This is a genomic window from Vibrio sp. (assembly GCF_038138445.1).
In the GTDB taxonomy this organism is placed as follows: domain Bacteria; phylum Pseudomonadota; class Gammaproteobacteria; order Enterobacterales; family Vibrionaceae; genus Vibrio.
Genome location: NZ_JAYQDQ010000003.1, coordinates 57672 through 114234, shown reverse-complemented (window position 1 = coordinate 114234; position 56563 = coordinate 57672). Strand labels below are relative to the sequence as shown.

Below are 56563 nucleotides of genomic sequence, written 5' to 3'. Positions count from 1 at the left end.
TCCGCTTTAACTTGGCGCTCTGCGTTACTTTTGGTTAATGCCACCGTAGGGTTGACGGGCTCGCGAACCTTGTTGTCTCGTGCAACCTGTTCGGTTTGCACATTAACCGATGGAGCGATCAGCGGTACGCTTACGTTCGTAGGTGATACGAGCATTGCTTAACCTCCTCACGCTCAGTCAACAACGCATAATAAAACAGCGTTTTCTTGACTTAGTTACTTATCGGCTTACTTGATTAAAATTTTAGCTTATTGATTGAATTATTTTTATTTTGCCTTGGCGAAGTGAATGACCTTTTGGCAAAACTGCTCATTTTCGGTGATAAAGGGGGCATGTGAGGAAGCGCTAAATACATGACTGTTACTTATCGGCATAAGTGCATCGACCTCTGTCGCCACCTGCTTTGGAACTAAGCCATCTAAGCGACCATACAAACGAAGGGTTGGAATATCTAATTGTTTGAGAAGGTGTCTGTGATCGACGCTAGAGAGCAGCTCTAGGCCGGCAATGAGTGATTCAGTATTGGGTAGTGGCCGAGATAATACTGCTTGTTTAAGGCTTTTGATATCTTGACGCGCAGAAGGGCTACCCATTGCCTGCAGTGCCATAAACCTTTCGATTGTCAGTTTGAAATCGTCAACTAATTGCTCAGTGAAATTGTTGAGCACTTTGGGCTGTATTCCTTTCCACTGTTTGTGCGCTGAAAACTTTGGAGAGCTGGCAACCGTGATTAATTTAGCGATATGCTCGGGGTGTTGTAAGGCGATGTGTGTAGCAATTAAGCCGCCCAGAGACCAGCCGAGCCAGGTCGCGTTCTTCGGTGCGTCGGTCAGAATTTGCTGACTCAAGTCTTCTAAGGTGTTAAACGTGAGATGATTGCTGTGGCCAAAACCGGGCAGGTCAATAACATGAACTCGAAAATGTTCACTTAACTGCTCGGCAGTTTGATGCCAAACCGCCCCATTCATTCCCCAACCGTGGATAAGAATCAAGTCACTGCCTTGACCGCTACGTTGCCAGTATGGCGCTGCGTGTTTGCTCTCAGTTTGTACCACGTTTTTCATCCTTAAGATTTCATTTAAACGGCTAAATTATCCTGACTACTGATTTGGCAGGCGCAGGGCATATGTTAACCGATTGGATTGGTAAATACACAGCTTACCTGTTACCTAAACATTGCGACTTATGTGGCTTACTTATTGAGAGACCGTATTCACATCCCATTGTGTGTCGTATCTGTCTGGATAATATGACTCGTCAGTCTCGCTGTTTACGTTGTGGGCTTATCGTACCAGTCAAAGTAGAGCAATGTGGGCGCTGTCTTGTCTCACCGCCTCCCTGGTCGCGCTTGTATTGTGTCGGTGATTATCAACACCCGCTGGCAAGCTATATCCATCGATTAAAATATTCTGGACAATTTTGGCATGCGAGAACACTGGCTTTACTCCTTACTCCTCACCTTAGGGAAAAACCGGACTTGATTACTTTTGTGCCACTGCACTGGCAGCGCTTTTTATATCGAGGCTATAACCAAAGCCAGCACTTGGCCTGGGAAATTAGTCACTCGAAGCAGGTCAACTGCGATGGCGTTTTTCGTAAAGTCAGGGCAACACTGCGCCAACAAGGTATGACTAAACAGCAAAGAAAACGCAATGTCAGGCAGGCTTTTAAGCTGCGTTTCCCCATCCATGCTGAACATGTCGCCATTGTTGATGATGTTCTTACCACAGGAAGTACAGTTGAACCTTTGTGCGAACTCCTTAAGCAGAATGGGGTGAAAAGAGTTGATATATATTGCATTTGTCGTACCTCTGAACCAAGGGATAAGCTAAGTGGTGCGAATTTGATCTAAAAGGCTAGATCTTGCAGAAATCAGGAGTAAAATGAGAGGTAAATAGCCTACAAAATTACTCAGGTATTCGTCGTGTCAAATTCTATTACTATTACTGAAAATGCCCAGCAGCACTTTGCTAACCTTTTAAGTCAGCAACCTGAAGGTACAAACATTCGTGTGTTTGTGGTAAACCCAGGTACTCAGAATGCCGAGTGCGGTGTTTCTTATTGCCCAGTGGAAGCCATTGAATCTTCGGATACAGAAATTAAATATCAAGGCTTCTCTGCGTATATTGATGAACTAAGCTTGCCTTTTCTTGAAGATGCTGAAATTGACTATGTGACAGATAAAATGGGGTCTCAACTGACCCTAAAAGCCCCCAATGCTAAAATGCGTAAGGTTGCGGATGATGCGCCATTGCTTGAGCGTGTTGAGTATGCGATTCAAACCCAAGTTAACCCTCAGTTAGCTGGGCATGGTGGACACGTCAATCTGGTTGAAATTACCGATGATGGTGTTGCTATTGTTGCCTTTGGTGGTGGGTGTAATGGCTGCTCTATGGTTGACGTGACCCTTAAAGAAGGAATCGAAAAAGAGCTATTGCAGCAATTTGAAGGTGAATTGACAGCGGTTCGTGATGCGACAGAACATGATCGCGGAGAGCACTCTTACTACTAAATAAAACTGGCTTAGTAAGAAAAATCAATGGTCCTGATTTGAAAGGTTGGCGATAAAGTCAGCCTTTTTTGTTTTCAAAACTATTTGTTTTCTCATATATTAGTGGCTTAACCAAGACTAAGGAGTAGTGAGTGGCTAAGCGGAACCTTCCCATAATCCAGAGTAAACAGACGGTAGCAAAGTCCAAGCTATTTACTGTTGAAGCGCTTGATTTACGTTTTAGTAATGGTGTCGAGCGAACCTATGAGCGAATGAAACCCAGTGGCCGAACGGCGGTTATGATGGTGCCGGTGACAAAACAAGGGGACTTGTTGCTAGTTAGGGAATATGCCGCAGGCACTGAGTCTTATGAACTTGGTTTTCCAAAAGGTCTGGTGGACCCTGGGGAGCAGCCCATAGATGCTGCAAACCGAGAGCTCAAAGAGGAGGTTGGTTTAGGAGCCAAAAAGCTTACGCCACTTAAAGAGGTTGTCCTCGCCCCTTCTTATTTTTCGAGTAAAATGACCTTATTTATTGCAGAAGATCTATACTCAGAACAATTGGAAGGTGATGAACCAGAGCCCCTGGAAGTGATTCGTTGGCCACTTTCTCAAGCAGAAGAGCTTCTTACTCACCTCGACTTTAGTGAAGCGCGCAGTATAACAGCGTTATTACTTGCTCTACGTACCCTAAAACCATAATCAATGTAGAGCATTGAAGGATTAATTATGCCAATGACCGAAGACTTTTCTCAGCATTTGCCAGCCGTGATTGATATCGCTCGGGCGGCGGGCCAGTTAACGCTTGATATCTATCAGAAAAAAGACTACCAAGCCTATACTAAAAATGATCAGACTCCAGTGACAAGTGCTGATATTGCTGCTCATAAACTGATACTGGAAAAGCTCACTGAGCTTACCCCTGAGACACCTGTACTCTCTGAAGAGGATGCGGATGTTAGCTTGGAGAAAAGGTCGAATTGGCATCGCTACTGGTTAGTTGACCCCTTAGATGGGACTCAGGAGTTTATTGCTCGCAGTGGTGACTTTGCCACCATCATTGCATTGGTGGAAGATCACAGGCCAGTTATGGGAGTGGTTTATAGTCCAGTATCAGGCGTCACTTATTATGCCTACAAGAATAAAGGTGCGTGGAAGCTCCCTGATATGGATGAGAGCTTGCGTATTAATACGCTACATCATCAAGGGCAAGCCGATTCGATTGTGATGGCAATAAGTCGCAGGCAAGACATCAGCCGTATTACCAGCCGGATGAATAGTCGATGGAATTACGACTTGGTTCCACTTGGATCTGCGGCCTTGAAAGCTTGTCTGGTTGCAGAAGGGGCTGTGGATTGTTATCTGCGCCTTGGGCCTACTGGTGAATGGGATACAGCGGCGACTCAGTGCATTGTTGAAGAAGCGGGAGGGCGCATATTAAGTACCCAACTTGAACCGCTTTCCTATAATGAGCGAGAAACACTGGAAAATCCGAACTTTATTGTGCTTGGTGATCAGAGCCTGCCTTGGGATGAAATCTTACAAGTAAAGGACTGATCTACATTGCCTTAAGTACCCTAGATTAGGCCTTGGAGTAGATATCTCTCTCACCAAGCCAGCGTTCAATAATAGCACTTGCCTTTTCTGGGTAGTTATCATGAATATGACGCGCAACGCGCTGAACTTCGGGAATTAAGTGCTGATCTCTCACTAAATCTGCGATTTTAAAATCGGCAATGCCAGTTTGTTTGGTGCCGAGCAACTCTCCTGGCCCACGAATTTCCAAATCGCGCTGTGCAATCACAAATCCATCGTTACTTTCTCTAAGTACGCCTAAGCGTTTTTGTGCCGTTTTCGATAAAGGTGAGTGATATAACAAAACACAGTGACTGGCGACACTGCCTCGACCAACCCTTCCTCGCAGCTGATGAAGCTGAGCTAAACCTAAACGCTCTGGGTTTTCAATAATCATCAAGCTAGAGTTTGGTACGTCGACACCAACTTCTATTACCGTGGTCGCAACCAATAAGTGCAGTTTGTTATCCTTGAAATCCTGCATGACAGACTGCTTTTCTGCTGGTTTCATCCGGCCGTGGACCAAGCCAATTCTTACCTCGGGTAATTTTGCTTGTAACTCTTGAGCGGTGTCTTCTGCTGCTTGTGCTTCGAGTACTTCTGATTCATCAATCAGGGTACAAACCCAATAAGCTTGTTTGCCTTCATTGAGACATGCGTTGCGCACCCTTTCAACAATCTGGTCGCGTTTGCTATCAGGGATGGCGACGGTTTGAATAGGGGTTCTACCTGGAGGGAGTTCATCAATTACAGAGGTTTCTAGATCGGCATAGGCTGTCATCGCTAGAGTGCGAGGGATCGGGGTTGCGGTCATAATGAGCTGATGAGGGTATGCACCTTGCTTTTGTCCTTTTTCTCTCAGTTCAAGGCGCTGATGTACACCAAAGCGGTGTTGCTCATCAATAATCACCAGCGCTAAGTTATGAAAATTTACTTGCTCTTGAAACAAGGCGTGGGTACCGACGACCATTCGAGCTTGGCCACTGGCAATATTCTCCAGCTCCGCTTGTTTGGCTTTACCTTTGAGTTTTCCGGCCAGCCAACCGACCTCAATGTCCATTGGCTCGAGCCATTGTTTAAAATTAATCGCATGTTGCTCAGCCAGAAGCTCAGTTGGAGCCATAAGAGCGACTTGATAATTATGCTCAAGAGTTCGCAGTGCGGCGAGTGCTGCAACCAAGGTTTTTCCTGAGCCTACATCGCCTTGCACTAGACGCATCATGGGGTGAGGCTTTTCTAAATCTTGTTCAATTTCCTTGACAACTCGTGATTGTGCCTGAGTGGGAGAAAAAGGTAGCTGTTGCAATAGCTTTTGTTTTAATTCTGTTTTTTCAGACAGAGGGAAAGCGGTGTCTTTCTGACTTTTACTTCTTACCGATAGCATGGAGAGGTTTTGCGCCAATAATTCTTCCATGATCAGACGAATTTGTGCTGGATGCTTGCCTTGATCAAAGGATTCCAGATCTATATCTGGAGTGGGCCTATGTATGATATGCAGCGCTTGGTTTAAAGAGATTTGTTGATCGTATAGCCCAGCAGGTAAGAGCTCTGGTACCGCCGCCTTGTTAAGCAGCTCCAGAGCCTGATCGGTTAGGCTGCGCAGCGTAAGTTGGCGTAGGCCGTCAGTGGTTGGATACACTGGGGTCAGCGTCTTTTCAAGCTTGGTGACTTGGTCAGATGCATAAAATTTGTAGTCTGGGTGAATGATTTCCAGACCCGTGCTCCCTCGCTTTACTTCGCCATAAGCGTGGACTTGCTTGCCTTCACTAAAGTTATTTTTCATTGCGGCAGTGAAATTGAAAAATCTTAGTGTAATCGTCCCATTACCATCACTGATTCTTACTGCCAGCATGCGGCGTTTCCCAAATAAGGTGTCGGCGCTCATCACCTTGCCTTGAACACTAGCCCACAAACCAGGATGCAGTTTGATGATAGGGTAGATGCGTGTTCTATCCTCATAGCGATGGGGGAGGTGGAAGAGCAAGTCTTGAACTGAGTGAAGACCCACTTTTGATAACTTTTCTGCGACTTTCGCTCCAACACCAGTCAGAGAAGTTAAGGAAATGGCAGAGAGTAATTGAGACATGACACAGCTCGGTACGTTATTTACTGGCTAATCGACTTTACTAGTTAACCACTGAGCTGTGTTTTTGTACAGGGAAACTTGGGTTCTGTGCCGAGTTTTGCTTTATTTTTGCTGCATCTCGCGCCACCAATCTTCACTTGCAATTACTTCGCCCTGGTCATCGATAAGTGGATAAGGCAAGCCTTTGCGCTTGGCAACTTTGGCTAGTACAGGGTGGCCGCGCTCAAACAAAACTTTTTGCACAGTACTTTCAGCGATTGGATTGGTTGGATTGTCATATAAACCTGCAGCTTGCCTTTGGCGCTGAGCCTCATACATGATAACGGCACTAGCAACTGACACATTGAGTGATTGCACCATGCCCAGCATTGGAATAATGATATCTTGATCGGCGAGCTGTTTGGCTTGCTCTGATGCCCCCATCTTTTCGCCACCCAGAATGATGGCAGTCGGTTTGGTGTAATCAATATCGCGAAAATCGACCGCGGTTTCCGATAAATTGGTGACTAAAACCTGCATATTTTGCTGTTTTAGTACACTCACGGCGTCGTTAATCGTGTCGTGGGTTTCTACTTCTACCCAGTTGCGAGCTCCCGCTGATGTATGACTGAGTGTGCGCATTGCATTTGGCCAAACAGCATGTATTTTATGGATAGCGGTGGCATCGGCGCTGCGAATTACGGCTGAGACATTGTTAGGTTTATGGACTTCTTCGAGACAAAATGTCAGGTCAGTCTGGCGTGACTTAAGGACTTGTTGAATCCGTTGGTAACGTTCTAAGTTCATAGCGATATATGTGATTTAAGCCCTTGAGCCAGTAAGCTCAAGGGCATAGTTAAGACAAGGTTAGTTTTTGCGACGTCGCACCTTAAGAGCATGAGGCATGGCTTTAATTTTGCGCATGATACCAGCAAGATGGACCCTATCCTTGGTGGTGAGCAAAACAGTGACTGTGTATAAACGACCGTCTTTCTCTTCCGTTGATAGTCCGTGAATATTCGACCCCGTTTTTGAGATAACATTAGTCAGTTCAGCAAGAACGCCTTGACGATTTTGCACATCCACGTACAGCTCGGTTATAAACTCTTGTTCATAATCATCAGACCATTCTACCGCCATGTATTTATCAAGCTCTTTTTGATAGCCGCGTACATTCGGGCAGGTCTCTCTGTGGACAACCAATCCCCGCCCTGGTGATACATGGGCAATAATATGGTCATCAGGTATCGGATGGCAGCAGTTAGCAAAGGTGAGAAGCAATCCTTCCGCGCCGCGTATTGGCAGCTTCTTCTTCGGCTTACCACCATCTGAAGGCTGGGCTTCTGTAAGCTCATCGGCATCGCCCAGTAGCCTGCGCGCAATCACTATACTCATCAACTCACCAAGCCCAATGTCTGCCAATAGATCATCGACGTTATCGATTTTTAACTCAGACAATACATGCTGGATATTCTCTTCACGAATATCTGATAGCGACAAATCGCCTAGAGCGTGATTGAGTAAACGGCGACCAAGGGTGATGGACTCTTCGCGGCGCATGGTTTTGAGTACTTGGCGTATTTTGGTTCGAGCCCGTGATGTAACCACATAGTTTAGCCAAGCTGCGTTTGGACGTGCTCCAGGCGCACTGATGATTTCAATCGCTTGACCATTTTTGAGCGATTTACTCAAAGGATAAGGGTTGCGATCCACTCGTGCCCCGACACAGGTATTGCCCACATCGGTGTGAACAGCATAGGCAAAATCGACAGCAGTCGCACCCACGGGGAGTTCAACAATACGACCTTTGGGGGTAAACACATAAATTTCGTCTGGGAAGAGATCCGATTTTACGTTTTCGATAAATTCGAATGAGTTACCCGCGCTTTGCTGTAATTCCAGCAGACTTTGCATCCAGCGCTGAGCTTTAATTTGCGCTGTGGTGCCAGAGCGATCGCTGTTGCCTTTATAAGACCAGTGTGCCGCGACCCCTTTGTCTGCCATTTGGTCCATATCTTCAGTACGGATCTGGACTTCAACGGGCACACCATGAGGGCCAACCATAGAGGTGTGAATGGACTGATAACCATTGGCCTTAGGCACGGCTATGTAATCTTTCATTCTTCCTGGGCGCGGTTTATACAAGCTGTGAACTTGTCCTAAAACGCGATAACAGGTGTCGGCGTCAGAGACGACAACTCTGAACGCGTAGATATCCATGATGGTGTGAAAGCGCTGCTCTTTGGTCTTCATCTTGTTGTAGATGGAATAGAGGTTTTTCTCTCGACCAAAAACTCGTGCTTTGAGACCAACTTCTTCGAGGCGGCCTTCAATTTCATCATGGATACGCTGAATCATCTCTTTACGGTTACCACGCGCCGATTTAACAACGGCCTTTAATACACGGTAGCGATTTGGATACAGGGCTTCAAAGCCTAACTCTTCGAGTTCAGTTTTGATGTTATGGATACCCAAACGATGAGCAAGTGGTGAGTATATTTCTAGAGTTTCTCTGGCAATACGACGTTTCTTGTCTGCTCGAAGCGCCCCTAAAGTGCGCATGTTATGGGTTCTGTCGGCAAGCTTGATAAGGATGACACGGATATCTTGCACCATGGCAAGAACCATTTTACGAAAATTTTCTGCTTGCGCTTCTTTACGATCGCGAAACTTGAGTTTATCAAGTTTCGATACCCCGTCGACCAGTTCAGCAACGGTCGCACCAAATTGATTTTCTAAATCTTGTTTGGTTGCGGCAGTGTCTTCGATGACATCATGCAGTAGTGCGGCTTGTAGCGTTTCAATATCAAGGCGCATTTCAGCCAGAATTCGCGCCACGGCGACAGGGTGGATAATATAAGGTTCGCCACTTGAGCGAGTTTGCCCTTCATGGGCATCTTTCGCTACCACATAAGATTGACGCAGAGCCTCAATTTGAGGCTCTGGTAAGTATTCTTGGGCAACGTCTTTTAAGCTGTCGAATAGATACAAACTTTAGGCCCGAAAGATAGTTATTAGAAGACTGTCAGATTAGCGACTGTGTGCAATACTGCTTACAGCGGCTAGTTCTGCTGCTTCTTGTTCCTGTTGTTCCTGACGCTCTCTAGCATCAAGAATTTCTTTAGTGATTAGGCCTTCTTCAATTTCGCGTAGAGCGATGACCGTCGCCTTATCATTCTCCTCTGGCACTAGTGAATCTTTACCACCAGTTTGCATTTGACGAGCGCGGCGAGCCGCAATAAGAACTAGGTCGAAGCGGTTGCCAACTTTTTCAACAGCGTCTTGAACAGTTACGCGTGCCATGAGAACTCCAAATTAGTTAACTAAAAATTTTGTATGACGAGAAATTATACAGTCTCTATGTTCTCAGTGTCTAGTAGCCACTGAGAGTAATTAGTGATAAACCACCTACAGGCGGCTTAATCTGCTAAAAGTGCATCAAGCATCACCTTATATTTGGCGGCTTGTTTGTCTTGTTTTAATCTTTCTGCTCGAATGATCGCCTTAAAATCGATAAGTGCGTTATCGAAATCGTCGTTAACAATCACATAGTCATATTCGGTATAGTGAGAAATCTCAGATTTTGCTTCTGCCATACGTTTTGCAATCACAGCTTCACTGTCTTGCCCGCGAGCATTGAGTCGACGTTCCAACTCATCGTCTGAAGGCGGTAAGATAAAGATACTCTGCGCTTTGGGCATTTGTTTACGGATTTGCTGGGCACCTTGCCAATCGATATCCAGGAAGACATCAATACCTTTATCTAAATTCTCTTCAATCCACAGACGTGATGTTCCATAGTAGTTGCCAAACACTTCAGCGTATTCAAGAAAAGCGCCTTGTTCGATAAGCTCTTCGAAGGATTCTTTTTGCACAAAGTGATAATGAACACCATCTTGTTCACCTGGGCGCATGCCACGGGTCGTGTGTGATACTGACACCTTCATGGCATAGGTTGGATTGGTCTCTAGCATGGCAGAAATCAAGCTAGATTTTCCTGCTCCGCTTGGCGCGGATACGATGTAAAGAGTGCCTTTTCCCATGGGTACATTCCAAATTTGTTTCTATTTTGCCTGCCTTAGGCTGACATCTTAAAGATAGCACTGACCGTGAAAAATCACTGAAGTGATTAAGTTTCAGTCAGAAAAAGGGAGCCGAAGGTTAGCATAAGTTGTTTGTTTAGAACAAGCTACTCAGTTTTGGGCTTTGCCGAACAGTCAAAAAGAAAAACTTAATGTGGTGGCTACAAATGATGCTTAACGAACGTGAACTAAAAGGTTTGTACGGCATTTGTAATTATCAGAACGACTTACGGTATATGAGTGTATAGTAATATGTACAATTATAATCAATATTTGATATGCAAACAATGGCTATATTCAATATATAAATGATTCTCATTTTATTATATGTTTATTCAATGTGATTCATTTAGGCGTTTCATAGGATATGAATAGAAAAATAGCCCTTAGGCAAAAAATACGGAAATTGGATTTCCAGTCTTTAGAAATCTTCTACAACCTATATATGCATCAAAGTGTAACTGAAGTTTCAGAGCTTCTGTCTTTAAGTCAATCTACAGTGAGTTATAGTTTAAATAGACTTAGGGCGGCGTTTGATGATCCTTTATTTGTTAGTTCTAGAACGGGTATGCAGCCGACACACAAAGCGGTACTTCTGATAGACAATATTAGTGACATTTTGGGCAAGATCTCTACTTGTGGTACAGATAAAAGTTTTTTTTCACCTAAAGAAGTTGAAACTGTATTTACAATATATTCACCTGAATATTTTGAAATTCTTGTTGTTCCTTTGCTGTTAAAAAAAATACTTGAAGAAGAACTAAAAATTAGCCTCGAAGTAATTAGGCCAGAGGATAGAGTTCCCTACGAGGATATATCTGAGCAAAAGATTGATCTTGGTATCGTTGTTAGACAGAAGCATTACCCATACAACCTTTGTCATCGCTCTATTTTGCAGGATAAATTAGTTGCTGTGTTTGATGGCGACCAAACTGGAATAGAGCCGCTGACAATTGAGGAGTTTGCCTTACGCAAACAGATCTTTCCATCTCCTTGGTTAACCAGTAACTGTATGGTTGATTCTTGGTTAAACTCTCAGGGTGTTCACAGAACAATTGCTATAAAAGCCAATGGTTATTATTCGGGTTTAAAGATGCTTACGGGCTCTGAAATGATGATGATGCTCCCAGAAAAAGTGTTTAATAAGGTTGCTCTACAGCATATCGGTTTACATTCCAGGCAAGCACCGCTTGGCCTGCCTGGATTTGAGCTTGATATGATATGGAGCAACTCCTGCTCAGGAACCCCAGCTAATATGTGGCTTAGAGAGCAAATTATGATGGCGTGTGAGAATATCAATCAAGCCTGAGCAGATGCACTTTTAAAATGCAGTTGGTAATTGTGGGGCTTGAACCTTTGGGCCATAAACAACATAGCAACAGCAACAGCAGCGAGTATAAGCCATGCTGAAGTAAAGCTTGAAGAGCTGTCTTTGATATAGCCCGCGACAAGGGGAGACATAGCAGCAATCATATAGCCGATACCTTGAACAAAAGCGGTGAGTTTTCCAGCTTGAGTTGGGTCGTCAACATGATCCATGGTGACAATAAGGCTCATCGGGAACAAGCCACCAATTCCCAGTCCAAGTAAACTCGCCCAAATCAAAGCATACTGCTCAGGTTTCATTATTAATCCACTGAAGCCTGTAATTATGCATACCAAAAGTAAAACCAATATGCTTCGTCTGTCCTTATTTCGACTAGCGATTGCAGGTATAGTTAATCCAGCTATTACCTCAACTGAGGTCAGAAATGCCAGAATGAGACCTGACTCTTTACTTGCCCACCCAAGATCAAAGTAATACGGGGGTAACCAAGCTAAAACACAGGTGTATGCCGATGTTCCGAGTCCAAAAAATATACCGAGAAGCCACGCCCTAGGGTTGGTCAAAAAGCTTGAAGATTTATCGATATCTTGATTGGTTTTGAGGTTATCTCCTACATATCGTTTGACGCTAAACCATGAAATAAGGGCAACGATTGCCAGAGCTCCCCAGATGGACAAAGCAAACCGCCAGTCACTGCTTGACTCGACTAGATAGGGCGAAGCTGATGCTGAAAGTGCTGCGCCGCCCATGATGGCTGTGACATAAACACCCATATACAGCTCTATGGAGTGTGAAAAGCGACTTTTTATAATTTTGGGAATTACTGCCTGAGTTAATGCGATACCTATTCCTGCAATAACCGCCGTTACCAGCAAGTCGCTGGCGCTTTGTGCGTAGTAACGAAATGCGGTCGCCATCGAAATGAGCAGGAGAGAATAGGTAATTAGACGGTGTTCACCTATCTTGTCAGCTAAACGTATCCCTACGAACATAGCAATACCCATTGCAAACACGGGTAACATAGTGAGTAGTGAAACCATAGTAAATGACAGGGGTATCTCACCGCGAATGGTGCTGAGTATAGGGCCTATTGCAGCCATGGATGGCCTCAGATTAAGCCCGATCAAAATTAATGATGCAAGTATTAATATTTTGTTGTTGGTTTCTTTTCTATTTAACATTTTTTATTCCTTTAACCTAAGCCAATACTATTAAACACTAATTGTTAATAATTGAGTATTTAAATATTCAAATACAGAATTTAATTTTTAATTTGCTAAAAGTATTAATTAGGATGAATAATCCCTTTCATAGAATTAAAGGATGTGTCCAATGAACAAAAACATGAATTTAAATAATTTATTTTTCGATAGTGTAAGAAGAAACAAAGATAGCTTGGTGGTGTATGGTGATACTAATAAATATACCTATGATTGTTTTAAAAACAGGGTGGCTATGCTTGCATCTTCCTTAAAAAACTTAGGCGTAAAAGAAGGAGATGTTGTAGCAATAGCAGATTGGGATAGTCATAGATACCTAGAAATGTACTTTGCTATTCCCATGATAGGCGCGACACTAATGACCTGCAATATTAGATTATCAAAGGAGCAGAGAGACTATACTCTTAACCATTGTGATGCAAAATTCTTTTTTATTAACTCTGACTTTTTACATGAAATACCTAATTCCAAAACAGTATATCCTAACCTAGTTAAATATATAAAAATTAGCGATAAAGATGACGATGAATATGAGTCATTTATAGCTCTCGGTGATTCTTGTTTTGGTTTTTCTGATATTGATGAAAACAGTATTGCAACACTGTTTTATACCAGTGGTACGACGGGCCTTCCTAAGGGTGTTTCTTTTACGCATCGACAGCTTGTCCTCCATACCCTAGCTCTAAGTAGCTTTTTATCTAGCGGCTATGGTCCTCAGCGTTTGCATGCTGGTGACGTTTATCTACCTATGACCCCAATGTTTCATGTCCATGCTTGGGGCTTTCCATACGTTGCTACCATGCTGGGACTAAAACAAGTCTATGCGGGTAAATATAGTGCTAAAAGTCTTTGCCACTTAATTAAAGAAGAAGGTGTTACTTTCACTCATAGTGTGCCAACTCTACTCGCAATGCTGCTTGATGAAATGGAAACAAGCAATGTTGACTTGGAGAACCTGAAGGTATTGGTGGGCGGTTCTCAGCTTAAACCATCACTTATGCATAGAGCGCTTGATATGGGTTTGGATGTCTGGTCCGGTTATGGCATGTCAGAAACTGGGCCTGTTATTTCGATATCCCGGCTCACGCCCGACCAGCCTGAAATAAAGCGCTGCTGCGCAGGTCAACCGATTCCATTTGTTGATGTAGCAATTAAGCCAGAGCCTGATGCGATCGGCAAAACTCCTTTAGTTGGAGAGATTACCGTTCGAGCACCCTGGGTAACTCAAGGGTATTATAAAGATACGCAAAGTACGAGTATGCAATGGACAGATGGTCGATTTCACACCGGTGATGTTGGTTATTTTACCGATGACGGGACCTTAGTAATCACAGACAGAAAAAAGGATTTAATAAAGTCTGGAGGAGAGTGGCTGTCTTCAAGTGAGCTCGAAAGTAGAGCTCTTGAAGTAGATGTTATTAAAGACGTGTCATTTATCGCGATGCATGACGACAAATGGGGAGAGCGTCCGGTTGCGTTTGTAGTTGCAAAAGGTGATTCAAATGAAAAAAAAGTAAAACAATCACTTAGGTCTCATTTTAACTTCTTGGTAAGCGAAGGTAAATTGTCGAGCTTTTCACACCCAGACTTAGTTTTAATGGTAGAAAGTTTACCTAAAACGAGCGTAGGCAAAATAGATAAAAAACAATTAATTCAATATTTGGAAAAGGAACTTCACTATGAATATAAAAATTGTTAGGAAAGATGAACCACTAGCATACTCTGCTAAGCGAGCAATTAAGAATAAATATAAAAATTTTTACAATGCTAGTATTAATCCAGATCCAGATTATTATATTGTGGCTGAAGACTTATATATAGCAAATGGGATTTCTTCATGTGCAGGAATAAGCTTTAAAGATAATCTACAACTTTTTTCTGAGCAATATCTAGATGATGATATAGATAAGATTATTTTGGATGTTTGGGGTAGGAAATATTCACCAGAAACTATCGCAGAAATAGGTGGATTAATTTCAAATAATCGTAATGCAAGTATTAAGTTGACCACCTTAATTCCATTTATTGCTCATTGTGTCGGCGCAAAGGTTCTTCTTTGCACCATCACACAAACAGTTGCTCAGTTGCTGAGAACATGTGGAATTAGATTTGAGCCTATATGTAATGCAGAAGAATCTTGCTTAGATCCTGGAGAGTCTGACTGGGGTTCTTACTATCAGGCTAAGCCGGTAACGGGTGTAATTTTCCTTGATGACCATAACGCAATGTTCAAAGCACTTTCTATGAGCATTAATTTTGATTACGACCATGATGCTTTAGATATGGGAGAAGCGGCATGAAAACACTTAGTCAATTACTAATTCAGGCTTTTAAGTCTAATGCGAATAATGTCGCGACAACAGAATATCCATCGATAGAGTCTGATGTGGTTGTCGAAAGAACTTATAAAGATATACAACAGCGTGTCGCTCGTTTGCAATCTGAGCTATTACATAAACTAGAGCTTATTGAATCTAAGGAGAGCGTGACAGTTGGAATTGTGGCACGTAATAGCTCTGATTGGATTGTTGCCGATTTGACTTGTCTATTTACAGGGGTGACGAGTTTGCCTTTACCTCAAGCTTTTTCTTTGTCCCAAGCTCAGCACCTAGCCAAGAAATGCGATGTGTTTATTTGTGATGGAGCTGGCGAGGCAACACTTAGGTCTAAATGGAAAATAGGATTAGACAAAAAGATTTATCTTCGTTTTGAAGATGTGCTTTCTGCTTCTAATGATCAAAATGTACTGTTGGATTTGGCGTCTCAGTTACCTACTGGAAGATGTAAAATTATTCACACTTCTGGCACGACGAGCCAGCCCAAGGGAGTTGAACTCAGTACTCAAGCGATAGTTGAAACCTATAAGAGTTTGTCAGTCTCCATACCTCAAACCAGTCAAAAGGCGTATTTGTCTCTAGTGCCGCTGAGTTTGTTACTTGAACAAGTTACGGGAATTTACTTGCCGCTAATTAACGGGGGTAATGTTAACTTTCTACCACCTGATATGCCGATCATTGGTGAGAACAAATGTGATATTAAAGTCATAATAAACTGGATTAAACGAGTCCAGCCTACAGCAATAACTGCTCCCCCAATACTTATTGAAGGATTATTAAAAGAAATTCAACATGGTGATGAACAGCTACTCCATTACCTTCAAAACACACCTCACATAACTTGTGGTGGAGCTCGCGTTGCTACTCATACCTTAAAGCAACTTAGAGAGCTTGGTGTTGACGCATACCAAGGCTATGGACTGAGTGAAAATGCTTCTGTAGTGAGTGTCAACACGACGCAACACAACCGCTTGGGCAGTGTTGGGCGACCTTTGCCTCATGTTGAGGTGAGAATAGCAAAGAGTGGATGTATTGAGATAAAAAGCCCATCGCTGTTCTCGGGTTATTCGGGTCAGGATCCATCTTCCTGCTTGGTTGATAAAGACGGTTGGCTTGATACCGGTGATATCGGCTACCTAGACGAAGAGAATTACCTGTATGTGTCTGGGCGAAAGAAAAATATTCTTTGTTTGCCCAATGGGATAAATGTATATCCTGAAGAAATCGAATCTGAGCTGCAGAAGCAGACAGGAATATTGGCAGCAGTAATGTTTCTAGATGATTTGTTAGGCACGGTTATTTTGCTCAAAGTCAACTCAGACATATTCGATAAAGCCGCTATTGAGAAGTGGATGGATAAAGAATTTTCGGAGGTAGAAAGGCCCAATTATCTATGGGTTATGGATAAGAGTGATGTCACGCTCGATAACTTGTTCACAGTTACCGATAGGCCAAAACGAGAAGCGATAAAAGACAAGTTTAAACAATTAAATAATATTCATTAGAGGTAAAAATGAAAAACTCTACATCCGTTACTAGAATTCCATTTGGTGATATAGAAAAAATTAATAAAAACTTATTATTTGAAAAGCTATCGAGCAATGGCGTTATTATTTTCGAAAAAGGCGCTACTAACATTTTAGACTTTGCTTGTTATGTAAGAGAGCATAGCTCCAAGCTAAGTTTGGACCCAGCTCGGACGATAGAGGGAGGAGCTGCTCAGCTTGTAGATGCGGGAACCGATGCGGTCGGTTTACATTGCGAGAATGGTAATTCGCCTTTTTGGCCAGATCTTTGTTGGTTTTATTGTCAGGAAGCTCCTCCAGTTGCTTCACATACGACCATTTGCGACGGTGTGGTGGTGTTTAATCATCTATCAAATTCCACTAAGGAATTTTTTCAGATAAATGATATTTGTTATTCAAGAAATGTCGAGCCAGATAAATGGAAAAAATTGGTATGTCATTATACTCCGGAAATTGACAATATTAGCCAGGCAAAATTTGAGCACTTAAAAAAATATTAGGACCAAATAAAAACACGGAAATTACCCTTAATATCGATGGTTCAATACATTACAAATTTACAGTAAGTGCACTTCAGACCTCTCTGGTTAATGATAAAGTTTCATTTGCAAATAGTATTCTTGGTCCTTCTTTTAATTATGAAAAGCCCAAAATTACTATAGCTAATACAGAGCGTCCCATTGCTGACGATATATTAGAAGAAATCAAGTCTGTTACTCAAGAACACACAATTCCCATTGAGTGGAATGATAATGACTTTGTCCTAATTGATAACCGAAGAGTAATGCACGGTCGTGACGAAATTGTGGATAGTCGCCGAAAAATCTTTAATGCATTGAGTTATATGTAAGGAGAATGGATATGAACGCGGATCACCAACTCACTCATAAAGCGTCCGGTGGCACTGTTACTCTAGCTGATGGAAGCAAAATATTTGATTTAGCAACGGGTGGAATAGGTCATTCAACAAAGTATGTTGTTAATAAAATAAAAGCTCAGTCTATGAAGATGGGTTTATCCAATCGTGTTTTAATCTCAGAGCCTTTGCTGGAATTTTGTCGGTCACTTTCCCAAAAACTTCCTGATCAACTCTCTAATGTTTATGTATGTAGTAGCGGTGATGAGGCATTTGAGGGAGCTTTGAAAATGTGCAAAGCATTGAAGCCCTCCGCAAAGACAATTGCTTATGTTTCTGATTGTGTATATGGCACCTTGGTTTTTGGTAGATGCATGGATCAAGGTGATAAGTTTGACAAAGTTAAGAGTTTTTTTGATATTGATTTTCTAGAAGTTGACAGAGATAAGTTGGCTACTTCCCCCCAGTTATCTGGAGAAGTATTCGCTCTATGCTATTCCCCGGTATATCGAGACAAACAGGGTGAAATCCGATTGTTAGATAGCCAGCAATTAAAAAATCTGAAAGCAATGTCTCTTCGTTTCGATGTCCCTCTTGTGTGTTGTACCAACGAATTCTGTATGGGAGTCATTGGTAACTTATTTGGTTGTGATTTTTCTTCTGTAATACCTGATGTCTTGGTTCTGGGGGGCGCTATGGGCGGTAATCTAATACCCGTTGGTTGCTATATCTCCTCAGAGGCAAATGCTAAAGATGTATACGGATCTGCTTCTCCAGCAAAACATGGTAGTACTACAGGTGGAAATCCCCTAGCTTGCGTTGCCGGCCTCAGTACTCTGGAGTTCGTTGAAGACATGAAAGCTGACGTTCAATTTTGTAATTTAGGCGAAACAATTGCTCAAGCGTTAAAGCCCTATTCGGTAAGTGTCGTTGGCTCGATAGTAAACCTTGCTCTTCCTAATCATATAGATGCAAATACAATTAAAGAAAAATTGAGAGAGGTAGGAGTTCTGGTAAGGCCTCCTCATGGTCGAGTGCTTTCCCTATATCCAATGCTTGGCTCTCACAATAACGATTTAACTAATGCCTTATCTGCAATAAAGGGAGTTCTCGATGATAGCGAAAAATTTTAATAGAGATCAGTTGCTTAATGCCTGTGAGCGCCACTGGGTGCCATCTGCAGCAAAGCTATATCATTTAGCAGGTACTCAAGTGGAAGAGCGCGCGTTTGGTTGTGAGGTTTTTGATACTAACAATCGGCGCTACATCGACTTTGCATGCAGCTACGGTGTGTTTGTTGTGGGGCATTCTCATCCTAAAGTTCATCAAGCTTTTGTTGAACAATTAACCAGAATGGCTTGGTCAGCTAAAGGGCAGAACAGTGTTGCTGAGAAAGCGCTAACTGACAAACTTTGTCAGTTAGCGCCTGGGAACTGGAGCAAAGTTAGCTATATGCTCTCTGGTGCTGAGGCGGTCGAGCAATCATTGAGGTACGTATTACAAGCTAGGCCAGATCGGAAAAAAATCGTGATTGTTGAAGGTGCTTACCATGGCAAAACACTGGCTGCGATGAGTTTACTAGGGCAATCGCAACATGAGAAAAGCTTTGGATCTTTGTCTCACCATGTTGTGAAAGTACCTTATGGGGACTTTCCCGCCATGAGAAGTGCTATTGGTGATGGAGCTTGTGCTGTTTATCTAGAACCGATACTTGGTGGTGCTCATTTGTCTATGCCCCCGTTAGGTTATCTAGAGGATGTTCGTCAACTGTGTACTAAAACAAATACGATTCTTGTTGCTGATGAGATACAGACAGCATTTGGCCGATGTGGACAAATGTTTGCGGTCAATTATGGCAAGGTTACTCCTGATATTTTGATTTTATCGAAAGGACTAACTGGCGGATTTACATCATTTTCTTGCGCCATGTACGGCAGCGATATTTGGGAAGACTATTATCCTGACGATGCTTTTTTTAATAGTACAGGAGGGCACCCTTTGGGGTGTGCAACGGCTTTAGCCGCGATTGAAGTAATTGAAAATGAGGACTTGCTTGCAGCATCAATTGAAAAAGGCAGCCGCTTGCGCTTTGGACTGATAAAGCTTGCTCATCAATACCCAGATATTATTGATGATGTGCCAGGTGTAGCTCTCATGACAGGGCTTCGCTTGAAAGGTGCTAAATATGAGACCTTATTGTCAAAAGGCTTGTCAGAGAGGGGGGTTCACGTTGGTCACTCGATGAACGAGAAAGCGACGGCACCAGTACTTAGGTTTTACCCTCCGCTTATGGTTTCAGATGAAATTATTGATGAGGTCTTGGAGCATACCTCACAAGCTTTGTCTGAGATTGCGCAGCTCTCGAGGTTAAAGTTATCGGCGGTTTCTATCATGACAGAGAATATGTACAAGCTTCCAATATCACTGATTAAGAGGGCTTCATGATGCTAGATTTAGATTCGCTAACAATACGAGAAATGGTTGATTGTCAGAAAAAAGGTTTACTCAAAAGCATCACAATAATTGAACACTACTTAAGGCGTTACGACCAATTCAATCCAACACTCAACGCTATCGTAGAGCAGGCACCTTTATCGACACTTTTAGCATCTGCTGAAAATGCTGATATCGATATACAGCAAGGAGATGTACAAGGTGAATTGCATGGTATACCTATCACGGTAAAAGACGCCATGCATGCACAAGGGTTCCGTCCAAGTCGGGGAGTTAAAGAACTATATGGTGCAAAGAGTGATAAGGATGCGACAGTACTGAGTAGGCTAAAAAAGCAGGGAGCGATACCTTTGGGCTTAACGAACGTCCCTGAGATGTGTATGTCTTTTGATACTCATAACCCTTTGTATGGGCGGACGCTTAATCCGCACAATGTGTCATTTTCTTGTGGGGGGAGTAGTGGGGGAGAAGCATCAGCAATAGCCAGTGGAATGAGCCCTGGAGGCCTTGCTTCGGATGCTTGTGGAAGTGTGCGAATACCAGCTCATTTTAACGGTATATGTGGTTTCAAACTTACTCAAGGGCGAGTGCCATTAACTGGACAGTTTCCTAGAGACCGCTCTGGGCTATTCCACTTAACTTCATCTTTTGGGGTTATGGGACGTTATGTCGATGATGTTGATTTACTAGCAAGCTTTATTCATGGCGGCGATGGTCAAGACCCTGATACTGTCACAGTACCCTATCAAGATTATCGCCAATGCGATATTCAGGGGCTAAAAGTGGGAGTTTGGCGTGGTGAAGATACTGGTGTTACTTTGTGCCCAGATATCGACAAAGCTTTGAGTAAGGTTGAAGCTATATTGGCAAGGAATGTGAGTTCTGTTGAGCCTATTATTCCGCCTTTGATTTCTGAAGCATGTGATGTGATATGGAAGCTGTTCGTTCTTGGGGGGGATGGTGGTCGAGGTTGGCAGGCGTTATATCAACAGATGTCAAAATCGGAATTTACACCTGAGATTGCGGCCATCTTAGAACAGAGCAAAAACCTTGAAATGACCGCTGATGAAATAAAGGGAGCAATGATTACTCGAGACACTTTTAGGCATCAGCTTAGTTTAATGTTCAATCAAGTAGATGTTCTGATTTCGCCCGTGTACCCAGATGTTGCGTTTAAAAATGGTACTTCAATGGAACGTATCGGTAATTATGCGTTTGTTTTTCCGTTTAGCTTATCCGGCTCACCGGCTATTGTAATACCAGTATCGCGTTGTTCTGATACAGGTATGCCCATAGGAATACAGATAGTGGGTAAACATTGGAGTGAACACCAGATACTTGCTGTGGCTTCAGCTTTGGAAGCTAGTTTGCAATACCCTTTGTTTGAACAAAAGCCACTTATTTGAGCATTAACTCCTAGGCAGCCTCTACACGAGGTTGCTTAGAAACTTGCCAAACTTTTAAGGCAATATCAGAAAAAACACCTAGGATTAAAAGGAAAAATTGTTGATTTTTTTGACAACAATTTTGAGTTAGAACCAATCATCCAAGGGAGAGTGAGTGTTGTTAAAGCGAATTTTTTGGGTATTAATGCTTGGTTTTCCTGTAGGTGTTGGAGCAAATGGTGATTCTTCTACCGTTAATGTGGCCGATGCTAAGGCTTGTGAGAAAGAGGCAAGTGCATGCCCTAGCAATCAAGGGTCTGATCTAAAGAACCCTGAACAAGGGTATTACCAATATCTACTCAATCAATTTAGACAGGTTATCCCGGGAGAGATGGATGGCTTTGCCGCTGTGGTTAAAGGAGCCAACCATAGCCGTTTTCCCTACTGGTATCTCAATGATAGTTTTACCTTCAATCAATACACCTACGATTACATCAGCGCGCGAGTTATGCCTGATATGGTCCACGGCAGTGCCGAGCTGCTTGAAGGAAAAAGCTTCAATCACGCTTATTTACAGGTGATGTCTGCTATCTCTTATGGTTTGAATGAGCAAACAAAGCAGCAGTTAGCGGAGCATCAAAAAGAGCTAGAAACGCTTGCCAGTGAGCTGGTTGATGTTTACGAATACGCGTTTAATCCGATTACCCCAGAATACTTAGAGAAGGCGAATCAAGCGCTTGAACCTTACAAAGGCAATGTTGAGACAAAACTCGACTATGTTGTCGATTATGCGGTTGCATTTAATTGGAGCGGGCATGCAGCAAAAGACGAGCCGCCAATAGCATTTTCCAAGCTTGCAGATGCGAACAACTTAACCCAAGTTTTACCGGAGATGCCAGCTTCTGGCGCAGGGGTATTGCAAAAACTCGGCTTGTACTTGCATTCCTATCAGGTGATAAGCGCGATGAGTAATGGTTTCCAGCACAATTCTTCAATGCTTAAATCTGCAATCAGTAATCTACAGTCACCTATGCATGACTCTGGTGGAATCAAAACCTTTAATCCAGTTGATGGTAGTGAATCAAAAGATTATCAGCCCAGATATGATATTGGTATTTCACTTGCCGATATTACAAACTCTTTGAATAGCCCCGAACGCTCGCTCGGCTTAACATTGTATCTTGACCCAGAGAAGGCTCAATCAGCGCAGCAAGCCTTAGTTGGAAATCTAGAGTTTGTTGATGATGTAGGGCGGTCTGTTGATTTAAACTCCCTCGCAAAAGCAGAGCCGATAAAGATAGAGGTTAGATATCAAGGTTATGCTTATTTACCAATTAAAAAAGACAGCTTGAGCTCAGGTGGGCAGTCTGGCTGGTATTTTAATGACCCTATATGGCAGTCAATCCAGAATCAAGGCCAAGATGAAACTGGATATCAGCTGATATACAAACCACCTTTTAACCTTGGTTGCCATAATCAAGGTGGTAATTTAGCTGAGCTAACAGGCGTGCTAATTGCCAACCCTCCTAAAGTCTTGATTACTTTTGAAGGGGCGGCTAAGGCATTACCAAGTATTTTTGTTCAAGGCTCTGGCATCGGCAAGATTCAGTTTGATTCTCAAGGCCCTAGTCTCGGAATTGGACAGCGCAGTTATCGCTATCGTATTACTGATGGTAAAAATGGCCAGAAGAGCCTAACTTTCACATCCGATAATCAGAGAGAGCCTGACTCTCAGGCAAGTACTCTAAAAGCTAGTGTTCCGTTAGGGCTAAGAATGGCGGAGGTGCTATTGGTGACTTACAAGTACCCAGCCGAACAAGGGAATAGAGCTTGCCAACTATAGCGAACCAGCTCTAGGCCGTAATGGCTTGACCTATAGCTGGTTTTTATTTTTATTCAATATTTTGGATCTGCTCTCGCATCTGTTCGATAAGAACTTTTAGCTCAACGCCTGAGGCTGTGATATCTGTGCTTATTGATTTAGATGCCAAGGTGTTGGACTCGCGATTAAACTCTTGCATCATAAAATCTAAGCGCCGGCCGCAAGCGCCGCCTTTTTTAAGGATATTATTGGCTTCTTTTACGTGCGAATCGAGGCGATCTAGTTCTTCTGCAACATCAGACTTTTGCGCAAGAAGGATAAGTTCTTGTTCCACACGAGAAGGGTCAAGCTCGACCTTAGCTTCTTCAAACTTTGAGAACAAACGCTCGCGTTGCCACTCGAGAATCTCTGGCATTCGAGCACGCACTTTGATGACTTCTTCTGTGATGGCCGACAAACGCTGCTCAATCAAGGCTTTCATGTTGTCGCCTTCACGGCTACGAGCTTCGATGAACTCGCTTACTGCGTCATCAAATGCAGCCAGCAAGTCTTTGTTAATCGCATCCATGTCCTGTTCAGAGGTTTCCATAACCCCTGGCCAGTTCATGATTTGAAATGGGTTTAATCGGTTGTCATCGCCTGTCATTGTCATCACTTGCTTGGCGGCATTGATTACTTGGTTGGCGAGAGTTTCGTTGATGCTAAGCTCGCCTTTGGCGGCAGGGTTAGCGTCAAAACGTAGGGCACATTCTACTTTTCCGCGTGCTAGGCGCTTTCTAAAGCGCTCGCGCAGAACAGGCTCTAAGCCACGAAATTGCTCAGGTAGTCGAAAGTAGGTTTCTAAATAACGTTGGTTGACGCTACGGATTTCCCATACTGCGCTGCCCCATTCACCTTTTACCTCTTTACGAGCATAAGCGGTCATACTGTAGATCATCGAATTTTCCTGTCTTAATCATCTGTGAAAATAACGCGTGGCAATAGTAGCAGAATACGCGCGATTTGGTATCGCTGAAAAATAGGGTGCTTTTCCAGCACAGAGCTTTCTGCTAGAATCTTGCCCCAATCTGATTCGTCTTCCCCTATCTGTAGATAGACAACTAAGGTAGATGCCAATGCGTCCAAACGATCGCAAGGCGGACCAAGTTCGCCCAATTAAAATCACTCGTAATTACACGGCTTACGCTGAAGGCTCAGTTCTGGTTGAGTTTGGCAATACGAAAGTATTATGTAATGCGACCGTTGAAGAAAATGTACCTCGCTGGCTAAAAGGTCAAGGTAAAGGCTGGGTGACGGCTGAATACGGTATGTTACCTCGCTCGACGCACTCCCGCATGCGCCGTGAAGCGGCGAGTGGAAAACAAGGTGGCCGTACCATGGAAATTCAGCGCCTGATTGCACGTAGCTTAAGGGCTGTGGTCGATCTTGAAGCTATGGGCGAAATTATGGTGACTGTCGATTGTGACGTGATTCAAGCCGATGGTGGAACGCGCACGGCTGCTATTTCAGGTGCCAGTGTTGCTATGGCTGATGCATTCCAGCATTTAGTCGACGGTGGTAAGTTGAAAGCAAACCCGATGAAAGGGCATGTTGCGGCGGTTTCTGTCGGTATGCTTGGTCAAGATGTATTGTGCGACCTAGAGTACGTTGAAGACTCTGCTGCTGATACTGATATGAATGTGGTGATGACAGAAGATGGCCGCATGATTGAGGTACAAGGTACCGCAGAAGGCGAACCTTTTAGCCATGATGACTTGATGAAATTACTCGAGTCGGCAAAAACGGGGATTTGCGATATTGTCGCCGCGCAAAAAGCGGCGTTAGAGCAATGATTTTTAAATAGCTTCCAATTTAGGAAGCTATTTTTTTATCTTTTGGAAGATAGCCATAGGCATTATTAACTTAGAGAGAGAGCAATGAAAGCATACCAGCGTGAATTTATTGAGTTTGCACTAGAGAAACAAGTACTAAAGTTTGGTGAGTTTACTTTAAAATCCGGCCGTAAGAGCCCTTATTTTTTTAACGCTGGTCTTTTTAATACAGGGCAAGATCTTGCTCGCCTAGGCCGTTTTTATGCAGCCGCTCTGGCAGATTCTGGGATTGAGTTTGATGTGCTGTTTGGCCCTGCCTATAAAGGTATACCAATTGCTACCACAACAGCAGTCGCATTGGCTGATCATCATAATCTAGATACACCCTATTGCTTTAACCGCAAAGAGGCAAAGGATCACGGCGAAGGTGGCAACTTAGTCGGCAGTGCACTCGAAGGGCGCATCATGTTAGTGGACGATGTGATCACTGCTGGTACAGCCATTCGCGAATCCATGCAGATTATCCAATCCAATGGCGCTGATTTAGCGGGCGTTTTAGTTGCTATTGACCGCCAAGAGAAAGGTAAGGGTGACTTGTCTGCGATTCAGGAAGTTGAGCGTGATTTTGGTTGTGCGGTGATTTCTATCGTTAGCTTGGGTGACTTGGTTAGCTACTTAGAAGAGCAAGGCGATGCAACAGAGCATCTAGCGGCGGTGAAAGCCTACCGAGCGGAATTCGGCATCTAGATGGTAATCTAGCTCAGAAAAAAGGTTGACCTATGAGTCAACCTTTTTTGCTTTTCAGTGCGCTTCTTTTGCTTTAGTTATCATAAATCGCGCGGCCATCTCGCTGAGTTTTGAGTAAAGAGAGATTCCACATATATTGTTCAGGGTGAGGTCTTAACAGATCTTCAATGGCTTGATTCATTGCGCGTGCGTCTGCCTCTTCATCGCCTGTGGGGAAGTTTTCTAACGCTGGTAGAATATGCACTTCATATTTACCTGTCTTATCGTTATAAGCGGGTAAAACAGGTACGACTTTAGCTTTGGATAAGCGCGCCATTTTGCCAAAGCCTTTGAGTGTGGCTTTTTCCGTACCAAAGAAGGGAACGAAGACGGAATTTTCAGCGCCAAAGTCTTCATCTGGTAGCCAATAGCCTAGGTAGCCATCCTTAATCGAGCGTACAAATGGCTTCACTCCTGCATCTCTTGCAAAAATACGCCCACCATATTGCATGCGCTGGACTTGCATTAACCAATCACCGATTGGGTTGCGTTGAGGCTTCATAATGGTAGTGACTTTATAGCCTTTAGCCGCGAGCATAACAGCAGGATAGTCAACCGCCCAGGCGTGGGGAGCGAGAATAATTACCTTTTCCCCGGCATCGAGCAAAGGGAGGATGTTTTCTTCGCCTATCATTATGCCGCGATTTTGGTTGTGCTTGGTTGAGCGAACCAAAAACTCCGAATAGCCTAAAAGATACTGAGCAGCTTTTACAAAGGTCTCTTCTAATATCTGCTGACGCTCTGATTCGGATTTTTCAGGAAAGCAATACGCCAAGTTTACACGGGCGCGGCGAACGACTCGGCCATTTTTTCTTACAATAAACACTGACAGCTTACGAGCCAAAGTGTCACGCCAACGAAATGGAATAAAGGCGACAAGAGCTGCAAAGGCTATACCTAACCATGTTCCCCAATGTTTAGGGTGCAAAAAAGCCCATTCAAACTTTGGGTTATGCAGATGTTTTTCGATGCTATTTTTATCTGGGTTGCTCATTGAAACTTATTGATATCTTGAATTGGTGAGTGAGTGATCTGGTAAAGATTTAAAGCGTTTATGTAACCACATCCATTGCTCTGGCGCGCGCATGATAATTTCTTCGACAAATTTATTCATGTAGGCAGCGGCGGCATTTTCATCTTTGTGCGGAAAGTCTTGTTCAATCGACTTGTCCGCAATGATCTCGTATTTGCCTTGCGGGTTGCGAAAGCCTGAGCCGGGCACGATGGCGCTCTTACTGGTTGAGGCAAGAATCCGCGTTCCCGTTGTTGTACAGGCTTCTTTGACCGCAAAAAATGGTACAAATACGGATTTGTTGTGCCCATAGTCTTGGTCTGGTAAGTAGAACAGCCTATGGCCTTGGCGTAGTACGCGCACCATCTGTTTTAAATCACGGCGGTAAATCAATTGATTACCGTTGCGAGTACGGCCTCTGTATTGGATGAACTCATAGGCAGGATTAGTGTGTGGTCGGTAAGCACCGTACCCAGGAAGGCCCAATACAGCAAAGGCTCGGGCGGTGATTTCAAGGTTGAGCGCGTGCACGCAGCAAAGCAGTACACCTTTGCCTGCGTCTTGGTGTTTTTGCAATTCATCAATATCTTTGGCAATCAGAATACGTTTAAAGCGCCATGTTGGCCAAAACCAAGTGATACCAGTTTCAATCAGAGCCATACCAGTATTTTTGAAGTTCTCCTCTACCATGTCGTCAATCTCTTGCGCAGACATGCTAGGGAAAGCAAGTTCAAGATTACGCTTAGCAATTTTTGCTCGTGACTTACCTATTTTGATGCCCAAAGAGCCAATCCCTCGTCCGACTTTGAGAAGCACGGCGTAGGGAAGTATGTTCACAATAAGGGCGAGAAAACCAAATCCTAGCCATACGCCCCAGTATTTGGGATGCAGTAAGCTTGCAGAAAACTCTGGTTTATCAAGGGTGTTTTTTTTGCTCATGTTACGAATTACTTAATTTGTGCGCTCAGTAAAGCCCAATATTGTTCGAAATTGGCCGTTGGCTGGTATTTAAAGTCACTGCGGACAAAGCGATTTAAGCTACCTTCTACTTGCCCTAACAACTGCGCCGCTAGGGTAGGTTCGTCAACGGGAAACGCTTTTCCTTCTCTTAATTGACGCTCACGCAGAATTTGGCGAATGGAAGTTTCGATACGCTCAAATAGCTGATTAATGCGTTCACGCAGGCGCTCATTTTCAAACATCAGAGCATGACCGGATAAAATGCGCGTTAAGCCAGGATTGCGTTCGGCAAAGGCTAATATTAACTGAAGCACCAGGCGAATGCGCGTTAATGTATCTTTTTCTTCATCGAGAATACGATTGATGCGAGACATCAGAGATTCTTCAATAAATTCGATTAGGCCCTCAAACATGCGTGCTTTGCTCGGGAAATGGCGATACAAGGCTGCCTCGGACACACCAACATGCTTTGCAAGCTTAGCGGTTGTGATTCGGGAAGCTCCATCGTGAGATTCCAGCATCTGTGCCAGTGCTTGTAGTATTTCTTCCCGGCGGTTGCTTTTTTTTGTTCCGGCCATGAATGAGTTCCTTTTTTCTCCACTGTTAATGCCAATAAACACAGACATTCGCCCAGACTAGCAAACTAGGGTGAGCGGAATGGACAACGTTCTGAATATTAGGTTAGGGCCTGCTTATTTTAATGAGTAAGCGTATTCGACTAGGTTGCAGTCCCGTTATTTAGTTACTTATTTTTTCTGCAATGCACATGAGTATTTGCTGCGCAATTTTCTGCTTTGATGCAAGGGTAAGTGACTGCTCACCCTCTTTCCAGTATAGAGTAACTGCATTGTTGTTGCTGTTAAAGCCTTGTCCCTCTATTGAGACATCATTAGCACAAATCATATCTAGGTTTTTATTGCTGAGCTTACTTCGTGCATAATGCGCGACATCCTGGGTTTCTGCAGCGAAACCTACCGTATATGGCCGACCGTCGGTCATGTTGGCAACAGAAGCCACAATGTCGGGATTTTTGACCATAGCGATGGTCATATGCTCGTTGCCGTCTTTTTTCTTAATTTTTTGCTCGGCAATAGATTCAGGGCGATAGTCAGCTACAGCAGCACAACTGATAAAAATATCATGAGAAGAGGCGTATTGCATAACGGTATTGTGCATTTCTAGGGCGCTTGCTACATCAATTCTGTTTGCGCCTACAGGTGTGTCTAGTGAAACTGGGCCTGCGACTAAGTTTGTTGAGGCGCCCAATTGCACAGCAGCTTGTGCCAGTGCAAAACCCATTTTGCCTGAGCTGTGATTAGAAATATAGCGGACAGGGTCGATAGCTTCTCGTGTAGGGCCTGCGGTAATGAGTACTGACAATCCTTTAAGTGGTTTGTCTGCCCAAAATTGCTCACACTCTTCGACTAACTGCATAGGTTCTAGCATTCGGCCAGGACCAATATCACCGCAAGCTTGCTCACCAGAGGCGGGTCCCCAAATATGCATGCCTCGCCTTTGCAGTGTCGCGATATTTTCTTGGGTTGCTTGATTGCGATACATTTGTTGATTCATGGCAGGGGAGACAGCAATGGGTGCATCGCTTGCTAACACAAGCGTGGTAAGAAGGTCATTTCCCATACCTGATGCAATGCGAGCAATCAGATCAGCTGTGGCTGGCACGATCAGTATCAAGTCAGCCCATTTCGCCAATTCAATATGGCCCATTGATGCCTCTGCGGCAGGATCAAGAAGGCTATCGGAGACTGGCTTTCCTGACACGGCTTGCATGGTTAAGGGAGTAATAAATTCTTTAGCGGCTTTAGTCATTACAACTTGTACTTCTGCGCCCCTTTCGATTAAGCGTCGAGTCAAATCGGCACATTTATAAGCAGCTATACCACCACCGATACCAAGTAGGATTTTTTTGCCTGCGAGTGTTTGCATTGTGTCATCCTTAAAAAATTCTGTGGCAAGATTACCATGCAGCAGTTTTAGACTCTAGAAATGGTGTCGTAAGTTTTAAATCCCACCATACCTTGGCTGCTTATTTATATACCTATTATTTACGCAAAATCTTTCACTTGCTCTAAGACAGCGTTGATTTGTGTGATTCAGTGCATAGCTGTGGTTATGCTAGTGCGGCGTTGTTCAAATTTAAGGTTTCGTTATGTTTTTGCCTCCCGAGTCCATGCCAAGGGAAAAGCTGCTTTCGCGAGGAGCACAGTCTCTAACTGATGCTGAGCTGCTGGCAATTTTTTTGCGTACAGGCACTAAAGATATGAACGTCTTGCAATTAGCGGACAAGCTACTTAAAGAGATGGGTTCACTGCGCTGTTTGTTCTCGGCTGAGAGAGCTGAGCTTTGCCAATACAAAGGCTTGGGAGAGGCAAAATATGTTCAGTTACAGGCTGCATTAGAAATGACGCAGCGCTATCTCTATGAGGCTTTGGTTCGCGGAGAAGCGTTAACCAGTCCAGAACAGACCAAGTTGTATTTGGTAAGCAGGCTGCGCGATAAAACCCGTGAAGCTTTCTATATCTTGTTTTTGGATAACCAACACAGGGTGATTAAAGGAGAAGTTTTATTTGAAGGGACAATAGATAGCGCCTCAGTTTATCCAAGGGAAGTGGTTAAACGTGCGCTTGATCACAATGCTGCCGCATTGATACTGGCACATAATCATCCTTCTGGGGTTGCAGAGCCAAGTCAGGCTGACCGCCGAATCACCCGTCGTATTGGGGATGCACTGGCTTTAGTTGATATTCGTGTGCTTGACCATTTTGTGGTTGGCGACGGAGAGGTGGTTTCCTTTGCAGAGCGTGGATGGATTTAAATCACATTACTGGTTGTGAGTTGCGTGAATTCTGCTACAATCCCCCGACATTTTTTGAACTATTATCAGCTCTGCCTAAAAAAGATCACGAAAACCTTGAAAAAGGATCTGTTCGGGTCTTGAGCAATGCTAGTCAAGTTAGTATAATGCGCGACCTTTGATAGCCTTGTATGGGTTTCCATAACGGTATAAGACCTCTAAATTCTTCTATGAGAAATAGAGAGGTTCGGCCACCAAGGTTGATATCGAGCTGAAACGATTTTGGAGAAGACATTCATGTCACGAGTATGCCAAGTAACTGGTAAGCGTCCAGTAACGGGTAACAACCGTTCACACGCACGTAATGCTACTAAGCGTCGTTTTCTGCCGAACCTACAAACTCATCGTTTCTGGGTAGAGAGCGAAAAACGTTTTGTTAAACTACGTCTATCTGCTAAAGGTATGCGTATCATCGACAAGAAGGGCATTGATGCTGTTCTTGCTGACATTCGCGCAAACGGCGAAAACGTTTAAGAGGAAATAGGCAATGGCAAAGAAAGGCGTACGTGAGAAAATCCGTCTAGTATCTTCTGCAGGTACTGGTCACTTCTACACTACTGATAAGAACAAGCGTAATATGCCAGGCAAATTTGAGATCAAAAAGTTTGATCCAGTTGTTCGCCAGCACGTTATGTACAAAGAAGCGAAAATCAAGTAATTGATTTCTCTTCTCAGCTTCTTTTACGGAAGTTCATACTAGGAAACCCAGCATATTTGCTGGGTTTTTTGTTTTTCTAAAGCTATCAATATACTCTGGCCTGCGCAGCGTGCTTGATCTTCGTTTCCCTCCATTCTGTTTTCTGCTACCTTTTGTTACAGTTACTTAAATGGAAAGCTCAACTCATGCGTGTTTCTACATCGAGGCGTCGCCGCTGGAATAACATCATGATTTTAGGCATTATTGCCTTTATTATGATCCTTAACCTGCCAACGGTTATTAAGACTTATCTTATAGAAGATGACTCGGCAGTGGTGAGTGGTGATTACCCTTATTTGCTCGATCCATCATCTAAGCTTCGTGCTTTGTATTTCTCTGACTGGTCGTTAGAGTACCAAGATGGGCAGTGGAGTATGACCAAGCAAGGTAGCGTATCTGCCGCTGAGTTAGCCAAGCGTTGGGGAAGTTTGGTGGGTACTAGAGTCGATGTTCAGACGTTTGATAGCCTTAAACCTCAACTCAGTTCACCCAGCACCATAGAAGCTTGGTATCAAGATCAGGAAGAGCCGCAAAGGATCACGCTTTACCAAGCCCCAAAATTTTGGTTGTTAAAAAACTGGCAAGAGCAATGGATAGCGATTTCAGTTGAGCCTGAATATTTGTTACCTTAACCGACCTTATCCAATCTGGAATAAAGAGCACAATGCCTGAGTTACCTGAAGTTGAAGTGAGTCGTCTGGGCATCACACCACATCTCATTGGACAAACAATTGCCAAACTGACCTTTCGCACCCCTAAATTGCGCTGGGATATTCCAAAGGCACTAAAAAATATTGAAGGCCAAGTAATACGTAATATTTCTCGCCGAGCTAAATATTTGCTGATTGAAACCAATGTGGGCAGTGCCATTATCCATTTGGGCATGTCTGGTTCGCTGCGTGTATTAGACGCAGAAATTGCGCCGGGTAAGCACGATCACGTAGATTTGAAGTTAACTAACGGCAAAGTGCTGCGCTATAACGATCCAAGACGCTTTGGCGCTTGGCTGTGGACAGAAAATGGAGAACACCAAGTACTGGATCGCATGGGGCCAGAGCCACTAACCAATAAGTTCGATGCAGCTTACATTGCGGCTAAAGCTGTCAATAAGCGAGTGGCCGTAAAACAGTTCATCATGGACAACAAGATAGTGGTCGGTGTGGGCAACATATACGCGAATGAATCCTTGTTTAGCGCTCAAATTCATCCAACTCGACCTGCTGGCTCATTAACCGATACTGAATGGTTAAGGCTAGTCAAAGAAATTAAGCAAGTTCTTGATACCGCGATTAAGCAAGGTGGGACCACGCTTAAAGATTTTGCTCAAGCCGATGGTAAGCCTGGGTACTTTGCCCAAGAGTTGCAAGTATATGGCCGTGCGGGGGAGCCCTGCCCGAGTTGCGCTGAGGCCATCCAAGAGCAGAAAATTGGTCAACGTAACACATTTTTTTGTGACGCCTGCCAGCACTGATCTCAGCGGCGTTGGCCGCTGAATTTATACGTGCGCCTTACTTTTGAGGGCTTTTGCGACTATCTCAGGGACAAAGTTAGTCACATCACCACCGTGAATTGCGACTTCTCGGACTATGGTAGAGGAGATAAACGCATGCTCTTCTGCTGGTGTTAGAAAGACGCTTTCAAGTCCAGGCATTAATCTGCGATACATATTGGTTAAACCAAATTCATACTCAAAGTCGACTGTGGTGCGCAAGCCGCGGATCAGCACGTTGGCATTTTCTTGCTTAGCAAAGTCGACCATCAAACCGGCAAAGCCTTTCGAGCTGACATTATCCAAATGCTCGGTAACTTGCTGAGTAAAAGCAACGCGCTCTTCAAGTGTAAACATGGTGTTTTTACTTGGGCTTGCAGCGACGGCTATCGTGACTTGGTCAAACATATCTGCAGCCCTTTCTATTAAATCTAAGTGGCCGTTGGTAATAGGATCAAAGGTTCCTGGGTATATTACTCTTGAGAGACGCTTCTTACTCACTGTTAAGTACTCGATGTATTTATTTATCTTGCTTAATGGTAACAAAAAGGCTCACATTTACCCAACTTAGCCGTTATCATTGAGACAAAAGATCGAGCGCTGGAAATGTAATGAAAAAAATACTGGTTGTCCGAAATGATAAAATTGGCGACTTTATGCTGGCTTGGCCAAGTTTTGCTATGCTCAAAAACTCTCTGCCTCATTGTCAGATCACGGCGTTAGTTCCCAACTATACAGTGGCTCTTGCCAAACTTTGCCCTTGGATTGATGAGGTTCTGGTTGATCCGACAAGCAATGGCTCAAAGCAAGCCCAGTCAGCTTTGGTTGAAATACTAAGGTCGGAACACTTTGATGCATCGATCAATCTATTTTCGACAACCTACAATGCCAAATTAGTCTGGAAAGCAAAGATTCCGTATCGTCTGGCACCTGCTACCAAGCTAGCGCAAATTTTTTATAACAAGCGCATAAAACAGAAACGCTCGCAATCAGCCAAACCTGAATATGAATACAATCTTGATTTAGTGAGGGCTTTTCTCACTGATCTCGGTAAAGACATAGTCGAGCCTAAGGCGCCTTATTTGTCTTTTTCACCCCAAGATATTGATAGTCAAAAGCAAAAACTCGCGCAGCAACTTGGTATTAGTATACACAAGCCTTGGTTTTTTGTTCATGCAGGCAGTGGTGGCTCTGCAAACAACCTTTCACTTACGCAATACGCCCAGTTGATTCGCAGCTTGTCAGGAGAGTTTGAGGTGGTGTTAACCGCAGGTCCTGGCGAAGAGCAAAAAGCGGCAGAGCTGAATAGCCTAGTGCAGCAGCAAGGTAGAAGCTGTGTGGTGTATGACAAGAATCAAGGTTTAATCGACTTTGCTCTTGCCATTGCGTGTGCTGACTTGTTTATCGCAGGTTCTACAGGGCCACTACATATTGCAGCGGCCATTGATGTGCCGACGGTGGGGTTTTTCCCTAGCAAGCGCTCGGCGACGCCTTTGCGTTGGCAGCCAATTAACTCTGCCAATAATCACATTGCATTTTGTCCGCCTCAAGCAGATGATAAAGCCAGTCAGGAAGATATGGCCAGAATTGATATCAGCTCGGTTGTTAACGACCTACAGCCATGGTTAAACGGTAAGGTTAAATAAAGGGCCAAAGGCGCCCATTTTTGCCTTTGGCTTGCTATGCAAGACGCACTTAAAACGTGTTTGGCATCTTGTCTGTTTCGCTTCTAATCCAGAGATCGGCATATTTAACAAAGGTCGAGTGTGCTGATAGCAAAGAAAGCAGCAAGCCTTGTTTACCGTCAAGAAATCCTGCTTTTAGGACATACATTTTCAAAAAGCAGCCAAGAGCATGCAATATACCTTGTGAGATGCTGCTCTTTTTGCCTTTTTTCTCTCTCTGCTCGGCCCATGCTTTGGCATAACCTGCTGATTTGACTAGGTAATGGTTCATATCATTGTACGTGAAGTGAATCAGGTCGCCTTTGAGTGTTTCCACCTTCATTGCTTTGGATACTTCGACTTTTTCATGCACCAGCGCATCATTGTAGTGTGTGAGTTTGGTTGGGTATAAACGCAAAACCTTGTCTGGATACCAGCCACAGTGGCGAATATAGCGGCCGAACACCCAACTGAGTCGTGCGGTTTGGTATATGGTGTTTGGTTGGTTAGCACTTACTGCCGATATGATGCTGTTTTTAAGTTCTGGCGTGACGCGTTCATCGGCATCAAGCCACAGGACGTAATCAGATTCTATATGAGATTGTGCCAATTGGCGCTGCGGCCCAAAACCTGGCCAATCGGCATTAACAAAAAATTTATCGGTGAAGCTGCGGGCGATAGCTTCGGTATTATCTGTGCTACCAGAGTCTAGCACCACGATTTCATCAACCCAGCTATGTACGGTTTCAAGACAGGCTTTTAGATGCTGGGCTTCATTTTTTACGATCAAGGCGACCGCAATACTAGGTTTACTCATACGGGCACCTTATTGGTTTATACTTTGGAGCGATTCGTTAGTCAGGTTAAGCTCGTTAGTGACATTATCAAACATGGCAATGACTTGTTGTGGCTTGATGCGTTGCATCGCAGTTTTGTCTTTCACGCGAGATCGCCAGCTTAGCTGGGTTGCAGATTTTCCTGTTTCAGCCAAGATGGCTTCTTCATAGGCTGAAACCACATACTGACGATATTGATAAGGCCCCGTTCGTTCTGGGTTATGGTGAGCATAGAGGCCGATCACTGGGGTATTCACGGCATTGGCCATATGCGCAGGCCCAGTGTCAGGTGCAATAACTAAATCAGCGCAGTCAATCAGAGCAAGCATTTGTTTGAGTGAGCTTTGGCCTACTTGATTATTGAGCTTAGATTTTGTTTTACTCTCAATTTCAGCGGCTAAATCCACTTCTATTTGGGCTGGGCTTCCTGCCAAGATGATTTGCCAGCCTTGCAGATCAACATGCTCGATTAAAGCTAAGTAGCCTTGCAGCGTCCAGTTTTTATATGCTTTGCTTGCTGCAGGAACCAGAACTAGGTTTCTTTTTTCACTCGAAAGCTGGTTTTTTGCCCAATTTTTATCTTGGTCAGAATAATCGAGCGACCAAGAGGGTGTCATATCACGAATTCCTAGTGTATGACCAAATGCCAGTAAGCCATCGAGTACATGCATCGAATCTGGGGAAGGAACTTTGACGTTAGTAAACAAAGTTTGCAAATCTTGGCTTCTTAGCTTGTCAAAGCCGAGTTTATACGTAGCTTTAATACCCAAAGTAGCAAGACTGGCTCTAAAGGCATATTGCATGTGCAAGAGGGCGTCAAACCTGCGCCCTTGCAATGCCCGCCATAGTTTTTGATACCCTTGCCAACCGCTCTTTTTATCAAAGACGATAACTTCTATATCTTTTATTCCTTCAAGTAGCTTGGCTTCAAGTTGACCTGTAATCCAGACAATGTGAGTGTTGGGCCACTGCCTCTGAATCGCCTGTACTGCGGATACGGTGTTACACACATCACCAATGGCGGATAATCGCAGAATACAGAGAGAATTGGGCGGAGATAGAAAAAGAGCCATATTATGTGGTGTGTGGTGAAAGATGATCAAAATTATGCAGATGAGTAGATGAAATGTAAATTATTTCCGTGCTGCTGGATGGATTTTGTGGTATCTGATTTTCCTATCTTACAGCATCAAATTGCAAAGTAATAATATGAAAGTTTTTGTAATCAATCTGCCATCATCGCTAGAACGTAGGGAAAAAATCTCTCAATCTTTAAATGAGATAGGTATAGAGTTTGAACTGTTTACCGCTATTGATGGGCATCAAGGGTTACCACCGGAACTCGTTAACTTACCAGATGACAAGCACAGAATTTTTTTTAGAAGTAGGCCTTTATCTCCTGGTGAAAAAGGATGTTACGCTAGTCACTACAAACTTTGGCAAAAATGTCTTGAAATAGACGAACCTATTCTGATATTAGAAGATGATGGCATACCAACTGAAAACTTTAGTGAAGTATTGACCTATCTTCCAGAGCTACACCAAAACGGCTACGAGTACATTAGAGTTGAAAAACAAGAGCGAGGCTGTAAGCAAATTGATACCCATGGTGATTTGAATATTGTACTGTGGGCAGATAATCGTTCGGGTGCTCGTGGTTATAGTATAAGTCCTAGTGGTGCTAAAAGACTGCTTAAGTACAGTAATAGATGGGTATGTGCGGTGGATAACTACATAGGCGAGTCCTACCGGACAGGGCTAATATGTGCTGGTGTTCAACCCTATGCTATTCGAGATGATGGGGCAGATCAGGTAAGTACAATTCGGCGATGCAATGATAAATCTCGAGTACCTCTATATTTTAAGTTGCTACGTGAGCTCTATCGTTTCTATCGATTTAGTAGAATGACGTTAAATTTTCTTCAATATAAGAGCAATGAAAAATTTCAATAAAGTAAAAATATTTGATGTCTGAGGTATGGTTTGTATAAAAGACTATCAATTAACAATGAAATGATTTGGTATGACTCCGACCTTCTTGTAGAAGACCCTGCAGATGTTTTTGAGCATAACTTCTGGAAGGTCAACAATAATATTATCGGTAAAGCGCATGGTCGAGGTACCACTTGGTTTATCCAAACACGCTCGGTACAAGCAGCTTTAAGGCACTACCGCCGAGGAGGCTTGGTTGGGAAATTGATTGCCGATAGCTACTGGTTTTCTGGTTGGGAAAAAACACGAAGTTATCAGGAGTATGTTCTGCTCACTAGCTTGAATAAAGCAGGTGTAAACGTACCCAAACCTCTGGCAGCTAGAGCTATTCGTAAAGGACTAATATACAAAGCAGATCTTCTAACTGAGAAAATACCAAACGCCCAGGATTTGGTTTCTATCCTGACTGAAGGTTCTTTAGCCACATCCATGTATCACAAGATAGGCCAGGAAATAGGCAAGATGCATCATGCCCAAGTTAACCATACTGACCTCAATATTCACAATATCTTGATAGATGATAATGACAAAGTGTGGTTGATTGACTTTGATAAATGTTTTCAACAGACAGGCGATAGTTGGAAGCAGGCTAATCTTGATAGACTTAAGCGATCGTTTGAAAAGGAAGTGGCTCGCCATCAAATCCATTGGCATGATGCAGAGTTAAAAGTGTTATTGGAAGGGTACAAGAATGCGACTTAATGTTACCCAAAGAGGTTAGGTTAGAGTATCATTTCGACAACAATATATTACTAGCACCTTTTTTGTCCCCCATTTTTAGACGAATAACTTATGAAAAAAACGCCCGTAGAGTTTATTTTTCTCGCATTTGGAGAAAAAACACAGTATCACAGTCAGCTAGTATACTCGATGACGAGTATAGCGGCACATATGCCTACTGATAGAGATTATAATTTTACCATTGTTACTGATAGAGCTGAATTTTATCAGTGGCTAGGTGATAGGTTCAATGTGGTTGGAGTTGACAGTAATACACTACAGCACTGGCGTGGTGATGTTGATTTCTTTTGGAGGATTAAAATCAAGGCAATATTATCCATTGCTGAGAGTAAACCTGAATGTCATTGTGTGTATCTGGATACTGATACCATTGCTGACAAGTTGCTTGATAAGATGATGGAAGAGCTGGATAGTGGCAATAACCTAATGCATATCCGAGAATTTGATTTTCATGCTCCGTTAGGGAGAACCGGAAAAAAAATGCAAAGCCATGGTATAGGTAAGAGCTATGGCGAATTTGATATGACGCTTGATAGTGCCATGTGGAATGCTGGTGTTGTTGCAATATCTAAGTTAAGGGATCCATCGAAGGTATTATCATCAGCTTTGGTGGCATGTGATGCCATGTGTAAAGATGGAATGGAGCGTAGGCTCGTTGAGCAGTTTTCCTTGTCGCTTGCACTCCAATCAACCTCCATTTGTGAAGCAAAACATTGGATACGACACTATTGGGGTAATAAGCCTCAGTGGGATGCGTTGATCTCCTCTTTCTTCGCTAAAGTGCTACTTCAGGGGAAAAATTTCGATCAAGCTGTAGAGATGTTTAAAGCTCAGCAGCATGATGTAGCAGATGTCATAAAAGATACTAAGGTGCAGAAGTTCAGAAATAGTGTTGTAAAACGTTATAAACGATTGACTGGTGCCTAGGGAGTCCTCCCTACTAACTTATGTATGCTAGTGTTCTCGCAACTGCGCCACTGTTTAATTCGACAAACTTCTTACTAGCTTCACCAGCTTCTTTTAAGTACATTTGATCATTTAGTGCTTCACTAATTGCAGTTGCTATTTCTGTAGAGTTGTTGACTACTTTGCATCCACCAATTTCGATAAGGGAGTTGGTCACATCTTTAAAATTATAATAACTTGGGCCTGTCAGGGTTGGAAGCTCAAGCGCTGCGGGTTCAAGTAGATTGTGGCCTCCTACTTTCTTTCCTAAGAGGCTTCCCCCCATAAAACAAATATCAGCCGTACCTAAGAGCAGCATCATTTCACCCATAGAGTCACCCACATATATCTGGGTGCTCAAGGAAACTTTTTCTCCGCTGCTGCGAGTAACTGTGGTGAATTTTTCAGCACAAAGTTTGGTTACATCGACAAACCGCTCAGGGTGTCTTGGAACTATGATTAAAAGCGTGTTGGGATTGGATTCTAATATTATAGAGTGAGCGGATAGCAGTAACTCGTCTTCACCAGCGTGGGTGCTTGCTGCTATCCAAATTGGCCTAGGTCCGCCTAAAGTATTCCGAAGTTTGTTGCTAGCTGAGATGCTTTCCTCTGTGACGGTTATGTCAAACTTGATTGATCCTGTAATAAGCACGTTTGCAGTTGGAACTCCCAGTTTGATAAATCGCTCTGCGTCATCTTCAAATTGACATAAAACTCGAGACAGTTTTTGAGCCATTGAGCTAAAGATAGGAAGAACTTTCTTGTAACCAAGGTAGGATTTTTCGGAGAGCCTTGCATTAAGTACAGTAATTGGTATTCCTGCCTGATGGGTATAGTGGATTAAGTTCGGCCACAGTTCTGTCTCGACAATTAAAAGCTTTTTGGGATTGAACGTCTTTAAAAAGCCTTTTATTGCAAAGGGAAAATCAACAGGAGCGTATCTGTGTTCTACCAACTCGGATAGGCTTTCAGCTTGTTTAGCACCGGTTGGGGTTGTCGTCGTGAGGAGTATAGTTTGTTTGGGGTTTTGCCTCTTAAACTCGCGTATAAACTGTGTGACAGCGATTGTTTCACCAACGGAGGCGGCGTGAATCCACACAGGCTCATTACCATGACTTAATTTGTCAGAGAATCCAAAGTGTTCTTTCCACCTCTTTCCAATAGTTGGTTTTCCTGGCTTTGTTCGAAATAATCCAGACAACAAAAAAGGGGCAGCTAAACTGAGTAAAACAGTGTATAGAATTCGAATGATCATTTCTTTTTAACAAGTTCGTTGAGATTTATGTGGGTCCATTTACCGCGCGGCTTATCGATATATTGAAAGTGTTCGTTAGTAAAAGTGCCTTGGATGCAGACATACTTTCTGTCTTTTGAGTTAATATCTTCTCTGTCAATTAGTAGGTTGTGTAACACGGTTGGGCCTGTGCAATGATAAACGCCCATGGACGGTTCATAATGATTTACATTATACACAACTTGCTCAATCGCTCGTTCTAGGTCTGGATTGTTGGGTACAGACGCAATAAAATAATTTGTAAATCGGGTATTTTTATCGATCTTTATATACAAAGAGTCGTATTTATTGCCAAGAAGTTTATCCAAAGACCAAACAAGAGTTGCATCAATATCCATATAAACACCTCCCTTATGGTTTAGGACAAACAAGCGCCATAAATCGGCTTGTGCTGCTCCATCAGTGAGTCTAGAGTATGCATCGTACACTTCTTCAGATGCATGCTTTTTTAAATACTCTCCACGAGCTTCGGTACTCACATAGTTATAATTACAGTTTAAACTGAGCAAACGATTGAAAAGATAATTGAGGTAAACAGGAAGCGAGACCTGATTAGTGAAATTGGTTTGCCAGATTTGACGAGGAATTTTTCTGGTTCCCGACAGCCTTACCTTTGCCGCAGAGTGTTCAGGGATAGTAAAGCGTTGATTTGGCATTAGATAATGAAACGGATATGACAATGTTTTAAAAATATTGCCAGTCAAGCGAATCAGACGATTCGCAATTAAGGTTGATAGGTTGCTCATTTTTATAATTCCCAATGTATCAACCGAGCAAGCTTGGATTAGTTTTGCAGTGATTGCTTAATCGCAGATGTAATCTGCTCGGTTGAAGGTATATCTCCATTAGCGTTCATAACGATTGTATGATGCTCATATAGAGGAGTGTACCTGAATGGTACCGTCGCATAAAATATGCCAACCGTCGGAGTGTGAGTTGAGATCGCAACATTTCGTACTCCGGTATCAGGTGCCACCATTAATGTTGCTTTTGCTGTTAATTCAATAAGCTCTTCAAGTGGTAAGCAAGCTTGAATTTTAAAGTTGGGATATTCGAGGAGCTCTTTGAAAAAATCTCCTTTTTCAAAGTCGTTTTTTCCTTCCAGATACACATGGGTATAGTTTGGGTTTTCTTGAATCGCTTGCTCAAGTACGGCATACATCTGTTCTTTGGACAAAATTTTTCTCAGCTGAGATGCGCCGTTAAAATATAGAACAAATGGGTTTTGAGTATCTTTAATAGCCCGGTGGTCAGGGTAACCAAAATCTAGAGGGCGCTGCGGTGAATGGCCAAGTAGTTTGAGCATATCTAGCATGCACTCAACTTCAGGCTGAAAATCGGAGCGAAATACGGCCATATTAAATAACGTACCGCACAAATAGGGCTTGTATGGGAAGCCCATTTTTATTTTTGCTTTACTAAGAGCCACCATCCAATGAGACCGATTTGTACTGGCTAAATCAAAAATAATATCTTGCTCGCCTAACTGCCTAATGTAGGCAATCTTGTCTTTAAATGAGGTTTGCGACCTTTTGTCTCTTCCTGGCATAACCAGTGTTTTGTCTACCAAGTCGTTTGGCATGCCATAGGTATAGTTAGATACTCCTACCAGGGTTATTTCGGCATTGGGGAAAAACTTACGCGCTTCAATTAAAAAAGGACGAACAATGACCTGATCGCCAAGAGCAGCATGGCGGATAACCGCTATTTTGGTGATTTTTTCGGGAGAGAATGCGGTTTCGATATAATGGCGGGCTTTTTTGGAAGCGTATGCGCCTCGTTCAAACCAAAGATGCTTCATAGGGTGTTACTCAAAAATCGTTTTAGTTTAGAAATGACTTGCTCAGGTATGAGCTTGTTTAGACAGTCTTGATGGCCCAGCGGACACTCTCGTTTGAAACATGGCCTACACTCGATATCAGTATGTACCATTTCTAATTCTGTTGTCAGAGGTGGTGTGTATTTCGGTGAACTGGAGCCATAAATAGCTACAATGTTACAGCCTACAGCTGCTGATACGTGCATGAGTCCTGAATCATTAGACACTACGGTATGACAAGCGGCAAGTAAATCAACGGCTTCTATTAGTGATGTTTCACCTGCTAAATCAAAACAGTATTGCTGCTCTTCTGCTGTGAGAGCTGATCTGATTGCTTGTGTGACTAGCTTGTCCTTTTCAGAACCAAATAGCCAAATTTGCTGACCTTGACCAATAAGATATTTTGCCAGGGTAGCATAGTGTTTGTCTGGCCAGCGTTTCGCTGGTCCAAACTCAGCTCCGGGGCAGAGTCCTATAATTGGGCGAGACCTAACTAGACCTAATCTTAATAAAGCAGAACTTTGGTTGTTACTGTCGACAAGTAGTTTCGGTTTGGGGCTGTTGTGTAAAGATACTTGAGTTTGCATCTCGGCTTTACTGCAGGCCAATGCAACATACCTTTCTACCATGTACTGAAAAACACGTTTGTCTGGCCGAAGATCTGTTAAAAGGCCATAGCGGAGCTCACCTTTCCAACCTATGCGTTTGGGGATCTTTGCAAACCAAGGAATTAAGGCAGATTTGGCTGAGTTTGGTAATACATAAGCGTGAGTGTAGTTGTTTTTGCTCAACAATTTTCCTAGCGCTCGTCTGCCGAAAATGTTTAACTCTCCATGCCCAATTGGCATTTCTATTGCTTGGTTGACTTCTGGCATGCGCTGCAAAATTGGTTTACACCAAGCAGGAGCAAGGACATCAATCTCACTGTTTGGATATTTAGATTTCAAAGTGGTATACAAGCTTTGCGACATAACCATATCGCCTACCCAAGATGGGCCAATGATGAGGATCTTCATTTAGGGAATACAGTCAATCAGTAAGTAAGTTCATCTCGCCATGATACTTCATTGTGTACCACTTTGGCAGGGTTGCCGACAGCAATAACATTAGAGCCTATGGATTTAGTTACCGTTGAATTTATCCCAATAACAGAGTGCTCTCCAATATTAACGCCTTTTAATACGGTGACGTTGTCTGCAAGCCAGACACCACTACCTATATGGATGCTGCGAGCAGCATTAATTCGCTGGCAATTTCGAATGATATCATGACCATCGCTTGTCATTATCTTCACATTTCTAGAGAGCATGCTTCCCTCTCCAATGATAAGTTCAGTATTGGTTTCTCGTGAAGATATATAAGAGTTGTGGCCAATCACGGTGCTATCACCAATATGCAAAGTGCAGTTGTTTCCATCAAGTTCAAGCTCATAGTCTCTTAACTTGACGTTGGCGCCTATGTGCAATCTGTTATTTTTCCCTTTTACTACAATCTTGCATCCTCTTAGTTTTGCTGTTGGGTCTATAGAGATGGAGTGAGTTCCTCTGATTTTGAATCTATTTCTAACCCTGAGAGTGAGTCTGACCATTGTCCACCTCTTTATGGTTTTTAATTTCTTTTTGTTTCATAGTGAAAAGTGAAGCTAGTATGAAACTGCTAAAAGTACTGATAAGGTTTGTAATTACCTAACTTAAAATTTTTTATGATCATATGCTTCAGCATAATAGCGTTCTAAATTGGTTATATGTGTATTCATAGAAAACAGTTCGACGGCTCTTTGGTATGCAAGAGTGGAGTTTCTCTCTTTTAACTCCGAAGATGACAGATACTTTTCAATTTCTTGTGAAATACTGTTTGGATCAAAAGGATCACATAGCAACGCGGTTTTACCCAGTACCTCTGGTAATGATCCAGTGTTTGCTGCCACAATTGCTCTTCTTGCTGCCATAGCCTCTATTGCTGTGAGCCCAAAAGCTTCATTATGGTTTGGTAAGCATACTATATCTATTATGTTGAGCATTCGATCTGTATCTTTTCTGAAACCAGTAAGATGTACTCGATTTTCAAGCTTCAGTTCCTGAATACGTGCTTTAATGGATGCAACAAAGGTGTTTTCAGACCCCTCTGACACATCTATCCCACCAACAAGTATAAGATGGCAATTGTGAATGTTTGAACTTATTTTTGCGAAGGCTTCAAGGAGTTCACTTTGTCCTTTTCCTGCACAAATTCTTCCTATATTACCAATTACAATACTATCTACGGGAATGCCAAGCTCGCTTTTTATATTTGAAACAGTATTTTTTGATGGTTTATATAATGAGGGGATATCAGTACCCAACCAAAGTTGTGTGATTTTACTTGAGTCGACAGGCAGAGCTTTCAGATTGCGGCGGTAGGTTTCGTTACTGATTGAGAAAACTTTATTTAAGTGGGAGTATACCCACCTGTGAAACAAATCTTTCTTAGGCTTGGTTACACCCATATGTTCAGTAAAAAATGAATATCTCTTTGAAAGCGAATACAACAGAGCAGAGATAAGGATATCTCCGGACTTATGACTGTGTACTATGCATACTTCGCGTTCTTTGAGCCAACGGTTTAACGGAACTAGTTGTGTCAAGAGTAAAGATTGTTTACTTTGAACTTCAAATGTCTCAATCCCATTAGCTCGCATGTCTTTGGCTACTTTAGTCCCTTTAAGGCAAAGCCCATACACTTGGTAACTGCGTTTTAGAAACTCTGAGCCTGTTCTGATTGGGTACATTTCCAAACCGCCCCACCCTTTGGAGAGACAAATATGCAGAATTGAAGGTTTGCCCACACTTACCCCGTTGCCTTTGAAGAAAAGAAGGCTAGTTTATCATAGACATGTATTCAGCAATACCTGTCACTACTGTTTTAGAAGAATCATTCACAGTAGTGAGGGCTTAACTTGGTTAGGTCGTTAGTGGTTTATTAAGTTTCCTTGACGGCGTTTTTTGACGGTTGAAGCGTCCATTGATAATAGTAATCTTGTGTTTTTTTCTGTCTATAATGCAGGCTCTTGTACGGAAAATAATTCAAACAGAAGCGTGATTATGGTCTAATTGACGCTCGGTTTAACTATAACCAGTTCGGTAAGTGAGATATTGGTCAATGAAAATTTGCGTCATTAGTTTGAAACGTTCCTTAGACAGACGAGAGAGCATAAAGGATCAACTGGATACTCTAAATCTTAAGTTTGAGTTTTTTGATGCGATAGATGGCCACGCTGAACAACCGCACCCATTATTTGATAAGTATGACTACTATAAACGTTTGTGGCTTACTAATGGTCGCATGCCATCTAAAGGTGAAATGGGTTGTTATGCGAGTCACTACTTGATTTGGAAGAAGTGTGTGGCGTCGGATGAGCCAACTTTAGTCATCGAAGATGACGCATATATAAAACCAGTTATTGTTGACTTACTTCCACATATTAAAGAAAACGTGGGGAAGTATGGTTTTCTTCGGTTAGAGCCGGAAACGAATAAATGTAAGCTTTTCAAGAAAGAAGAGCATGATGAATATTCCATATCGTTTATGGATAACAACTTCGGTGGAACTCGTTCCTATGCTATTTCACCACAAGCGGCTCAAAAGCTGATAAATGGGTCAGAGCTCTGGTGTATGCCTGTGGATAACTATATTGGGTCACTCTATATACATGATATGCCTTCTTATCAAATGTACCCAACTATCATACCGTCTATAGAAGAGCACCCAGAAGAGTTTGGCACCACTATTCAACTAGGTGAAGAATCTAAGCCACCCATATACAGAAAGTTAACCAGAGAAATATATTCTATTTATAGAAAGTATAATATGAAGAAATATAATAAGAAGTTCTGCTGAAATGATAGGAAGGTTAAAAAGCAGCTCGTTGGAAGCTATATTTTTGCTGAGCCCTTGTTTTATTGCCTGGGGTTTGATTTTTAATTTATCTGATGTTAAACATATACTTTCTAAGCTCATTTCTTTAATCTGTGTATATTGTTTTTTTTTCTATAAGGAAGAAATATTTTCGAAGATAAATAAGCATTCATTGTTTTTATCTTTCTTGTTTTTTGTAGGGTGTTACTTTTCTTTCTTACATTACTATAACGATGGTCATTTTGACTTTGCTCGGGCAGTTTTTGCTTGTTTTTTTTATTTTCTATTAGTCCCATCACGTGTCTTTAACTCTAAGAACTTAGCTCTTTTGATTAGCCTTGCTAGTGTGATAACAATAGGGAAAGGGATTTATGATAGCAATATATTGGATGGGATGAGAATTGGTAGAATTGTTAATTCAGGGCCTTATGCATATATATGTGGCTTATTATTGATAACTCAGATGGGATTTTTTGTGTCAGAGCTCAAGGAGAAGCGTTATCCACTTATTCTTTTCCATTCTTTGGTGTCTGCTTTTTTAGTTTATATAATTTACCTAACCGGCACCCGAAGTGCTTGGCTGGGGTTGATGTTGGTTTTACTTTATTTTTCTGTTTACTTATTTAAAAATAAAGGTGTAACTAAGGGTGTAATCTTTAGCTTGATCATTATCTTTATTGCCATTAACTTTATGAATATTAAATATACTCATGACCGAATAGCTCTAAGCATTAATGAAGTTAACATGATGATAAATGGAAATTATAATGCCTCTGCAGGGACTAGGGTTGATTTATGGAGAAATGGTATATCTATCGGAAGCAATAGTGTTTTATTTGGTGTATCAAGGTCCGAAGAGATAAAGGCGGTCCAAAAATCTTATGAACAAAAACACTTGCAGTTTGATGCTTATCGAATTTTAAATCACTCTCGTTCAAGTTATCATAATGTTTATGTTCAAAGTTTTGTTAAAGGTGGTCTGGTTGCATTTTTCTTAATGTTGACATGGGTATTTTTACTGATTCTCTTTAGAAAGAGGGATAGGTTGAAAGTCTCAGCTCCTATAACAATAATGACAGTTATATGTTCTGGGTTTGAATCACTGTTTACAATATATAGCTCTTGTGCTTATTTTTATTTGCTTATTATCGGTTATTTGATAATAATGGATAGAAGTGACGATAAAGTAATGGCTCAAGTTACTAGATATAAAAGAGAAGTAGCATGAATAGATGCTACTACTTCACTAAATGATTCAATTACTTTCTCAATAGCTGTTTTTGCCATTCATAAAAACGCCCGATGGGCCCTTTGTGCTTTCCAATTAAGAAACCGAGATTTCGTTTGGAAGACCAACTGTTGTTAAACCAGTGAGTCATGTACACTCTCTCGCTTGGTTCATATTCTAATTTGCAGGTTTCAGGATCGTACTCAAAAAAGGCTGCTTTCTCATGTATTTTACAAGCTTCTTTATATTGCCAGCTTTCTTGGAAAAGGATATGTGTTTGAATTGAGGGACCAATATAAAGTGGTGAATCCCATATATCGTTTTCATAAAACTCTATCAAACGAGCCAAGATTTGTGAGTTGGGCTCACTATAAATAACTGCCGTACCAGTATAAGTGTCTGTTTCATAACCGACAGAAAAGCAAAGCTCCTTAAATAACTCAAATGGATTTCTAGTAATTGTCACGTCTGCATCTAAATACAGTCCACCAGTATGTTGAAGCACCTTTAACCTTATGTAGTCAGATACAAAGGCATAAAGTTTTCGATCTAAGCACTTTCGAGCAAATCGACATCCATTAATCCACTCTTTTACTAAATGGGATTGTTCTGTCCAAACGGTCACATCAAACCCCTGTTTTGTCCAATCGGCAATGCAGACTTGAGCTAGGGTATTCATTTGACTACCAAGCCAAACAGTGTGAATTTTTTGTATGGTCATTATAATCAGGCCTAATATTTGAGGTTATGAAACTACTTATTGGTAATCGACATATACTCTGCAACACCTTCCGCAACAGTTTTAAATTGATGCTCACAGCCTGCTGCGCGCAGTTTAGTAAGATCTGCTTGAGTGTATTCTTGATAGGCGCCTTTCAAGTGTTCGGGGAATGGGATGGTTTCGACTGACCCTTGACCGTGGTACTTTATTACGGCTTTAGCTACTTCTTCAAAAGACTCAGCGTTACCTGATCCTAAGTTGAAAATGCCTGAAATACCACTTTTCATAAACCATAGGTTAACAGCCGCGACATCGCCGACATAGACAAAATCTCGTTTGAACTTTTCACTTCCCGCAAACAACTTCGGATTTTCACCAGCATTTATTTGGTTATTTAAGTGGAAGGCTACTGAAGCCATGGAGCCCTTGTGTTGTTCACGAGGACCATAAACATTGAAGTAGCGAAACCCTGTGACTTGAGATAGTTTCTCTCCATGTTTTTCGGCATCTTGCCAAATGCGGCGAACATAGTTGTCAAATTGTTGTTTAGAGTATCCATAGACGTTAAGAGCGCCTTCATACTTTTTTTCTTCGATGAATTTATCAGTTTCACCATAAGTCGCAGCAGAAGATGCGTATAGGAATGGGATTTCACGCTCAAGGCAGTAATGAAGGAGCTCCTTTGAATACTCATAGTTGTTGAGCATCATGTATTTACCGTCCCACTCTGTAGTCGCTGAGCATGCGCCTTCGTGGAAAATTGCTTCTATAGGCCCAAAATCATCTCCAGCCATTATTTGAGTCAAAAAATCATCGCGATCCATGTAATCTGCAATATCAAGGTCAACTAAGTTTTGAAATTTTTTTCCATTCTTTAAATTATCGACAACTAAGATGTCGATAATGCCTTGTTCGTTAAGTGCTTTGATGATGTTGCTGCCAATCATGCCAGCGCCGCCAGTTACGATGATCATAGAGTAATCCTAATGCTTAAATAATGAAGTTGATTATATCATGGTGTTTCTGAAGGAGCGAATCGGGGGGAGGGCATCAAAAAATGCAGTATTGACTCTCATAATGCACTGTCGATTCTATTTTCAGTTTGGGGTAGTATTCACACCTTTATCTTTTTGATTGTTTTACCTAGCTGTGGTGTTTACTTTTCAAACTGAAGCATTTAACTTCGACTGAGTGTTATGGAATATGTGTGCCTCCTTCAGAAAGTTGGTGGCTAGGAACGAAGAAATTTAGGAATTTTAGCATGCAGTTAAGTGTTGCTAACGCAAAGATTGGGGTTGTAGGCTTGGGCTATGTTGGTTTGCCGCTTGCAGTAGAGTTTGGAAGAAAAAGCGCTACGATTGGTTTTGACATAAATAGTAAACGAGTCGATGAATTGAGGAGTGGCAATGACAGCACACTGGAATGTACTAGAGAAGAGTTAGCTGAAGCCCCGTTTTTGACCTATACCTCTGATTTGAATGAGTTAGTAGACTGTAATGTTTATGTTGTCACAGTACCCACACCAATAGATGTGCATAAGCAACCTGATTTGACTCCATTAATTAAAGCCTCTGAAGCTATAGGAACTATTGTAAGCAAGGGTGATATAATCATCTATGAATCAACCGTCTACCCTGGGGCTACGGAAGAGGATTGTATCCCTGTTGTTGAGTCTGTGTCAGGCCTGAAGTTTAATCAGGATTTTTATGCTGGATATTCCCCAGAGCGTATTAATCCGGGTGATAAAGACCACAGGATCACCAATATACTAAAAGTAACAAGTGGTTCTACTCCTGAGGTTGCTGAATTTGTAGACGAGTTGTATAAATCAATTATCATTGCTGGAACGCACAAAGCTTCGTCTATTAAAGTAGCAGAGGCTGCAAAGGTCATTGAAAATACCCAACGCGATGTAAATATCGCACTTATAAATGAGTTGTCTATTATCTTCAACAAGCTAGATATCGATACACTTGAAGTGTTGGAGGCTGCCGGCACCAAATGGAATTTCTTACCTTTTCGGCCCGGTTTAGTTGGCGGACATTGTATCGGTGTTGATCCTTATTACCTTACCCATAAATCTCAATCAGTTGGTTACCATCCGGAAATGATTTTGGCTGGTCGTCGCCTCAATGATGGTATGGCTCAGTATGCAGTGTCTCAATTAGTAAAGATGATGCTTAAGAAACGTATTCAAGTAGAAGGGGCAAATATATTGGTTATGGGATTAACCTTTAAGGAAAATTGCCCTGACTTAAGGAATACCAAGGTTGTTGATATTGTTAGCGAGTTACAGGATTATAATGTTGAGGTCGATATTTTTGATCCTTGGTGCTCTAGCAAAGAAGCGATGGAAGAATATAGTTTGGAATTATGCTCGGAACCTAAAATAGGTTATTACGATGCTGTAATATTGGCCGTATCCCATGAAGAATTTCGCCAAATGGGAGTTCGAAGCATTCGAGCGTTGGGGAAAAACACACATGTTCTATATGACCTAAAGTACGTATTAGATAAAAGCGAAGTTGATATGAGACTCTAGTTGGGTCAGTGTTGAATCAAATACTTGAATGCTACTAGGAAAATTCAATGTCTAACTATGAACAAATTAGGCAACAGTTGGTTGCTCAACCTAAAGTATGGTTAATTACAGGTGTTGCCGGCTTTATTGGTTCTAACTTATTGGAAAGTCTACTTAAGCTAGGGCAGTCCGTTATTGGCTTGGACAATTATTCAACGGGCCATAAATCCAATCTCGAAGATGTTAAAAGACTTGTTTCTGACGAGCAATGGGCAAAGTTTAGTTTTATTGAGGGTGATATTACCGATTACGAGTGTTGTAAGGTAGCGACTAAGGGGGTTGATTATGTCTTACACCAAGCAGCTTTGGGTTCAGTGCCAAGATCAATTGCAGACCCTTTAGCTACTAATGTAGCAAATATTACTGGCTTCTTGAACATGTTAAATGCATCTAAAGATACCAATGTGAAGAGTTTTACTTATGCGGCTAGTAGTTCTACGTACGGAGATCATCCGGCGTTACCCAAAGTAGAAGAAAATATAGGTAACCCTCTTTCTCCATATGCAGTGACAAAATATGTAAATGAACTATATGCTAGCGTTTATGCACGAACGTACGACTTTAAGTCTATAGGATTAAGGTATTTTAATGTCTTTGGCAAGCGACAGGATCCCGAAGGGGCTTATGCTGCGGTGATCCCCAAGTGGACCGCTTCAATGATCAATCAAGAGGATGTGCTTATAAATGGGGATGGTGAAACTAGTCGAGATTTCTGCTTTGTCGATAATGTTGTTCAAATCAATATTTTATCTGCAACCGCAAGTGATGATGTTAAAGATGAAGTGTATAACGTTGCCGTTGGTGACCGAACTACGTTAAACGAGCTACACACTGGAATTGCAGAATCCTTGTCTTGCTATGGTGTATCTAATATAGCTAAAGCCAAGTATAGGGACTTTAGAAAAGGTGATGTTAGGCACTCTCAAGCTGATATATCTAAAGCAGAAAAAAAACTGGGCTACAAACCAAGTCACAATATTAAGCAAGGTATTGCAGAAGCAATGCCTTGGTATGTAGAGCTTTTTGGAAAAAAGTAATGAAGAATTTTGCATTGATTGGTGCTGCAGGTTATATCGCGCCTAGACATATGAAAGCAATTAAAGAAACCAATAACAATCTTGTTGCTGCTTTAGATAAAAATGATTCAGTCGGCATATTAGATAGTTATTTTCCTGACGCAGATTTTTTTGTCGAGTTTGAACGTTTTGATCGACACATAGACCTTTTAAAACGAAATGATATTAGGCTTGATTATTTGTCTATAGCATCACCTAACTATCTACATGACTCACACATTCGTTTTGCCCTTAAAAGTGGAGCAAATGCTATATGTGAAAAACCCTTGGTACTCAACCCACATAACATTGATGCACTAAAGGTAGTTGAGGAAGAAACCGGAAACAAAGTATTTAACATTCTTCAGCTTAGGCTTCACCCGAGTATCATAGAGTTAAAAAAATTTGTAGACAGCACAATAAGTCAGAATTCAGAAAAAGTGTTTGATGTTGATCTGACATACTTAACTAGTCGAGGTCATTGGTACTCGACCTCTTGGAAGGGAGAAGAAAGTAAGTCTGGCGGTATTGCAACCAATATTGGTGTACATTTTTACGACATGCTTGGATGGGTATTTGGTGATTTAGTTAAAAGTGAGGTCCACCTTAAACGCGAGGATGCAAGTGCTGGTTATCTAGAGTTTAAACATGCAAGAGTACGCTGGTTCCTGTCAGTGAACTATGACTTTATTCCTCAATCAATTAGAGACGTAGGGCAACGTACATATCGTTCGATACAAGTTGATGGCTCAGAAATAGAATTCTCTGGAGGCTTTACGGATCTTCATACGGCTAGTTATAAAGATATATTGAATGGCGGAGGGTTTGGTTTAGAAGAGGCTAGAAAGAGTATAGAGATCGTTAGTGACATCCGAACTTCAGCCATAACCAGAAGTACTTCGAACTCTCATCCATTTGTTAGTAGGGTCGAGTGACATTATGGACTTCTATACGCATGAATCTGCCATTATCGATGAGGGAGCCTCTATTGGCACCAACACAAAAGTTTGGCATTTTACTCATATCTGCTCTGGTGCAAAAATTGGTAGCGATTGCTCATTAGGGCAGAATGTTTTTGTTGGTAATAAAGTCTCTATCGGCGATGGTGTGAAAATTCAGAACAATGTTTCTGTATATGACAATGTTTTTATTGAAGACGATGTGTTTTGTGGGCCAAGTATGGTCTTTACCAATGTTTATAACCCGCGATCATTTATAGAAAGAAAGGCAGAATACCTAGACACGGTCATTCGAAAAGGCGCCACATTAGGAGCTAACTGTACGATTGTTTGTGGTGTCGAAGTTGGGACTTATGCCCTAGTCGGAGCTGGTGCAGTTGTTAAAAAAAATGTACCAAACTTTGCTCTTATGGTTGGAGTTCCTGCTAAACAAATCGGATGGATTAGTAAATATGGTAAACAACTTCGCTTGCCATTAAGTGGCTCGGGACGAGAGGTGTGTGATCATACTGGTGATGTGTACGTGTTATGTGATGGTATCTTGCAGTTGGAGGAGACTTTATAGTGCACTTCATTGACCTTGCAGCTCAGTATCATAGTTTAAAAGATAAGATAGACTACCGTATTCGTTCTGTTCTGGAGCATGGGCAATTCATCATGGGGCCAGAAGTTACCGAGCTTGAGACACGGCTAGCTAAATTTGTTGGTGTTGAACATGTAGTGACATGCGCTAATGGTACAGATGCTCTTCAGTTGGCATTGATGGCATTAGGTGTTGGTGACGGAGACGCCGTTTTTTGTCCATCATTTACTTTTTTTGCTAGTGCGGAGGCAATCGCATTCTGTAAAGCTGAGCCAGTCTTTGTTGATTCAGATGAGAAGACTTACAATATTTGCCCACAAGATTTGGAGCGGAGAATTGAAGACGTAATTTTTCAAGGCAGACTCACGCCCAAAGCTATTATGGCGGTAGATTTATTTGGGTTACCAGCTGACTATAAGGCCATTAAAAAAGTTGCTGATAAGTATGGTCTGAAGATAATTGAAGACGCCGCTCAAGGATTTGGTGGGACGATAGACGGACAGCTCGCTGGAAGCTTTGGCGATATATCGACAACCAGTTTTTTTCCTGCAAAGCCACTGGGGTGCTACGGGGATGGAGGTGCTGTATTCACTAATAATGCTGAGTACGCTGAGTTGTTGCGCTCGTATAGGATACATGGTAAAGGTTCTGATAAGTATGACAATGTTCGCATAGGAATGAATAGTCGACTGGATACCATTCAAGCAGCCATATTGTTGGCAAAACTGGAAGCCTTCCCTAGCGAACTAGTTTCAAGGCAGCAGGCGGCAGAACGGTATAATGAACAGCTCAAAGGTTCTTATGAGCTCCCCTTCATCCCTGAGGGATATACCAGTTCTTGGGCGCAGTATACCGTGTGCTCAAATGATAGAACTAAGGCCATGAAAGAGTTTGCTGATTCAGGTGTGCCCACGATGGTTTATTATCGTACATGTATGCACCAGCAGACAGCCTTTGCCCACCTTGGCTATAAACAAGGTGACTTCCCTGTAGCGGAAAAACTGTCTGGACAGGTATTTAGTCTACCAATGCACGGCTATTTGGACAAAGGCCATGGATAGCTTTGACGTAGTAATTGTAGGTGGAGGTGTTATTGGACTAACAATTGCTAAAGAATTACTGCGGTATAGTCCTTGCCTAAGGGTGGCTATATTAGAGAAAGAAACCAGTATAGGTAAGCACGCGAGTGGTAGAAATAGTGGAGTCTTGCATACCGGTATCTATTACCCCCCAAATACTATGAAAGCACGCTTTTGTAAAAGTGGTGCCGAAAAAATGTTTGCCTATGCTCAGTCAAAAGATATTGCAGTTCGCCGTGATGGTAAAGTTATTGTTGCCAGTAATGAAAGAGAGCTGGAAGGCTTAAACTTGCTAATGGATAATGCTCGAGCTAGTAACGTAAGTGCAGAGCTAATTGATAGTAAAAGAATATTAGAGTTAGAGCCTTTAGCTAGGAGTGAGTACGGTGGATTATACTGTGAAGATACTGCCGTGGTAGACATTTATGGTGTACTGGAGAGTTTACGTCGGGATTTTATTATGCTTGGTGGGACGCTTTTGTTTGAACAGAAAGTTGCATCGATTTCCGATAAACAGAAAAGAGTAACGACGGTAAGTGGTAAAAGCTATTCGTACAATTACTTAATAAATGCTGCTGGTTCTTATGCAGATACCGTAGGCAAGATGCTTGGCTTTGGCATGGACTATAAGCTTGTGCCATTCAAAGGTCTTTATTACAAGTTGAAAAAAGACTACGCGAGTCGTGTTAATGGGTCTATTTATCCCGTTCCTGATCCTAATCTGCCTTTTCTCGGTATTCACTTTACAAAAACCATTGATAACAGTACTTATTTGGGGCCAACAGCAATTCCAGCATTAGGCCGAGAAAGCTATCAAGGGTTAAGTGGTTTGGAGCTATCAGAAGGAGTGATCACTTTATCTAGGTTGACACAACTGTATTTAAACAATACACAAAACTTCAGAGCCTTGGTACATAAAGAAATACCACACCTGACAAAGCGGGGTTTTTATAGCTCAGCTAAAAAACTTGTGAACGAGTTGGATGCAGATTGGGTAGAAAAGTCGCCGAAAGTTGGTATTCGGCCTCAGTTAATTAATGTTCGAAAAAAGTGTTTGGAGATGGACTTTTTAATAGAAAAGGATGAGCATTCCCTGCATGTATTGAACTCTATTTCTCCGGCTTTTACTAGCTCTTTCGCTGTAGCTGAATACATTATCAATGAAGTTACCGAATATATTTAGCGGTAAGGTTAACCTATTTTAGGAATTAATATGAATATGAAATACAATAAGGTTTTAGTAATTGGCGGTGCCGGATTTATTGGTAGCCATGTCGTTGCTGAACTGCTTAAAACTGACGTCAAAGAAGTGGTTATTTATGATAATTTTGCCAGAGGAAAGCAAGCCTATATCGAGCCCCATTTGAAAGATCCACGTTGTACTCTCTATCCAAATGGAGGTGATATTCGTGAAATTGATATTTTGAACGATGCGATGCAAGGTTGTGATGCTGTTATCCACCTAGCTGCTATGTGGCTATTGCACTGTAAGGACTTTCCCAGAACGGCATTTGATGTGAATATTCAAGGTACTTTCAATGTTTTAGAGGCATGTGTAAAGAATAACATTCAACGACTAGTCTATTCTTCTTCGGCTTCCGTCTATGGTGATGCTGTTGAAGTACCAATGACGGAAGAGCATCCTTTCAATAACAAGAACTTCTATGGAGCGAGTAAAATAGCTTGTGAGGCGATGTGTAGGGCAACATATGATCGATTTGGGCTTAATTATGTCGGTTTACGTTATATGAATGTTTATGGTCCTCACCAAGATCAAACAGCTGCATACACTGGTGTTGTTCCAATCATGTTGAATAAAATTGACGCGAATGAAGCGCCCGTTATCAATGGTGATGGAACACAGGCGTATGATTTTGTTTCTGTACAAGATGTTGCTCGTTGTAATGTTCTTGCTCTTCAATCAGATGCTACTGATGAGTTTTACAATGTTGGTACGGGTGTTCAGACAAGTATTAAGGAACTCTGTGAACTTATTCTAGAGTTAAGGGATTCTTCGTTAGAAGTGACATACAAGCCGTATTCTCCTGAAGATGCAAGACGAATGGTTCAAAACCGTATTGGATGTCCAGAAAAAGCGGAGCGCGACCTTGGTTTCAAGTATCAAGATGAACTTCGAACTGGACTAAAAAACCTAATTGCTTGGCGTGAAGAGACGAAAGGTCAGTTTTGATGGAAAAGAGAAATATCGCTATTGCGTTACCTGTTACCGGCGAGGAAGAGTGGTTAGCTACAAAAGAATCTATTGAAAGTGGTTGGCTGACACAGGGTCCGAAAGTAGCCGAGTTTGAAAGGCAGTTTGCTAAGTTACATGGTGTTAAATATGCACTTGCTGTGACCTCTTGTACAACTGGTCTCCACCTTGCGCTTGCGGCTATGGGGGTTGGGC

At 42.4% G+C, this 56563-nt stretch carries 60 protein-coding genes (2 of these 60 only partly in view); 35 read left to right on the top strand and 25 right to left on the bottom strand.

Going from position 1 to position 56563, the window contains the following annotated elements; translation table 11 throughout:
• Together AAFM34_RS02145 and bioH are read right to left on the bottom strand one after the other, a co-directional pair.
• Window positions 1–155, bottom strand: partial view of an ATP-dependent Lon protease gene (locus AAFM34_RS02145; protein WP_341659498.1) — the 5' end (the start) only. Its footprint begins 316 nt before the window's first position; the window shows 155 of its 471 coding nt (coding positions 1–155); it begins with the start codon at window positions 153–155; the stop codon falls past the left edge of the window.
• Window positions 156–266: 111 nt separating this feature from the next.
• Window positions 267–1064, bottom strand: coding sequence for a pimeloyl-ACP methyl ester esterase BioH (gene bioH / locus AAFM34_RS02140; protein WP_341659496.1), 798 nt, complete (start codon window positions 1062–1064; stop codon window positions 267–269).
• Between the two features lie 62 nt (window positions 1065–1126).
• Between bioH and AAFM34_RS02135 the strand changes: the two genes are divergently transcribed.
• From AAFM34_RS02135 to cysQ, 4 genes are all read left to right on the top strand, one after another.
• Entirely contained in the window at window positions 1127–1852 is a 726-nt protein-coding gene (locus AAFM34_RS02135; protein WP_341659494.1) for a phosphoribosyltransferase family protein, read from the top strand.
• A gap of 72 nt (window positions 1853–1924) precedes the next feature.
• A complete protein-coding gene (gene nfuA / locus AAFM34_RS02130) occupies window positions 1925–2512 on the top strand; it encodes a Fe-S biogenesis protein NfuA (RefSeq protein WP_341659492.1) in 588 nt (195 codons plus the stop codon).
• A 131-nt stretch (window positions 2513–2643) separates the two neighbouring features.
• Entirely contained in the window at window positions 2644–3192 is a 549-nt protein-coding gene (gene nudE, locus AAFM34_RS02125; RefSeq protein ID WP_341659490.1) for an ADP compounds hydrolase NudE, read from the top strand.
• Between the two features lie 27 nt (window positions 3193–3219).
• Window positions 3220–4047 carry a 3'(2'),5'-bisphosphate nucleotidase CysQ gene (gene cysQ, locus AAFM34_RS02120; protein ID WP_341659488.1) on the top strand — a complete coding sequence of 276 codons (828 nt, stop codon included), beginning with the start codon at window positions 3220–3222 and terminating at the stop codon, window positions 4045–4047.
• A gap of 25 nt (window positions 4048–4072) precedes the next feature.
• On the opposite strand, the gene recG is transcribed toward cysQ, so the two are convergent.
• The 5 genes from recG to gmk all read right to left on the bottom strand — a co-directional run bounded on the left by recG (window position 4073) and on the right by gmk (window position 10173).
• Window positions 4073–6151: an ATP-dependent DNA helicase RecG gene (gene recG / locus AAFM34_RS02115; protein WP_341659486.1), complete on the bottom strand. Its 2079-nt coding sequence runs from the start codon at window positions 6149–6151 to the stop codon at window positions 4073–4075.
• A 102-nt stretch (window positions 6152–6253) separates the two neighbouring features.
• Window positions 6254–6937, bottom strand: coding sequence for a tRNA (guanosine(18)-2'-O)-methyltransferase TrmH (gene trmH, locus AAFM34_RS02110; protein ID WP_341659484.1), 684 nt, complete (start codon window positions 6935–6937; stop codon window positions 6254–6256).
• Window positions 6938–6997: 60 nt separating this feature from the next.
• Entirely contained in the window at window positions 6998–9121 is a 2124-nt protein-coding gene (gene spoT / locus AAFM34_RS02105; RefSeq protein WP_341659482.1) for a bifunctional GTP diphosphokinase/guanosine-3',5'-bis pyrophosphate 3'-pyrophosphohydrolase, read from the bottom strand.
• Window positions 9122–9160: 39 nt separating this feature from the next.
• Window positions 9161–9433, bottom strand: a complete 273-nt coding sequence (gene rpoZ / locus AAFM34_RS02100; protein WP_006957184.1) for a DNA-directed RNA polymerase subunit omega — start codon at window positions 9431–9433, stop codon at window positions 9161–9163.
• Window positions 9434–9549: 116 nt separating this feature from the next.
• The gene (gene gmk / locus AAFM34_RS02095; RefSeq protein ID WP_239172599.1) at window positions 9550–10173 is read right to left on the bottom strand and encodes a guanylate kinase; all 624 of its coding nucleotides are present in this window, start codon (window positions 10171–10173) and stop codon (window positions 9550–9552) included.
• 406 nt (window positions 10174–10579) lie between these two features.
• On the opposite strand from gmk, the gene AAFM34_RS02090 reads away from it, so the two are divergent.
• Window positions 10580–11521, top strand: a complete 942-nt coding sequence (locus AAFM34_RS02090; RefSeq protein WP_341659473.1) for a LysR family transcriptional regulator — start codon at window positions 10580–10582, stop codon at window positions 11519–11521.
• Here AAFM34_RS02090 and AAFM34_RS02085 read toward each other — a convergent pair.
• Window positions 11512–12720 carry a cyanate transporter gene (locus AAFM34_RS02085; protein WP_341659472.1) on the bottom strand — a complete coding sequence of 403 codons (1209 nt, stop codon included), beginning with the start codon at window positions 12718–12720 and terminating at the stop codon, window positions 11512–11514. The genes AAFM34_RS02090 and AAFM34_RS02085 overlap by 10 nt on opposite strands.
• Before the next feature lie 151 nt (window positions 12721–12871).
• Between AAFM34_RS02085 and AAFM34_RS02080 the strand changes: the two genes are divergently transcribed.
• The 9 genes from AAFM34_RS02080 to AAFM34_RS02045 all read left to right on the top strand — a co-directional run bounded on the left by AAFM34_RS02080 (window position 12872) and on the right by AAFM34_RS02045 (window position 23159).
• Window positions 12872–14458: a long-chain-fatty-acid--CoA ligase gene (locus AAFM34_RS02080; protein WP_341659470.1), complete on the top strand. Its 1587-nt coding sequence runs from the start codon at window positions 12872–12874 to the stop codon at window positions 14456–14458.
• Window positions 14439–15059 (top strand): thermostable hemolysin, encoded by a 621-nt coding sequence (locus AAFM34_RS02075; RefSeq protein WP_341659468.1) that lies wholly within the window; start codon window positions 14439–14441, stop codon window positions 15057–15059. The genes AAFM34_RS02080 and AAFM34_RS02075 overlap by 20 nt, the downstream gene beginning before the upstream one ends.
• A complete protein-coding gene (locus tag AAFM34_RS02070) occupies window positions 15056–16600 on the top strand; it encodes an AMP-binding protein (protein WP_341659466.1) in 1545 nt (514 codons plus the stop codon). The genes AAFM34_RS02075 and AAFM34_RS02070 overlap by 4 nt, the downstream gene beginning before the upstream one ends.
• Window positions 16601–16608: 8 nt before the next feature.
• Window positions 16609–17121, top strand: coding sequence for a TauD/TfdA family dioxygenase (locus AAFM34_RS02065; RefSeq protein WP_341659464.1), 513 nt, complete (start codon window positions 16609–16611; stop codon window positions 17119–17121).
• Entirely contained in the window at window positions 17115–17471 is a 357-nt protein-coding gene (locus AAFM34_RS20990) for a TauD/TfdA family dioxygenase (protein WP_371833244.1), read from the top strand. Before AAFM34_RS02065 ends, AAFM34_RS20990 begins: the two co-directional genes overlap by 7 nt.
• Window positions 17472–17482: 11 nt before the next feature.
• The gene (locus tag AAFM34_RS02060) at window positions 17483–18610 is read left to right on the top strand and encodes an aminotransferase class III-fold pyridoxal phosphate-dependent enzyme (protein ID WP_341659462.1); all 1128 of its coding nucleotides are present in this window, start codon (window positions 17483–17485) and stop codon (window positions 18608–18610) included.
• Window positions 18591–19922 (top strand): aspartate aminotransferase family protein, encoded by a 1332-nt coding sequence (locus AAFM34_RS02055; RefSeq protein ID WP_341659460.1) that lies wholly within the window; start codon window positions 18591–18593, stop codon window positions 19920–19922. The genes AAFM34_RS02060 and AAFM34_RS02055 overlap by 20 nt, the downstream gene beginning before the upstream one ends.
• Entirely contained in the window at window positions 19919–21337 is a 1419-nt protein-coding gene (locus AAFM34_RS02050; RefSeq protein ID WP_341659458.1) for an amidase, read from the top strand. Before AAFM34_RS02055 ends, AAFM34_RS02050 begins: the two co-directional genes overlap by 4 nt.
• Before the next feature lie 154 nt (window positions 21338–21491).
• The gene (locus tag AAFM34_RS02045) at window positions 21492–23159 is read left to right on the top strand and encodes a hypothetical protein (protein ID WP_341659456.1); all 1668 of its coding nucleotides are present in this window, start codon (window positions 21492–21494) and stop codon (window positions 23157–23159) included.
• Window positions 23160–23208: 49 nt separating this feature from the next.
• Here AAFM34_RS02045 and AAFM34_RS02040 read toward each other — a convergent pair whose 3' ends face one another.
• Both AAFM34_RS02040 and AAFM34_RS02035 read right to left on the bottom strand, forming a co-directional pair.
• Window positions 23209–24075, bottom strand: a complete 867-nt coding sequence (locus AAFM34_RS02040) for a YicC/YloC family endoribonuclease (RefSeq protein WP_341659454.1) — start codon at window positions 24073–24075, stop codon at window positions 23209–23211.
• Between the two features lie 14 nt (window positions 24076–24089).
• Window positions 24090–24254 (bottom strand): hypothetical protein, encoded by a 165-nt coding sequence (locus AAFM34_RS02035; protein ID WP_341659452.1) that lies wholly within the window; start codon window positions 24252–24254, stop codon window positions 24090–24092.
• Here AAFM34_RS02035 and rph point away from each other — a divergent pair.
• Window positions 24254–24970, top strand: coding sequence for a ribonuclease PH (gene rph, locus AAFM34_RS02030; RefSeq protein WP_152429295.1), 717 nt, complete (start codon window positions 24254–24256; stop codon window positions 24968–24970). The two genes, AAFM34_RS02035 and rph, sit on opposite strands and share 1 nt — an antisense overlap.
• 84 nt (window positions 24971–25054) lie before the next feature.
• Window positions 25055–25696, top strand: a complete 642-nt coding sequence (pyrE, locus tag AAFM34_RS02025) for an orotate phosphoribosyltransferase (protein ID WP_341659449.1) — start codon at window positions 25055–25057, stop codon at window positions 25694–25696.
• Window positions 25697–25769: 73 nt separating this feature from the next.
• Here pyrE and lpxM read toward each other — a convergent pair whose 3' ends face one another.
• The 4 genes from lpxM to coaBC form a co-directional block, all read right to left on the bottom strand.
• Window positions 25770–26729, bottom strand: a complete 960-nt coding sequence (gene lpxM, locus AAFM34_RS02020) for a lauroyl-Kdo(2)-lipid IV(A) myristoyltransferase (RefSeq protein ID WP_341659447.1) — start codon at window positions 26727–26729, stop codon at window positions 25770–25772.
• Between the two features lie 6 nt (window positions 26730–26735).
• Entirely contained in the window at window positions 26736–27686 is a 951-nt protein-coding gene (locus tag AAFM34_RS02015; protein ID WP_341659445.1) for a Kdo(2)-lipid IV(A) acyltransferase, read from the bottom strand.
• 8 nt (window positions 27687–27694) lie between these two features.
• Window positions 27695–28285, bottom strand: coding sequence for a nucleoid occlusion factor SlmA (gene slmA / locus AAFM34_RS02010; RefSeq protein WP_125320277.1), 591 nt, complete (start codon window positions 28283–28285; stop codon window positions 27695–27697).
• Window positions 28286–28445: 160 nt separating this feature from the next.
• The gene (gene coaBC / locus AAFM34_RS02005) at window positions 28446–29651 is read right to left on the bottom strand and encodes a bifunctional phosphopantothenoylcysteine decarboxylase/phosphopantothenate--cysteine ligase CoaBC (RefSeq protein WP_341659440.1); all 1206 of its coding nucleotides are present in this window, start codon (window positions 29649–29651) and stop codon (window positions 28446–28448) included.
• Window positions 29652–29874: 223 nt separating this feature from the next.
• On the opposite strand from coaBC, the gene radC reads away from it, so the two are divergent.
• From radC to mutM, 5 genes are all read left to right on the top strand, one after another.
• Window positions 29875–30540: a DNA repair protein RadC gene (gene radC, locus AAFM34_RS02000; protein WP_341659438.1), complete on the top strand. Its 666-nt coding sequence runs from the start codon at window positions 29875–29877 to the stop codon at window positions 30538–30540.
• A gap of 276 nt (window positions 30541–30816) precedes the next feature.
• Complete coding sequence (gene rpmB / locus AAFM34_RS01995) at window positions 30817–31053, top strand: 50S ribosomal protein L28 (RefSeq protein WP_006881432.1); 237 nt, start codon at window positions 30817–30819, stop codon at window positions 31051–31053.
• Window positions 31054–31066: 13 nt separating this feature from the next.
• Window positions 31067–31237 (top strand): 50S ribosomal protein L33, encoded by a 171-nt coding sequence (rpmG, locus tag AAFM34_RS01990; protein ID WP_004410866.1) that lies wholly within the window; start codon window positions 31067–31069, stop codon window positions 31235–31237.
• 185 nt (window positions 31238–31422) lie between these two features.
• Window positions 31423–31908: a hypothetical protein gene (locus AAFM34_RS01985; RefSeq protein ID WP_341659435.1), complete on the top strand. Its 486-nt coding sequence runs from the start codon at window positions 31423–31425 to the stop codon at window positions 31906–31908.
• Between the two features lie 32 nt (window positions 31909–31940).
• Window positions 31941–32747, top strand: coding sequence for a bifunctional DNA-formamidopyrimidine glycosylase/DNA-(apurinic or apyrimidinic site) lyase (gene mutM, locus AAFM34_RS01980; RefSeq protein ID WP_341659433.1), 807 nt, complete (start codon window positions 31941–31943; stop codon window positions 32745–32747).
• Between the two features lie 24 nt (window positions 32748–32771).
• On the opposite strand, the gene coaD is transcribed toward mutM, so the two are convergent.
• Window positions 32772–33266 carry a pantetheine-phosphate adenylyltransferase gene (gene coaD / locus AAFM34_RS01975; RefSeq protein ID WP_114786019.1) on the bottom strand — a complete coding sequence of 165 codons (495 nt, stop codon included), beginning with the start codon at window positions 33264–33266 and terminating at the stop codon, window positions 32772–32774.
• Window positions 33267–33376: 110 nt separating this feature from the next.
• On the opposite strand from coaD, the gene AAFM34_RS01970 reads away from it, so the two are divergent.
• Complete coding sequence (locus tag AAFM34_RS01970; RefSeq protein WP_341659430.1) at window positions 33377–34411, top strand: glycosyltransferase family 9 protein; 1035 nt, start codon at window positions 33377–33379, stop codon at window positions 34409–34411.
• A gap of 49 nt (window positions 34412–34460) precedes the next feature.
• On the opposite strand, the gene AAFM34_RS01965 is transcribed toward AAFM34_RS01970, so the two are convergent.
• Window positions 34461–35246 (bottom strand): glycosyltransferase family 2 protein, encoded by a 786-nt coding sequence (locus AAFM34_RS01965; protein ID WP_341659428.1) that lies wholly within the window; start codon window positions 35244–35246, stop codon window positions 34461–34463.
• Between the two features lie 9 nt (window positions 35247–35255).
• Complete coding sequence (locus tag AAFM34_RS01960) at window positions 35256–36338, bottom strand: glycosyltransferase family 9 protein (RefSeq protein ID WP_341659426.1); 1083 nt, start codon at window positions 36336–36338, stop codon at window positions 35256–35258.
• Between the two features lie 136 nt (window positions 36339–36474).
• On the opposite strand from AAFM34_RS01960, the gene AAFM34_RS01955 reads away from it, so the two are divergent.
• From AAFM34_RS01955 to AAFM34_RS01945, 3 genes are all read left to right on the top strand, one after another.
• Window positions 36475–37218 carry a glycosyltransferase family 25 protein gene (locus AAFM34_RS01955; RefSeq protein WP_341659424.1) on the top strand — a complete coding sequence of 248 codons (744 nt, stop codon included), beginning with the start codon at window positions 36475–36477 and terminating at the stop codon, window positions 37216–37218.
• A 60-nt stretch (window positions 37219–37278) separates the two neighbouring features.
• A complete protein-coding gene (locus AAFM34_RS01950) occupies window positions 37279–37959 on the top strand; it encodes a 3-deoxy-D-manno-octulosonic acid kinase (protein ID WP_341659560.1) in 681 nt (226 codons plus the stop codon).
• Between the two features lie 90 nt (window positions 37960–38049).
• Window positions 38050–38925 carry a hypothetical protein gene (locus AAFM34_RS01945; protein ID WP_341659422.1) on the top strand — a complete coding sequence of 292 codons (876 nt, stop codon included), beginning with the start codon at window positions 38050–38052 and terminating at the stop codon, window positions 38923–38925.
• Window positions 38926–38938: 13 nt separating this feature from the next.
• On the opposite strand, the gene waaA is transcribed toward AAFM34_RS01945, so the two are convergent.
• The 6 genes from waaA to AAFM34_RS01915 form a co-directional block, all read right to left on the bottom strand.
• A complete protein-coding gene (gene waaA / locus AAFM34_RS01940) occupies window positions 38939–40198 on the bottom strand; it encodes a lipid IV(A) 3-deoxy-D-manno-octulosonic acid transferase (RefSeq protein ID WP_341659420.1) in 1260 nt (419 codons plus the stop codon).
• Complete coding sequence (locus AAFM34_RS01935) at window positions 40195–40983, bottom strand: glycosyltransferase (RefSeq protein WP_341659418.1); 789 nt, start codon at window positions 40981–40983, stop codon at window positions 40195–40197. The genes waaA and AAFM34_RS01935 overlap by 4 nt, the downstream gene beginning before the upstream one ends.
• A gap of 38 nt (window positions 40984–41021) precedes the next feature.
• Window positions 41022–42038 carry a glycosyltransferase family 9 protein gene (locus tag AAFM34_RS01930; RefSeq protein ID WP_341659416.1) on the bottom strand — a complete coding sequence of 339 codons (1017 nt, stop codon included), beginning with the start codon at window positions 42036–42038 and terminating at the stop codon, window positions 41022–41024.
• A complete protein-coding gene (waaF, locus tag AAFM34_RS01925) occupies window positions 42035–43072 on the bottom strand; it encodes a lipopolysaccharide heptosyltransferase II (protein WP_341659414.1) in 1038 nt (345 codons plus the stop codon). The genes AAFM34_RS01930 and waaF overlap by 4 nt, the downstream gene beginning before the upstream one ends.
• 17 nt (window positions 43073–43089) lie before the next feature.
• Entirely contained in the window at window positions 43090–43644 is a 555-nt protein-coding gene (locus AAFM34_RS01920) for an acyltransferase (protein ID WP_341659412.1), read from the bottom strand.
• Window positions 43645–43746: 102 nt separating this feature from the next.
• On the bottom strand, window positions 43747–44829 hold the full coding sequence (locus AAFM34_RS01915) for a glycosyltransferase (RefSeq protein ID WP_341659410.1): 1083 nt from the start codon (window positions 44827–44829) through the stop codon (window positions 43747–43749).
• 365 nt (window positions 44830–45194) lie between these two features.
• Between AAFM34_RS01915 and AAFM34_RS01910 the strand changes: the two genes are divergently transcribed.
• Both AAFM34_RS01910 and AAFM34_RS01905 read left to right on the top strand, forming a co-directional pair.
• On the top strand, window positions 45195–45932 hold the full coding sequence (locus AAFM34_RS01910; protein ID WP_341659408.1) for a glycosyltransferase family 25 protein: 738 nt from the start codon (window positions 45195–45197) through the stop codon (window positions 45930–45932).
• A gap of 1 nt (window position 45933) precedes the next feature.
• Window positions 45934–47178: an O-antigen ligase family protein gene (locus AAFM34_RS01905; protein WP_341659406.1), complete on the top strand. Its 1245-nt coding sequence runs from the start codon at window positions 45934–45936 to the stop codon at window positions 47176–47178.
• A gap of 31 nt (window positions 47179–47209) precedes the next feature.
• Here AAFM34_RS01905 and AAFM34_RS01900 read toward each other — a convergent pair whose 3' ends face one another.
• Window positions 47210–47899, bottom strand: a complete 690-nt coding sequence (locus tag AAFM34_RS01900; protein WP_341659404.1) for a glycosyltransferase — start codon at window positions 47897–47899, stop codon at window positions 47210–47212.
• Between the two features lie 32 nt (window positions 47900–47931).
• Window positions 47932–48873, bottom strand: coding sequence for an ADP-glyceromanno-heptose 6-epimerase (gene rfaD, locus AAFM34_RS01895; protein WP_341659403.1), 942 nt, complete (start codon window positions 48871–48873; stop codon window positions 47932–47934).
• A gap of 287 nt (window positions 48874–49160) precedes the next feature.
• On the opposite strand from rfaD, the gene tviB reads away from it, so the two are divergent.
• The 8 genes in view from tviB to AAFM34_RS01855 are tightly spaced (at most 47 nt apart) and all read left to right on the top strand, a layout consistent with a single transcriptional unit that may run on beyond the window.
• Window positions 49161–50441: a Vi polysaccharide biosynthesis UDP-N-acetylglucosamine C-6 dehydrogenase TviB gene (gene tviB / locus AAFM34_RS01890; RefSeq protein ID WP_341659401.1), complete on the top strand. Its 1281-nt coding sequence runs from the start codon at window positions 49161–49163 to the stop codon at window positions 50439–50441.
• 47 nt (window positions 50442–50488) lie between these two features.
• Window positions 50489–51517, top strand: a complete 1029-nt coding sequence (locus AAFM34_RS01885) for an NAD-dependent epimerase/dehydratase family protein (protein WP_341659399.1) — start codon at window positions 50489–50491, stop codon at window positions 51515–51517.
• Window positions 51517–52470, top strand: coding sequence for a Gfo/Idh/MocA family oxidoreductase (locus AAFM34_RS01880; RefSeq protein ID WP_341659397.1), 954 nt, complete (start codon window positions 51517–51519; stop codon window positions 52468–52470). The genes AAFM34_RS01885 and AAFM34_RS01880 overlap by 1 nt, the downstream gene beginning before the upstream one ends.
• Window positions 52471–52474: 4 nt before the next feature.
• Window positions 52475–53059: a DapH/DapD/GlmU-related protein gene (locus AAFM34_RS01875; protein ID WP_341659395.1), complete on the top strand. Its 585-nt coding sequence runs from the start codon at window positions 52475–52477 to the stop codon at window positions 53057–53059.
• Window positions 53059–54138 (top strand): DegT/DnrJ/EryC1/StrS family aminotransferase, encoded by a 1080-nt coding sequence (locus AAFM34_RS01870; RefSeq protein WP_341659393.1) that lies wholly within the window; start codon window positions 53059–53061, stop codon window positions 54136–54138. Before AAFM34_RS01875 ends, AAFM34_RS01870 begins: the two co-directional genes overlap by 1 nt.
• Window positions 54131–55339: an L-2-hydroxyglutarate oxidase gene (gene lhgO / locus AAFM34_RS01865; protein WP_341659391.1), complete on the top strand. Its 1209-nt coding sequence runs from the start codon at window positions 54131–54133 to the stop codon at window positions 55337–55339. Before AAFM34_RS01870 ends, lhgO begins: the two co-directional genes overlap by 8 nt.
• Window positions 55340–55369: 30 nt before the next feature.
• Entirely contained in the window at window positions 55370–56347 is a 978-nt protein-coding gene (locus AAFM34_RS01860; RefSeq protein WP_341659389.1) for an NAD-dependent epimerase/dehydratase family protein, read from the top strand.
• Window positions 56347–56563: the 5' portion of a DegT/DnrJ/EryC1/StrS family aminotransferase gene (locus tag AAFM34_RS01855; protein ID WP_341659387.1), read on the top strand. It continues 938 nt past the right edge of the window; 217 of the gene's 1155 nt are visible here — the first part of the coding sequence; it begins with the start codon at window positions 56347–56349; its stop codon lies off the right edge, out of view. Before AAFM34_RS01860 ends, AAFM34_RS01855 begins: the two co-directional genes overlap by 1 nt.

Excerpts from the sequence above, each read along its gene's own strand:
- bioH (WP_341659496.1), bottom strand. The coding sequence starts at position 1,064 with ATGAAAAACGTGGTACAAACTGAGAGCAAACACGCAGCGCCATACTGG.
- AAFM34_RS02135 (WP_341659494.1), top strand. The coding sequence starts at position 1,127 with ATGTTAACCGATTGGATTGGTAAATACACAGCTTACCTGTTACCTAAA.
- cysQ (WP_341659488.1), top strand. The coding sequence starts at position 3,220 with ATGCCAATGACCGAAGACTTTTCTCAGCATTTGCCAGCCGTGATTGAT.
- recG (WP_341659486.1), bottom strand. The coding sequence starts at position 6,151 with ATGTCTCAATTACTCTCTGCCATTTCCTTAACTTCTCTGACTGGTGTT.
- trmH (WP_341659484.1), bottom strand. The coding sequence starts at position 6,937 with ATGAACTTAGAACGTTACCAACGGATTCAACAAGTCCTTAAGTCACGC.
- rpoZ (WP_006957184.1), bottom strand. The coding sequence starts at position 9,433 with ATGGCACGCGTAACTGTTCAAGACGCTGTTGAAAAAGTTGGCAACCGC.
- gmk (WP_239172599.1), bottom strand. The coding sequence starts at position 10,173 with ATGGGAAAAGGCACTCTTTACATCGTATCCGCGCCAAGCGGAGCAGGA.
- AAFM34_RS02090 (WP_341659473.1), top strand. The coding sequence starts at position 10,580 with ATGAATAGAAAAATAGCCCTTAGGCAAAAAATACGGAAATTGGATTTC.
- AAFM34_RS02085 (WP_341659472.1), bottom strand. The coding sequence starts at position 12,720 with ATGTTAAATAGAAAAGAAACCAACAACAAAATATTAATACTTGCATCA.
- AAFM34_RS02080 (WP_341659470.1), top strand. The coding sequence starts at position 12,872 with ATGAACAAAAACATGAATTTAAATAATTTATTTTTCGATAGTGTAAGA.
- AAFM34_RS02075 (WP_341659468.1), top strand. The coding sequence starts at position 14,439 with ATGAATATAAAAATTGTTAGGAAAGATGAACCACTAGCATACTCTGCT.
- AAFM34_RS02070 (WP_341659466.1), top strand. The coding sequence starts at position 15,056 with ATGAAAACACTTAGTCAATTACTAATTCAGGCTTTTAAGTCTAATGCG.
- AAFM34_RS02065 (WP_341659464.1), top strand. The coding sequence starts at position 16,609 with ATGAAAAACTCTACATCCGTTACTAGAATTCCATTTGGTGATATAGAA.
- AAFM34_RS02060 (WP_341659462.1), top strand. The coding sequence starts at position 17,483 with ATGAACGCGGATCACCAACTCACTCATAAAGCGTCCGGTGGCACTGTT.
- AAFM34_RS02055 (WP_341659460.1), top strand. The coding sequence starts at position 18,591 with ATGATAGCGAAAAATTTTAATAGAGATCAGTTGCTTAATGCCTGTGAG.
- AAFM34_RS02050 (WP_341659458.1), top strand. The coding sequence starts at position 19,919 with ATGATGCTAGATTTAGATTCGCTAACAATACGAGAAATGGTTGATTGT.
- AAFM34_RS02040 (WP_341659454.1), bottom strand. The coding sequence starts at position 24,075 with ATGATCTACAGTATGACCGCTTATGCTCGTAAAGAGGTAAAAGGTGAA.
- rph (WP_152429295.1), top strand. The coding sequence starts at position 24,254 with ATGCGTCCAAACGATCGCAAGGCGGACCAAGTTCGCCCAATTAAAATC.
- pyrE (WP_341659449.1), top strand. The coding sequence starts at position 25,055 with ATGAAAGCATACCAGCGTGAATTTATTGAGTTTGCACTAGAGAAACAA.
- lpxM (WP_341659447.1), bottom strand. The coding sequence starts at position 26,729 with ATGAGCAACCCAGATAAAAATAGCATCGAAAAACATCTGCATAACCCA.
- AAFM34_RS02015 (WP_341659445.1), bottom strand. The coding sequence starts at position 27,686 with ATGAGCAAAAAAAACACCCTTGATAAACCAGAGTTTTCTGCAAGCTTA.
- slmA (WP_125320277.1), bottom strand. The coding sequence starts at position 28,285 with ATGGCCGGAACAAAAAAAAGCAACCGCCGGGAAGAAATACTACAAGCA.
- coaBC (WP_341659440.1), bottom strand. The coding sequence starts at position 29,651 with ATGCAAACACTCGCAGGCAAAAAAATCCTACTTGGTATCGGTGGTGGT.
- radC (WP_341659438.1), top strand. The coding sequence starts at position 29,875 with ATGTTTTTGCCTCCCGAGTCCATGCCAAGGGAAAAGCTGCTTTCGCGA.
- rpmB (WP_006881432.1), top strand. The coding sequence starts at position 30,817 with ATGTCACGAGTATGCCAAGTAACTGGTAAGCGTCCAGTAACGGGTAAC.
- rpmG (WP_004410866.1), top strand. The coding sequence starts at position 31,067 with ATGGCAAAGAAAGGCGTACGTGAGAAAATCCGTCTAGTATCTTCTGCA.
- AAFM34_RS01985 (WP_341659435.1), top strand. The coding sequence starts at position 31,423 with ATGCGTGTTTCTACATCGAGGCGTCGCCGCTGGAATAACATCATGATT.
- mutM (WP_341659433.1), top strand. The coding sequence starts at position 31,941 with ATGCCTGAGTTACCTGAAGTTGAAGTGAGTCGTCTGGGCATCACACCA.
- AAFM34_RS01970 (WP_341659430.1), top strand. The coding sequence starts at position 33,377 with ATGAAAAAAATACTGGTTGTCCGAAATGATAAAATTGGCGACTTTATG.
- AAFM34_RS01965 (WP_341659428.1), bottom strand. The coding sequence starts at position 35,246 with ATGAGTAAACCTAGTATTGCGGTCGCCTTGATCGTAAAAAATGAAGCC.
- AAFM34_RS01960 (WP_341659426.1), bottom strand. The coding sequence starts at position 36,338 with ATGGCTCTTTTTCTATCTCCGCCCAATTCTCTCTGTATTCTGCGATTA.
- AAFM34_RS01955 (WP_341659424.1), top strand. The coding sequence starts at position 36,475 with ATGAAAGTTTTTGTAATCAATCTGCCATCATCGCTAGAACGTAGGGAA.
- AAFM34_RS01950 (WP_341659560.1), top strand. The coding sequence starts at position 37,279 with ATGATTTGGTATGACTCCGACCTTCTTGTAGAAGACCCTGCAGATGTT.
- AAFM34_RS01945 (WP_341659422.1), top strand. The coding sequence starts at position 38,050 with ATGAAAAAAACGCCCGTAGAGTTTATTTTTCTCGCATTTGGAGAAAAA.
- waaA (WP_341659420.1), bottom strand. The coding sequence starts at position 40,198 with ATGATCATTCGAATTCTATACACTGTTTTACTCAGTTTAGCTGCCCCT.
- AAFM34_RS01935 (WP_341659418.1), bottom strand. The coding sequence starts at position 40,983 with ATGAGCAACCTATCAACCTTAATTGCGAATCGTCTGATTCGCTTGACT.
- AAFM34_RS01930 (WP_341659416.1), bottom strand. The coding sequence starts at position 42,038 with ATGAAGCATCTTTGGTTTGAACGAGGCGCATACGCTTCCAAAAAAGCC.
- waaF (WP_341659414.1), bottom strand. The coding sequence starts at position 43,072 with ATGAAGATCCTCATCATTGGCCCATCTTGGGTAGGCGATATGGTTATG.
- AAFM34_RS01920 (WP_341659412.1), bottom strand. The coding sequence starts at position 43,644 with ATGGTCAGACTCACTCTCAGGGTTAGAAATAGATTCAAAATCAGAGGA.
- AAFM34_RS01910 (WP_341659408.1), top strand. The coding sequence starts at position 45,195 with ATGAAAATTTGCGTCATTAGTTTGAAACGTTCCTTAGACAGACGAGAG.
- AAFM34_RS01905 (WP_341659406.1), top strand. The coding sequence starts at position 45,934 with ATGATAGGAAGGTTAAAAAGCAGCTCGTTGGAAGCTATATTTTTGCTG.
- AAFM34_RS01900 (WP_341659404.1), bottom strand. The coding sequence starts at position 47,899 with ATGACCATACAAAAAATTCACACTGTTTGGCTTGGTAGTCAAATGAAT.
- rfaD (WP_341659403.1), bottom strand. The coding sequence starts at position 48,873 with ATGATCATCGTAACTGGCGGCGCTGGCATGATTGGCAGCAACATCATC.
- tviB (WP_341659401.1), top strand. The coding sequence starts at position 49,161 with ATGCAGTTAAGTGTTGCTAACGCAAAGATTGGGGTTGTAGGCTTGGGC.
- AAFM34_RS01885 (WP_341659399.1), top strand. The coding sequence starts at position 50,489 with ATGTCTAACTATGAACAAATTAGGCAACAGTTGGTTGCTCAACCTAAA.
- AAFM34_RS01880 (WP_341659397.1), top strand. The coding sequence starts at position 51,517 with ATGAAGAATTTTGCATTGATTGGTGCTGCAGGTTATATCGCGCCTAGA.
- AAFM34_RS01875 (WP_341659395.1), top strand. The coding sequence starts at position 52,475 with ATGGACTTCTATACGCATGAATCTGCCATTATCGATGAGGGAGCCTCT.
- lhgO (WP_341659391.1), top strand. The coding sequence starts at position 54,131 with ATGGATAGCTTTGACGTAGTAATTGTAGGTGGAGGTGTTATTGGACTA.
- AAFM34_RS01860 (WP_341659389.1), top strand. The coding sequence starts at position 55,370 with ATGAATATGAAATACAATAAGGTTTTAGTAATTGGCGGTGCCGGATTT.